53 protein-coding genes and 1 riboswitch (2 of these 54 running past the window's edge) are annotated in these 57,671 nt (G+C 39.0%); of the genes, 44 read left to right on the top strand and 9 right to left on the bottom strand.

Going from position 1 to position 57,671, the window contains the following annotated elements:
- From EM4838_RS09505 to EM4838_RS09490, 4 genes are all read left to right on the top strand, one after another.
- Nucleotides 1-259, top strand: partial view of a 6-phospho-beta-glucosidase gene (locus tag EM4838_RS09505; protein WP_019724140.1) — the final stretch only. The gene continues 1,175 nt to the left of window position 1, outside the view; 259 of the gene's 1,434 nt are visible here — the last part of the coding sequence; its start codon lies off the left edge, out of view; its stop codon occupies nt 257-259.
- 143 nt (nt 260-402) lie between these two features.
- The gene (gene trxB, locus EM4838_RS09500) at nt 403-1,332 is read left to right on the top strand and encodes a thioredoxin-disulfide reductase (protein ID WP_071866775.1); all 930 of its coding nucleotides are present in this window, start codon (nt 403-405) and stop codon (nt 1,330-1,332) included.
- Nucleotides 1,333-1,747: 415 nt separating this feature from the next.
- The gene (locus EM4838_RS09495; RefSeq protein WP_034687360.1) at nt 1,748-3,475 is read left to right on the top strand and encodes a phospho-sugar mutase; all 1,728 of its coding nucleotides are present in this window, start codon (nt 1,748-1,750) and stop codon (nt 3,473-3,475) included.
- Between the two features lie 65 nt (nt 3,476-3,540).
- A complete protein-coding gene (locus EM4838_RS09490; protein ID WP_065095735.1) occupies nt 3,541-3,840 on the top strand; it encodes an ArsR/SmtB family transcription factor in 300 nt (99 codons plus the stop codon).
- 83 nt (nt 3,841-3,923) lie between these two features.
- Here EM4838_RS09490 and EM4838_RS09485 read toward each other — a convergent pair whose 3' ends face one another.
- A complete protein-coding gene (locus EM4838_RS09485; RefSeq protein WP_010734955.1) occupies nt 3,924-4,781 on the bottom strand; it encodes a pyruvate, water dikinase regulatory protein in 858 nt (285 codons plus the stop codon).
- A 91-nt stretch (nt 4,782-4,872) separates the two neighbouring features.
- On the opposite strand from EM4838_RS09485, the gene EM4838_RS09480 reads away from it, so the two are divergent.
- The 11 genes from EM4838_RS09480 to glyS all read left to right on the top strand — a co-directional run bounded on the left by EM4838_RS09480 (nt 4,873) and on the right by glyS (nt 15,881).
- A complete protein-coding gene (locus EM4838_RS09480; RefSeq protein ID WP_010734956.1) occupies nt 4,873-5,301 on the top strand; it encodes a Fur family transcriptional regulator in 429 nt (142 codons plus the stop codon).
- Between the two features lie 164 nt (nt 5,302-5,465).
- On the top strand, nt 5,466-5,642 hold the full coding sequence (gene rpsU / locus EM4838_RS09475) for a 30S ribosomal protein S21 (RefSeq protein ID WP_002356740.1): 177 nt from the start codon (nt 5,466-5,468) through the stop codon (nt 5,640-5,642).
- 26 nt (nt 5,643-5,668) lie between these two features.
- Entirely contained in the window at nt 5,669-6,115 is a 447-nt protein-coding gene (locus EM4838_RS09470) for a GatB/YqeY domain-containing protein (protein ID WP_010734957.1), read from the top strand.
- Between the two features lie 333 nt (nt 6,116-6,448).
- Entirely contained in the window at nt 6,449-7,420 is a 972-nt protein-coding gene (locus EM4838_RS09465) for a PhoH family protein (protein WP_010734958.1), read from the top strand.
- Between the two features lie 21 nt (nt 7,421-7,441).
- Complete coding sequence (locus EM4838_RS09460) at nt 7,442-9,631, top strand: HD family phosphohydrolase (RefSeq protein WP_071866776.1); 2,190 nt, start codon at nt 7,442-7,444, stop codon at nt 9,629-9,631.
- Between the two features lie 20 nt (nt 9,632-9,651).
- A complete protein-coding gene (ybeY, locus tag EM4838_RS09455) occupies nt 9,652-10,128 on the top strand; it encodes an rRNA maturation RNase YbeY (RefSeq protein WP_010734960.1) in 477 nt (158 codons plus the stop codon).
- Entirely contained in the window at nt 10,112-10,519 is a 408-nt protein-coding gene (locus tag EM4838_RS09450) for a diacylglycerol kinase family protein (protein ID WP_171845007.1), read from the top strand. Before ybeY ends, EM4838_RS09450 begins: the two co-directional genes overlap by 17 nt.
- A 13-nt stretch (nt 10,520-10,532) precedes the next feature.
- Nucleotides 10,533-11,432 (top strand): GTPase Era, encoded by a 900-nt coding sequence (era, locus tag EM4838_RS09445; protein WP_010734962.1) that lies wholly within the window; start codon nt 10,533-10,535, stop codon nt 11,430-11,432.
- A gap of 281 nt (nt 11,433-11,713) precedes the next feature.
- Entirely contained in the window at nt 11,714-12,517 is an 804-nt protein-coding gene (gene recO / locus EM4838_RS09440; protein WP_019724240.1) for a DNA repair protein RecO, read from the top strand.
- 375 nt (nt 12,518-12,892) lie between these two features.
- Nucleotides 12,893-13,810 carry a glycine--tRNA ligase subunit alpha gene (glyQ, locus tag EM4838_RS09435; protein WP_071866777.1) on the top strand — a complete coding sequence of 306 codons (918 nt, stop codon included), beginning with the start codon at nt 12,893-12,895 and terminating at the stop codon, nt 13,808-13,810.
- 1 nt (nt 13,811) lies between these two features.
- Nucleotides 13,812-15,881 carry a glycine--tRNA ligase subunit beta gene (glyS, locus tag EM4838_RS09430; protein WP_071866778.1) on the top strand — a complete coding sequence of 690 codons (2,070 nt, stop codon included), beginning with the start codon at nt 13,812-13,814 and terminating at the stop codon, nt 15,879-15,881.
- A gap of 60 nt (nt 15,882-15,941) precedes the next feature.
- On the opposite strand, the gene yidC is transcribed toward glyS, so the two are convergent.
- Together yidC and EM4838_RS09420 are read right to left on the bottom strand one after the other, a co-directional pair.
- Nucleotides 15,942-16,880 (bottom strand): membrane protein insertase YidC, encoded by a 939-nt coding sequence (gene yidC, locus EM4838_RS09425; RefSeq protein WP_019723692.1) that lies wholly within the window; start codon nt 16,878-16,880, stop codon nt 15,942-15,944.
- Nucleotides 16,881-17,099: 219 nt separating this feature from the next.
- A complete protein-coding gene (locus EM4838_RS09420) occupies nt 17,100-17,375 on the bottom strand; it encodes an acylphosphatase (RefSeq protein WP_034687338.1) in 276 nt (91 codons plus the stop codon).
- A gap of 108 nt (nt 17,376-17,483) precedes the next feature.
- Here EM4838_RS09420 and EM4838_RS09415 point away from each other — a divergent pair, with 108 nt between their 5' ends.
- The 5 genes from EM4838_RS09415 (at nt 17,484) to EM4838_RS09395 (ending at nt 22,793) form a co-directional block, all read left to right on the top strand.
- Nucleotides 17,484-18,245, top strand: coding sequence for a TrmH family RNA methyltransferase (locus EM4838_RS09415; protein ID WP_071866779.1), 762 nt, complete (start codon nt 17,484-17,486; stop codon nt 18,243-18,245).
- A 123-nt stretch (nt 18,246-18,368) separates the two neighbouring features.
- Nucleotides 18,369-18,872 carry an HD domain-containing protein gene (locus tag EM4838_RS09410; protein WP_071866780.1) on the top strand — a complete coding sequence of 168 codons (504 nt, stop codon included), beginning with the start codon at nt 18,369-18,371 and terminating at the stop codon, nt 18,870-18,872.
- A gap of 281 nt (nt 18,873-19,153) precedes the next feature.
- Complete coding sequence (locus tag EM4838_RS09405; RefSeq protein ID WP_071866784.1) at nt 19,154-19,810, top strand: FusB/FusC family EF-G-binding protein; 657 nt, start codon at nt 19,154-19,156, stop codon at nt 19,808-19,810.
- Nucleotides 19,811-19,850: 40 nt separating this feature from the next.
- A riboswitch (Fluoride riboswitch) is annotated at nt 19,851-19,918 on the top strand.
- Between the two features lie 51 nt (nt 19,919-19,969).
- Nucleotides 19,970-21,226 (top strand): voltage-gated chloride channel family protein, encoded by a 1,257-nt coding sequence (locus EM4838_RS09400; RefSeq protein ID WP_071866781.1) that lies wholly within the window; start codon nt 19,970-19,972, stop codon nt 21,224-21,226.
- 130 nt (nt 21,227-21,356) lie between these two features.
- A complete protein-coding gene (locus tag EM4838_RS09395; protein ID WP_071868096.1) occupies nt 21,357-22,793 on the top strand; it encodes an IS1182 family transposase in 1,437 nt (478 codons plus the stop codon).
- 47 nt (nt 22,794-22,840) lie between these two features.
- Here the strand turns inward: EM4838_RS09395 and EM4838_RS09390 are convergent, their stop codons facing one another.
- Nucleotides 22,841-24,043 (bottom strand): YdcF family protein, encoded by a 1,203-nt coding sequence (locus EM4838_RS09390; protein ID WP_071867472.1) that lies wholly within the window; start codon nt 24,041-24,043, stop codon nt 22,841-22,843.
- 336 nt (nt 24,044-24,379) lie between these two features.
- Nucleotides 24,380-25,687, bottom strand: coding sequence for a serine hydrolase (locus EM4838_RS09385; RefSeq protein ID WP_071867473.1), 1,308 nt, complete (start codon nt 25,685-25,687; stop codon nt 24,380-24,382).
- Between the two features lie 477 nt (nt 25,688-26,164).
- Between EM4838_RS09385 and EM4838_RS09380 the strand changes: the two genes are divergently transcribed.
- The 9 genes from EM4838_RS09380 to EM4838_RS09340 all read left to right on the top strand — a co-directional run bounded on the left by EM4838_RS09380 (nt 26,165) and on the right by EM4838_RS09340 (nt 35,565).
- Complete coding sequence (locus EM4838_RS09380) at nt 26,165-27,271, top strand: baeRF6 domain-containing protein (protein ID WP_071867474.1); 1,107 nt, start codon at nt 26,165-26,167, stop codon at nt 27,269-27,271.
- A gap of 374 nt (nt 27,272-27,645) precedes the next feature.
- Complete coding sequence (locus EM4838_RS09375) at nt 27,646-27,846, top strand: cold-shock protein (RefSeq protein ID WP_005875554.1); 201 nt, start codon at nt 27,646-27,648, stop codon at nt 27,844-27,846.
- Nucleotides 27,847-28,125: 279 nt separating this feature from the next.
- Entirely contained in the window at nt 28,126-30,915 is a 2,790-nt protein-coding gene (locus tag EM4838_RS09370; RefSeq protein ID WP_176285318.1) for a helicase C-terminal domain-containing protein, read from the top strand.
- Nucleotides 30,916-30,983: 68 nt separating this feature from the next.
- Nucleotides 30,984-31,487 carry a cell wall elongation regulator TseB-like domain-containing protein gene (locus EM4838_RS09365; RefSeq protein WP_071867476.1) on the top strand — a complete coding sequence of 168 codons (504 nt, stop codon included), beginning with the start codon at nt 30,984-30,986 and terminating at the stop codon, nt 31,485-31,487.
- A gap of 26 nt (nt 31,488-31,513) precedes the next feature.
- Entirely contained in the window at nt 31,514-32,707 is a 1,194-nt protein-coding gene (locus tag EM4838_RS09360) for a pyridoxal phosphate-dependent aminotransferase (protein ID WP_071867477.1), read from the top strand.
- 30 nt (nt 32,708-32,737) lie between these two features.
- Nucleotides 32,738-34,036, top strand: a complete 1,299-nt coding sequence (asnS, locus tag EM4838_RS09355) for an asparagine--tRNA ligase (protein ID WP_010734979.1) — start codon at nt 32,738-32,740, stop codon at nt 34,034-34,036.
- Nucleotides 34,037-34,195: 159 nt separating this feature from the next.
- Complete coding sequence (locus EM4838_RS09350; RefSeq protein WP_071867478.1) at nt 34,196-34,831, top strand: SGNH/GDSL hydrolase family protein; 636 nt, start codon at nt 34,196-34,198, stop codon at nt 34,829-34,831.
- Complete coding sequence (locus tag EM4838_RS09345; RefSeq protein WP_071867479.1) at nt 34,828-35,172, top strand: GNAT family N-acetyltransferase; 345 nt, start codon at nt 34,828-34,830, stop codon at nt 35,170-35,172. Before EM4838_RS09350 ends, EM4838_RS09345 begins: the two co-directional genes overlap by 4 nt.
- 33 nt (nt 35,173-35,205) lie before the next feature.
- Nucleotides 35,206-35,565, top strand: coding sequence for a YccF domain-containing protein (locus EM4838_RS09340; protein ID WP_071867480.1), 360 nt, complete (start codon nt 35,206-35,208; stop codon nt 35,563-35,565).
- A gap of 72 nt (nt 35,566-35,637) precedes the next feature.
- On the opposite strand, the gene EM4838_RS09335 is transcribed toward EM4838_RS09340, so the two are convergent.
- Complete coding sequence (locus tag EM4838_RS09335) at nt 35,638-36,960, bottom strand: hypothetical protein (RefSeq protein ID WP_233433730.1); 1,323 nt, start codon at nt 36,958-36,960, stop codon at nt 35,638-35,640.
- Nucleotides 36,961-37,168: 208 nt separating this feature from the next.
- On the opposite strand from EM4838_RS09335, the gene EM4838_RS09330 reads away from it, so the two are divergent.
- The 9 genes from EM4838_RS09330 to EM4838_RS09290 all read left to right on the top strand — a co-directional run bounded on the left by EM4838_RS09330 (nt 37,169) and on the right by EM4838_RS09290 (nt 49,115).
- Entirely contained in the window at nt 37,169-39,250 is a 2,082-nt protein-coding gene (locus EM4838_RS09330; protein ID WP_071867482.1) for a heavy metal translocating P-type ATPase, read from the top strand.
- Between the two features lie 298 nt (nt 39,251-39,548).
- Complete coding sequence (locus tag EM4838_RS09325; protein WP_071867483.1) at nt 39,549-41,012, top strand: APC family permease; 1,464 nt, start codon at nt 39,549-39,551, stop codon at nt 41,010-41,012.
- A 102-nt stretch (nt 41,013-41,114) separates the two neighbouring features.
- The gene (locus EM4838_RS09320; protein WP_071867484.1) at nt 41,115-41,648 is read left to right on the top strand and encodes a P-loop NTPase family protein; all 534 of its coding nucleotides are present in this window, start codon (nt 41,115-41,117) and stop codon (nt 41,646-41,648) included.
- Nucleotides 41,649-41,723: 75 nt separating this feature from the next.
- Complete coding sequence (locus EM4838_RS09315; protein WP_071867485.1) at nt 41,724-42,164, top strand: CopY/TcrY family copper transport repressor; 441 nt, start codon at nt 41,724-41,726, stop codon at nt 42,162-42,164.
- A 13-nt stretch (nt 42,165-42,177) separates the two neighbouring features.
- Nucleotides 42,178-42,387: a copper chaperone CopZ gene (gene copZ, locus EM4838_RS16865; RefSeq protein WP_071867486.1), complete on the top strand. Its 210-nt coding sequence runs from the start codon at nt 42,178-42,180 to the stop codon at nt 42,385-42,387.
- A complete protein-coding gene (locus EM4838_RS09305) occupies nt 42,388-44,571 on the top strand; it encodes a heavy metal translocating P-type ATPase (protein WP_071867487.1) in 2,184 nt (727 codons plus the stop codon).
- Nucleotides 44,572-44,596: 25 nt separating this feature from the next.
- Nucleotides 44,597-46,777 carry a copper/silver-translocating P-type ATPase CopB gene (gene copB / locus EM4838_RS09300; protein WP_373865801.1) on the top strand — a complete coding sequence of 727 codons (2,181 nt, stop codon included), beginning with the start codon at nt 44,597-44,599 and terminating at the stop codon, nt 46,775-46,777.
- A 391-nt stretch (nt 46,778-47,168) separates the two neighbouring features.
- Nucleotides 47,169-48,491, top strand: a complete 1,323-nt coding sequence (locus EM4838_RS09295; RefSeq protein WP_071867488.1) for a hypothetical protein — start codon at nt 47,169-47,171, stop codon at nt 48,489-48,491.
- 42 nt (nt 48,492-48,533) lie between these two features.
- A complete protein-coding gene (locus tag EM4838_RS09290) occupies nt 48,534-49,115 on the top strand; it encodes a prevent-host-death protein (RefSeq protein WP_071867489.1) in 582 nt (193 codons plus the stop codon).
- Between the two features lie 128 nt (nt 49,116-49,243).
- Here the strand turns inward: EM4838_RS09290 and EM4838_RS09285 are convergent, their stop codons facing one another.
- Nucleotides 49,244-49,612: a hypothetical protein gene (locus EM4838_RS09285; RefSeq protein WP_233433729.1), complete on the bottom strand. Its 369-nt coding sequence runs from the start codon at nt 49,610-49,612 to the stop codon at nt 49,244-49,246.
- A 199-nt stretch (nt 49,613-49,811) separates the two neighbouring features.
- Here EM4838_RS09285 and EM4838_RS09280 point away from each other — a divergent pair, with 199 nt between their 5' ends.
- From EM4838_RS09280 to EM4838_RS09270, 3 genes are all read left to right on the top strand, one after another.
- Nucleotides 49,812-50,282, top strand: coding sequence for a hypothetical protein (locus EM4838_RS09280; RefSeq protein ID WP_010734995.1), 471 nt, complete (start codon nt 49,812-49,814; stop codon nt 50,280-50,282).
- 141 nt (nt 50,283-50,423) lie between these two features.
- Nucleotides 50,424-51,308, top strand: coding sequence for a phosphate ABC transporter substrate-binding protein PstS family protein (locus EM4838_RS09275; protein WP_071867491.1), 885 nt, complete (start codon nt 50,424-50,426; stop codon nt 51,306-51,308).
- A gap of 224 nt (nt 51,309-51,532) precedes the next feature.
- Nucleotides 51,533-53,986: a cation-translocating P-type ATPase gene (locus EM4838_RS09270; RefSeq protein WP_071867492.1), complete on the top strand. Its 2,454-nt coding sequence runs from the start codon at nt 51,533-51,535 to the stop codon at nt 53,984-53,986.
- 100 nt (nt 53,987-54,086) lie between these two features.
- On the opposite strand, the gene EM4838_RS09265 is transcribed toward EM4838_RS09270, so the two are convergent.
- Entirely contained in the window at nt 54,087-55,829 is a 1,743-nt protein-coding gene (locus EM4838_RS09265) for a sensor histidine kinase (protein WP_071867493.1), read from the bottom strand.
- Nucleotides 55,826-56,530, bottom strand: a complete 705-nt coding sequence (locus EM4838_RS09260; protein ID WP_010734999.1) for a response regulator transcription factor — start codon at nt 56,528-56,530, stop codon at nt 55,826-55,828. The genes EM4838_RS09265 and EM4838_RS09260 overlap by 4 nt, the downstream gene beginning before the upstream one ends.
- Nucleotides 56,531-56,657: 127 nt before the next feature.
- Here EM4838_RS09260 and EM4838_RS09255 point away from each other — a divergent pair, with 127 nt between their 5' ends.
- The 3 genes in view from EM4838_RS09255 to ffh are tightly spaced (at most 20 nt apart) and all read left to right on the top strand, a layout consistent with a single transcriptional unit that may run on beyond the window.
- A complete protein-coding gene (locus EM4838_RS09255; RefSeq protein WP_071867494.1) occupies nt 56,658-57,131 on the top strand; it encodes a 2-thiouracil desulfurase family protein in 474 nt (157 codons plus the stop codon).
- The gene (locus EM4838_RS09250) at nt 57,121-57,459 is read left to right on the top strand and encodes a putative DNA-binding protein (protein WP_010735001.1); all 339 of its coding nucleotides are present in this window, start codon (nt 57,121-57,123) and stop codon (nt 57,457-57,459) included. Before EM4838_RS09255 ends, EM4838_RS09250 begins: the two co-directional genes overlap by 11 nt.
- 20 nt (nt 57,460-57,479) lie before the next feature.
- Nucleotides 57,480-57,671, top strand: partial view of a signal recognition particle protein gene (gene ffh / locus EM4838_RS09245; RefSeq protein WP_071867495.1) — the 5' end (the start) only. The gene runs 1,227 nt beyond the window's last position; the window shows 192 of its 1,419 coding nt (coding positions 1-192); its start codon is at nt 57,480-57,482; its stop codon lies off the right edge, out of view.

Raw genomic sequence — 57,671 nt, 5'->3', positions numbered from 1 at the left:
CATTTCATATCTTGCTTCACACATCCAAGCGATGAAAGATGCAGTCGAATTAGATGGTGTTGATCTTTTAGGTTATACGACTTGGGGCTGTATCGATCTGGTTTCTGCTGGAACTGGTGAAATGAAGAAACGCTATGGTTTTATCTATGTTGATCGTGACAATGAAGGCAATGGTACATTGAAACGGACAAAGAAAAAATCATTTGATTGGTATAAACAAGTGATTGCTTCGAATGGTGAAAATCTAGCGAACAAATAGGATAGAATAAGAATGTCTATTGTTTTTGTCTATCGATTTCGAGTATAATATATCTATTCGAAACTCGTAGGCAGAACAATAGACTTTTTGTGTGATTGGCTGTAAAGTAGGCTTACTTGATTTTAAAACGGAGGAATCTACATATGTATGATGTAATCGTAATTGGCGCAGGGCCTGCTGGTATGACCGCTGCTCTATATGCTTCAAGATCAAACTTATCAGTAGCGATGATCGAACAAGGGGCACCTGGCGGGCAAATGAACAATACCGCAGAAGTAGAAAATTATCCTGGATTTGATTCGATCATGGGTCCAGACCTTGCGTATAAAATGTATGAAGGTGTTTCACGATTTGGAACTGAAAATGTCTATGGTATCGTCCAAGATATCAAAGATCATGGCAACTATAAAGAAGTCATCTGTGAAGACAAAAGTTACGAAGCGAAAACAGTCATCATTGCAACTGGTTGTATCCATCGTAAACTAGGGGTACCAGGCGAAGAAGAATATGCTGGACGTGGTGTTTCTTACTGCGCGGTTTGTGACGGTGCATTTTTCCGTAACAAACGCTTAGTCGTGATTGGTGGTGGCGATTCTGCGGTAGAAGAAGCTGTGTATTTGACACAATTTGCTTCAGAAGTCGTTATCGTTCATCGTCGTGATGAATTAAGAGCGCAAAAAATCATCCAAGATCGCGCATTTGCGAACGAAAAAATCTCATTTGTTTGGGATACGATCACTGATGAGATCATCGGAAATGATATGGTCGTTACTGGTGTCAAAGGGCACAACGCAAAAACAGGGGAAGCAATCGAATTAGCAGCTGACGGTGTGTTCATCTATGTTGGACTAGATCCGTTGACTGAACCTTTCCGCAAAGCTGGGATCACAAATGATGCTGGCTGGATTCCAACAGATCAAGACATGCGTACGAACATGCCTGGTGTATTTGCCATTGGCGATGTACGAGAAAAAGATCTACGCCAAATCACTACAGCAGTAGGCGATGGCGGGATTGCTGGACAACAAGTATATAAATACTTGGAAGCTTTAGAAGAAACGCCAAAAGCATAATGCTCGTTTATTGATAAAATAAGATCGAAAGCGTCTAGAAAATCAAAATCGATGAGCTAGATGATTAGATATCTTCAATAATTGAATAGACGGTGGAAGTAACTACTATGTACAATGAACCGTACTATCCTAAAATAGTTTCTACTATTTTAGGGATGGTACGGTTTTTTTGTGCTGAACGACTTTTTCACTCAGGTCAGAGGGCTTCTTTCACAGCCTAGATAAACGGTGTTCAAGAAGCTGACCTTCAACATTAAGCTGATAAATCAAAAAATATGAAGAGCTATTTTCTGATTTCTCATCTTACTGCTCAGGTCAGAGCGCTTCTTTCACAACCTTTTCTTATGCTTTGCTATCTAAAAAGAGAATGCTATACTTAGAAAGGAACATATTTTTAGAAAGAGGTGTCAGCTTCATGTCTTGGAAACAAGTTTACGAGCAATGGGCAACTGAAGAATCATTAGAAGAAAATTTAAAAAAACAATTAAAAGAATTAAGTGAAAATCCTGAAAAATTAGAAGATGCGTTCTACGCACCTTTGGAATTTGGTACAGCAGGAATGCGCGGGATCTTAGGGCCTGGAATTAATCGAATGAACATCTATACTGTACGTCAAGCAACAGAAGGGCTTGCACAATTTATGGATGAACAAGGAGCAGAAACAAAAAAACGTGGGGTAGCGATCGCTTATGATTCACGTCATCAATCGCCAGAATTTGCGATGGAAGCGGCAAAAACTTTAGCGCAACATGGTATTCCATCTTTTGTCTTTGAAAGCTTACGACCAACCCCAGAGCTTTCATTTGCGGTTCGTCATCTTAACGCATTCGCTGGGATCATGGTTACAGCTTCTCATAATCCAGCGGCATATAATGGCTATAAAGTCTATGGCGAAGATGGTGGACAAATGCCGCCTGCTGATGCAGACGCATTGACAAAATATGTACGAAACATCAGCAATCCACTAAAAGTAGAAGTTTTAGCAGAAGAACAAGCAAAAAATAGTGATTTGATCACGATCATCGGCGAAGAAATCGACCAAGCGTACTTGGAAGAAATCAAAGCAGTGACGATCAATCATGAATTAGTAGAAACATTAGGGAAAGAATTGAAGCTAGTCTTCACGCCGTTACACGGAACAGGTAAAATGTTAGGTGAGCGTGCGTTGACTCAAGCGGGATTTGAACAATTTGTCTTGGTTCCTGAGCAAGCAGTCGCTGACCCAGACTTCACCACAGTCAAATCACCAAATCCAGAAGAACACTCTGCTTTTGAATACGCAATCCGTTTAGGCGAAAAAGAAGGCGCAGATCTATTGATTGCTACTGATCCAGATGCCGATCGTCTAGGTGCAGCTGTACGCTTGCCAGACGGTTCATACAAAGTATTGACAGGAAATCAAATCGGCGCTTTGCTTGTCCAATATATCCTGGAAGCTCACCAAGAAAAAGGAACACTGCCAGAAAATGCGGCGGTCTTGAAATCAATCGTTTCAAGTGAACTACCGACAGCAATCGCTAGACATTATGGTGTAGAAATGATGAACGTCTTGACTGGCTTCAAATTTATTGCTGAAAAAATCCAACAATTTGAAGAAACAAAGGCGCATACATTCATGTTTGGTTTTGAAGAAAGCTACGGTTATTTAGTCAAACCATTCGTTCGCGATAAAGACGCGATTCAAGCACTATTATTATTAGCAGAAGTTGCTGCATTTTATAAAAAACAAGATAAGACCCTTTATGATGGGTTACAATCGATTTTTGAAACGTATGGCTATTATGCAGAAAAAACAATTTCAGTCACAATGAGTGGTCAAGAAGGTTCAGCGAAAATTGCTGCACTGATGGAGAAATTCAGAAAAGATGCACCAACTGAATTTGCTGGAGAAAAAGTTTTACAAACAGAAGATTTCAAGGCACTAACAAAAACAGATGCCCAAGGAAATGTAGAAAAACTAACGACTCCACCTTCAGATGTATTGAAATATACACTAGAAGAAGACGGTTGGATCGCGATTCGTCCTTCTGGAACGGAACCAAAAATCAAATTTTATATTGGTGTCAAAGGTGATTCAAACGAAGCAGCACAAGAAAAAATTGCTGCACTTGAAGCTAGCATCAAATCAATGACAGAAGAATAAACAGTTGAGACTGACGAAAAAAGTGGTACACTTTAGTAGTCAGTCTTTTTTTGGAGGTGAATCGTTTGTCGGGGAATCAAAACATTAAAGTAGAAAAAGTGAGTCAATTATTCAAGGTATTAAGTGATCCGACACGTTTGAATATTTTACTTTATTTAAAAGATGGTGAAAAAAATGTGACGTCGATCAGTCAATCTGTTCAAATGGAACAATCGGCTGTGTCTCATCAATTACGCTTGTTACGTGAAAACCATGTGGTGAAATCACGACGTGAAGGAAAAACGATCCTTTACAGTTTGGATGACTTTCATGTATTAGATATTTTAGAACAAACGATCAAACATGTAGAGCATCAAAAGAACTAACTAAAGTCATTAAAAAAAGGATTTGAAAGACGCTGATGCGCCGATCAAACCCTTTTTTTATTATTTAAAAAGATAAGAGATTTCTACTTTTCTTCCGAAGTTTCTGTGCCGTAATAGCTATGGTCTTCCAGCTCTAACTCATTCAAGATCAATGAAGCTGTTTCTTCAATAGAAAGAGAAGCAACATTGATGACGACACACCCTAATTTTTCATAAAGTTCATTGGCAAATTCCAATTCTGCACGAATTTTTTCGATATCGGAGTACGCAGTATCTGGATTCAGGCCATATGAACGCATGCGTTCTTTACGAATGTTATTTAAAATATCAGGGTTATTTGTTAATCCAACAATCTTCTTCGGATCGATTTCCCACAACTGTTTAGGGATATGAGCTTGAGGTATCAGTGGGAGATTCGCTACTTTTAAATTTTTATTGGCTAAAAACAAACTTAACGGCGTTTTAGAAGTTCTGGAAACACCAAGTAAGACAACATCGGCTTCCAAAAAACCTCGAGGATCTTTTCCGTCGTCATATTTCACCGCAAACTCCATCGCTTTGATCCGTTTAAAATAATTTTCATTCAATAAGTGAAGTGCCCCTGGTTGACGTGTCGGTTTGATACCAGTCAAGCGCTCAATTTCTGCAATTGGGGGGGTCAATACATCAAAGCTGTATAATTTGTTTTTTTGACAAAATTCATTTGTTAAATCCACCAATTCTTGGTTGATCAATGTATGGAGAACTAATGCTTGTTCTGACAATGCATCATTTAGTGCGCGTTGCAACGTCTCTGGATCAGTCACAAATGTTCGTCGAAATAAACTAAATTCGATGGATGGATATTGCGCCATTGTGGCTTGGGCTAATTTTGTCGCTGTTTCACCTGCAGAGTCGGAAATGACAAAAAAGGTGACGACTTCATTTGATTCGGCAGTCATAAATAAAAAACCTCGCTTGCTTTTTTTTTAGGTTTATTATACCATACTCGAGTGTACATACTTCGTAATCATTTTGATTTGGGGGATAATGATGAATAAACAAACATTGATTGAACAATCTTTAGAAACATTGAAAAATAACGGGTTCAAATACACGAAAAAGCGAGAAGCATTACTCGCATATTTAATCAAACGAAATCGTTACGTCTCTGCAAAAGAAGTCTTTGACTATATGAGTCAGGAATTTAAAGGAGTCAGCTATGATACGATCTATCGTAATTTACATGACTTTTCAGAGTTAGATCTTTTGGAAGAAACGGATCTAAATGGAGAAATGAAATTCCGTTTTCATTGTTGTCAAGGCGAGATTGGGCATCATCACCACTTCATATGTACCGTTTGTGGGACGACAAAAGAAATCCATATGTGCCCAATGAATTATTTTGAAGAACAACTCAGTGGGTGTACCATTGAAGGGCATCGCTTTGAGATATTTGGACGCTGTGAGAGCTGTCAATAATAATTTTCAATAAAATAACAGGTGATTATTTAAAAAAATCATAAGATTCTCTTGACGGTCAAAACTGCTTTAGCTATAATGTTTATAGAACAGTCTTGTTTCTTGAGATTAACATTTCAATAACAATTACGGTTACTTTTTAAGCTCGGAGGGAGGGAATTAATATGTCAAAAACAGTCGTTCGCAAAAACGAATCACTTGACGATGCTCTTCGTCGCTTCAAACGTTCCGTGTCAAAAGCGGGTACTTTACAAGAATCTCGTAAACGTGAATTCTACGAAAAACCAAGTGTAAAGCGTAAGAAAAAATCTGAAGCAGCTAGAAAACGCAAAAAATTCTAGTTCTTTGATGAATTGGAGTTGGTAGTGTGTCACTACTAAGTAGATTGAACGATGACATGAAGACAGCGATGAAAGCTAAAGATAAAGAATCTTTACAGGTGATTCGTATGATCAAGTCATCTATACAAAACGAGCAAATTAAAGAAGGTCACGACTTGACAGAAGAAGAAGAACTAACAGTGTTGTCTCGCGAAATGAAACAACGCCGTGATTCTTTGCATGAATTCGAGGAAGCTGGACGTGACGATTTAGCTGAAAAAGTGAAAAGTGAAATTGTGATAGTCGAAAAGTATATGCCAGAGCAACTTTCTGAAGAAGAAATTCGACAACTTGTTCAAGATGCGATCACGCAAACAGGTGCTTCATCTGCAAAAGAATTTGGTAAAGTCATGGGAGTCATCATGCCTAAAGTCAAAGGAAAAGCTGATGGAAATCAAGTAAATGCTATCGTAAAAGAACTATTGCAGTCTTAATCTTAGCAAACGAAACTACGGACGCGAAAGTGTCCGTAGTTTTTTTGTGTTCATTAAAAGAATAGTTTTTTGATCAATATTTTTTTGTTTAAAAACATTTGTTGTTACTTGGCAAAAGATTCATAGATTAAAATAAATCGGACAACTGATGTTCAAAGTCAGGTATCTCTGCTAGTTACTAAATGATTAGGTTGTTTTAGTTGAAGAACGTTTTGTCTCAGTAATCCAAATTAAAACTTTTTTCTCAAGTCGTCTCATTTTATTCGCTATATAGTTTTTCATGATTATGGTAGAATAGGTAAGAACGATTTGAAATAAAGGAGATGTCTATTTTTGACAGAAGCGTCTAGTTCTTTGGATATTAGATTAACAGCTACTGATGATATCAGTATGCTTTTAGGGTCACATGATAAACATATCAAACTGATCGAAGAAACAACTGAAACAACGATCCACACAAGAGGTGAAGTGATCCAGATCATCGGGGAAGAAACCGATATTTCTTTGGCTGCTTCCGTGATCCGAACGTTACAAGAATTGATCAAACGAGGGATCCATATCAGTATGCCTGATGTGGTCACTGCCTTGAAAATGGCTCAAAAAGGGACATTGGACTATTTTGTTGAGATGTATGAACAAGAGATCGTCAAAGATCGCAATGGCAAACCGATCCGTGTCAAAAATAGCGGACAAAAAAAATACGTCGATTCTGTCGCCAAACATGATGTGGTCTTTGGTGTAGGACCAGCTGGTACTGGGAAAACATTTTTGGCTGTCGTATTAGCGATTGCTGCCTTAAAGAAAGGCGAAGTCCAAAAAATCATCTTGACTCGTCCAGCCGTCGAAGCAGGTGAAAATCTTGGATTCTTACCTGGAGATCTGAAGGAAAAAGTCGATCCATATTTACGACCAGTTTATGATGCACTGTACCAGATTTTTGGGTTGGATCATACCAATCGTTTGATGGAGCGAGGAATCATCGAGATTGCACCACTTGCATATATGCGTGGTAGAACGTTAGATGATGCCTTTGTGATTTTGGATGAGGCGCAAAACACAACAGTCGCCCAAATGAAAATGTTTTTGACTCGGCTTGGCTATCAGTCAAAAATGATCGTCAATGGGGACACGAGCCAAATCGATTTACCAAAAGGGACAATGAGCGGATTGATCCATGCAGAACGAACACTCAAACAAATCAAAAAAATCGATTTTGTGAATTTTGAAGCTAGTGATGTCGTTCGTCACCCTGTCGTGGCAGAAATCATCAAAGCTTATGAAAAAGCGGATCTTCATCAAGAATAGCTTTTTTAGGAGGATTACCACATGTTGAACAAAATATTGCAGCAGCTTCAAGCGAAATTAGGGAAAGCTGCAGCACCTTTTCTCTTATTGCTTTTCTTTCTTTTGATGTGTGGGATCACGTTTAGCAGCGTGAAGCAAAAGCCCAATGATTTTAGAGAAGGACAAGTTGCGGAAGAAAGTATCCGTGCCAATAAAACGATTGAGAACACGGAAGAAACCGAACAAAAAAGGAAATTAGCAGCTGAAGCAGTGACACCTGAGTACACCTACCAAAGTGACCTAGCTTCGGAACAAGATCGTCGGATCAATCAACTGTTTGTTTTGATCGATCGTGCGAATGACACGATCGACAAACAATACGAAGAAAAAGTCAGTAAGGCAAAAGAAGATGAAAATGTACCAAAGCCAACAGTAGAAGAACGGATAGCCGCATTGAAACGAATATTCGAAAGTTCAAATGCGGATGATGTCGCGTTCTACCAAAAATTACCAAATAGTTTTTACTCAACGATCATGAATATGTCAGAAAGTGAAATTACGACGGTTCGTGATGAAAGCTTGAAATTGATTGACGAACAAATGAGTAAGCAAGTTCGAGAAAGTGATTTAGATAATTTTAAACAAGAAGCAAATGATAAGATCCAGTATTTGAATGTTTCGGCAGAACAACAAGAAATGATCCGCTATTTAGTCGATCAGGGCATTGTTGTGAATGATGTGTTAAATGAGAAACGAACAGAAGAATTGAAGCAAGAGGCACGTGACTCCATCCAACCCGTCATGATTTTCCAAGGGGAGATCATTGTTCGTGAAGGAAATCAAATCGATGCAGCGGCTATGAAAAAATTAGAATTGTTAGGTTTGACGAGTCAATCTACTTCGATTTTTCCTCTGGTAGCAATGATTTTAGCGGTGTTGTTACAAATTGGTGTGTTGTTCTACAATTCACTACAGTATAAAGATCTTTTCAAACGAACAGAGTATATACTTTTCTACGTAACAGCAATGTCCATCAGTATTTTATTGATGAAATTTTTCCAAGTCTTTCAAACAGAACAAGCGACTTACATTCCGTTACTTTACCCAGCAGCGTTTGTACCGCTAGTCTTGAACTTTTTCGTGAATCGAAGAGCGGGTATCATGGCTGCGTTGTTCCAAGCAGTTTCAGCGCTATTCATTTTTTACAATTCGATTGGTACGAATTTTTTGACTGTGATTTTGGTCTCGTACCTATTTGCCGGCTTTTTAGCAGCAATTTTAAAACGACAACGTATTTCAGAACAATGGTTCCCAGCAATCATGTGGGTCGTTGTCTTTCCGTTATTGATGGATGTCGTTTTAGTGGTTTATCAAGGCATGAGCTTTAGTGATGGCACCACTTGGTTGACACTTGTATGTGGCTTCATGGGCGCATTTCTGTCGTATTTACTGACGATTGGTCTGCACCCTTATATTGAGCTATTAGTGAATGATGACAGTGTGATCGTTCTAAATGAATTGAGTAATCCAAACCATCCATTATTGAAGCAATTGCTAGAAGAAGCACCGGGAACGTATCATCATAGTATGATGGTTGCGAATCTGAGTGCGAATGCAGTTGCTGAGATCGGTGGACGTTCGTTGTTGACACGTGTGGCTTGCTATTACCATGACATCGGCAAAATCAAACATGCCAGCTTTTTCGTGGAGAACTTACCTTCTGGTGCGGAAAATCCCCATAACTTTTTACTTCCTGAAGATAGTAAACAAATTATTTTTGGGCATGTGACTGACGGTGCGAAGATTTTAGAAGAGTACGATATGCCAAAAATGGTAATCGATATTTGTAAGCAACATCATGGGACGACTTTGATGCGTTATTTTTATATCAAAGCAAAAGAACGTAATCCAGAAGTAACAGAAGAACAATTCCGTTACCCTGGCCCTAGACCGCAAACACGGGAAGCTGGAATCGTCAATATTGCGGATAGTTGCGAAGCCGCTGTGCGAGCGATGGATCATCCAACCAGTGAAAAAATCGAAGCTTTTGTGCATAATTTGATTGAAGAACGGATTTCTGATGGTCAGCTTGATGATAGTGGATTGACACTCAAAGAAATCCGCAAAGTTGAAAAATCTCTTGTTAGTGGATTGAGCAGTACCTTCCACTCTAGGATCAAATACCCTAAGATGAAGTCTGAAGCAGAAAAAATGAAACAAGAAAAAGAATAGCAAGAAGGAAGCGATGACTAATGGATATTACATTTATCGATGAAACAAACACTGTATCTGAAACGAAAATCAAAGAAATTGAAGAATTGCTTCAATTTGCGGCAAAAAAACTTTCTTTATCAGATGAGACGGAAATGTCGGTGACCTTCATGGATAATCCGTCTATCCAAGAAATCAATCGTACGTACCGTGGCAAAGACGCACCAACAGATGTGATCAGTTTTGCGTTAGAAGATGAAGGTGAAGACGAGATCCCAGTGATTTTTGAAGAGGACGATGAGCCAATGCCTCGTGTATTGGGAGATATCATGATCTCAATTGATCGGGCAAAAGAACAAGCTGAAGAATATGGTCACTCCTATGATCGCGAACTAGGCTTCTTAGCCGTCCATGGATTTTTACACATCAACGGCTATGACCATATGACACCTGAAGATGAAGCGGAAATGTTTGGCTTACAGAAAGAGATTTTAGATGCTTATGGACTTAAAAGATAAAAGAGAAGAACAAAAAGTAGATAAAAACAAACATTTTTTGATGTCAGTGGAGTTTGCTTTACAAGGAGTCAAAACCGTTTTTGATGAAGAACGAAATATGAAGAAACATGTGGCTCTTGGGATCATTGCTTTGATCATGGGACTTATCTTTCAATTGGATCGGATGGAGTGGCTATGGTTGCTCCTTTCTGTCTTTCTTGTATGGATCGTCGAAATCATGAATACGGTATTTGAAAATGTGGTGGATATGTTCACAGACTTCCATTTTCATCCCATTGGCAAAAAAATCAAAGATATGGCAGCTGGGGCAGTGTTATTGACTGCTTGCTTCGCTGTGATCGTTGGGATCATCTTATTTGGTCCTAAAATCTATCAACTGTTTTTTAATTAAAAGGAGAGTAATTATGTCAGAACATAAATCTGGATTTGTAGCAATCGTCGGACGACCGAATGTTGGTAAATCGACGTTGCTCAATCGGATCGTTGGTCAAAAAATCGCGATCATGAGTGATAAAGCGCAAACGACAAGAAATAAGATCCAAGGAGTATATACGACTCCTGAAGCACAATTGATCTTTATTGATACACCAGGAATCCATAAACCCAAACATCGCTTAGGCGATTTTATGGTAGAAACAGCTTATAGTGCTTTACGTGAAGTTGATGCGGTACTATTCATGATCAGCGCCGATCAAAAAAGAGGAAAAGGCGACGATTTCATCATCGAACGCTTGAAAAATGTCCAATCACCGGTATATTTAGTGATCAATAAAATCGACAAAGTCCATCCAGATGAGTTGTTAGGGATCATTGAAGATTATTCCTCACAAATGGAGTTTGCCCAAGTTGTTCCGATCTCTGCGACAGAAGGAAACAATGTCGAACGTTTGATGGAGGTCTTAGTGGACGAAATGCCTGAAGGCCCGCAATATTTCCCAGACGATCAAGTCACTGACCATCCGGAGTATTTTATCGTTTCTGAATTGATTCGGGAAAAAGTCTTGTTTTTGACACGAGATGAAGTACCCCATTCAGTCGCAGTAGTCATCGATACGATGAAACGTAATGAGAACAATAAAATCCATATCCAAGCCACGATCATCGTGGAGCGTGATAGTCAAAAAGGGATCATTATCGGTAAAGGCGGTAAGATGCTGAAAGACATTGGAACAAAAGCAAGAAGAGACATTGAGAATCTACTAGGGGACAAAGTCTTTCTAGAGCTCTGGGTCAAAGTCCAAAAAGACTGGCGAGACAAACGAGTCTATTTACAAGACTTTGGTTATCGTCAAGACGAGTATTAAACAAGGTTGTGAAAGAAGCGTTCAGCACTGAGTAATAAGACAAGAAAATCGAAAATGGCTTTTTCATTTTTGATTTTATGGGCTTATTATTGAAGAGTTACTTTCGAACACCGGTTATCCAGTTATAGAAGTTAGAGGACAACTAAGTCATGGAAGCAATTAAGAGTCTGGAATAAAAGTAATAGTTACTTTTGTCTCGACTTCACGGATGCTCGCATGACTTTTTCCTTCTTTTCAATTTAAAAAAAGCAATCTACGTTAAAGTCAGAGGAGGGGTGACGATGAGTCAGCTTGCAGAATCAAAAGGAATCATCCTTTCTAGTCGCAACTACAAGGAAAAAGATAAATTAGTCAAGATATTTACAGAATCGGCAGGAAAAATGATGTTTTATGTCAAGGGGATCCATCGTCAAAATCAACCGATTGCACCCGCATTGTTGCCTTTTACGGAAGCAATTTATATTGGTCATTTTCATAATGAAGGCTTGTCCTTTGTTAACAGTGTAAAAGATGTCCACTCGTTTCGTAAGATACAAGAAGATATTTTTCTTAGCGGTTACGGGACTTATTTGTTGAACTTAGTGGATGCGGCGATCGAGGATCGGCAATATGATCCGAATCTATTTCAATTCACACACCAAGCACTGCAACGCATGGATCAAGGAGATGACCCAGAGATCATTACGAATATTTTTGAGATCCAATTATTGCAACGTTTCGGGATCTCGCCAGTTTGGACCCACTGTGCAGTGTGTGGAAAGACGCAAGGAAAATTTGATTATTCATCCAAATATGGTGGCGTCTTATGTGAAAATCACTGGGAGTTAGATCATCATCGGTATCACGCGGACCCACGTGCAGTTCACTTCGTACGGCTCTTCTCAGCAATCTCGTATGATCGCATCAGTGGGATCGACCTCAAAGAAGAAACGAAACAAAAGATTCGCCAATTGATTGATCTGTTATATGAAGAATACGTGGGCATCCATTTAAAAAGTAAAAAGTTTATTGATCAAATGAAAAGTTGGGAACATATCATGAAACCGACCAATGAGGCAACGAAGGAAAACCCTGCAGAGGAATGAAAAATTGTTTGAAACAATGGATTTTTTTCAAAAATATTTGACAAAGTACTGGGTTAACGTCTATTATAAAGCCTAGATAGTAACTATTGTTTTTTCAATAGACGAATGTCATTTATGAAGGATATTCAATATTCACATACGTACGATGATCAAGATCAGTAGAAAATCAAGTGGCACAAGCGAGTTCGGGAGAGTGTGAGCCGAATGCTAACGGTTTTTGAAGAGGCACTTGTGAGTACGATCAACGAAGCTGCCGAGTCGCTCGGAAGTAGGGTGGAACCGCGAAGATATTCGTCCCTATGTTTGTTTACGCAAACATAGGGACTTTTTTTGTTACTATTTTTGATTCTTGGTTAAGATGAAAGGGGTAATTATATGAGTAAGAAGCAAACAGTTCAAGAAATGATTTTGACATTACAAAAATTTTGGTCATCGAACGGTTGTATGCTGATGCAAGCATACGATACGGAAAAAGGGGCAGGTACAATGAGTCCTTACACATTTTTGCGAGCAATTGGTCCAGAACCTTGGAATGCCGCTTACGTTGAGCCATCACGTCGACCAGCTGATGGTCGTTATGGTGAGAATCCTAACCGGTTATATCAACACCATCAATTCCAAGTGGTGATGAAGCCATCACCAGAAAATATCCAAGAACTTTACCTGGAAAGCTTGCGTTTGTTAGGGATCGATCCGTTGGAACATGATATCCGCTTTGTTGAGGACAACTGGGAAAACCCTTCGATGGGGTGTGCCGGTGTTGGTTGGGAAGTCTGGTTAGATGGCATGGAAATCACGCAATTTACGTACTTCCAACAAGTCGGCGGTTTGCCATGTAAACCAGTCACTTCAGAAATCACTTATGGATTGGAGCGCCTAGCTTCTTATATCCAAGAAGTGGAAAGTGTGTATGATCTTGAATGGTCAGCAGGTGTCAAATATGGCGAGATCTTCAAACAGCCTGAATACGAACACTCAAAATATTCATTTGAAGAGAGTGATCAAGAATTATTATTAAGTAATTTTGATCGCTTTGAAAAAGAAGCGAAACGTTGTATTGAAGAAAATCTGGTCCATCCAGCATATGATTATATTTTAAAATGTAGTCACACCTTCAATTTATTAGATGCTCGTGGTGCAGTATCTGTGACTGAACGTGCTGGCTACTTGGCTCGCATTCGTAACATGGCGAAATCTGTGGCGAAAATCTTTGTTGCAGAACGTGAAAAACTTGGATTCCCATTGCTGAATAATCAATCAGAAAATCCAACGACTGTTAAGGAAGGTGAATAAGATGGCAAAGGACTTATTATTAGAAATTGGCTTGGAAGAAATGCCAGCGCATGTTGTGACACCAAGCATGAAGCAATTAGAAGAAAAAACAGCAGCGTTTTTAACGGACAATCAATTGACTTACGATGCAATCGAGACATTCTCTACTCCGAGACGTTTGGCGATCAAAGTAACAAATGTGCCGGAACGTCAGGCTGACAGTGAAGAAGAAGTGAAAGGTCCAGCGAAAAAAATCGCATTAGATGCTGAAGGCAACTGGTCTAAAGCAGCTCAGGGATTTGTTCGTGGGCAAGGATTGACGACAGACGATATCACCTTCCGAGAAATCAAAGGTGTGGAATATGTTTATGTGACGAAATATACTCAAGGCAAACCGGCGATCGAAGTCTTGACAGGATTGATCGATGTGATTAAAAGCATGACATTCCCTGTGACAATGCACTGGTCTTCCTTTGACTTTGAATACATTCGCCCGATTCATTGGATCGTGGCACTATTTGGGGAAGAAGTGATCCCGTTTGAATTTTTAGACGTGAAAACTGGACGTGCTTCTCGTGGGCATCGTTTCTTAGGTGAAGATGTGACATTTGCTCATCCAGCGGAATATGAAGAAAAGCTATCTGAGCAATTTGTAGTTGCTTCACCACAAAAAAGAAGAGCAATGATCATGGAACAAGCGACTCAATTATCAACAAAAAATGATTGGCACATCGATTTTGATGAAGATCTACTTGAAGAAGTCAATAATCTAGTCGAGTATCCAACTGTTTTTGCTGGTGATTTTGAAGAAAAATATCTGTCTGTACCGGAAGAAGTACTCGTGACTTCCATGAAGGAACACCAACGTTATTTTGATGTGCGAAATGCCGAAGGACAACTCTTACCACATTTCATCGCTGTACGAAATGGCGATCGTGTGAAGCTAGATAACGTTATTCGTGGGAACCAAAAAGTACTGACTGCGCGTTTAGAAGATGCGGAATTCTTTTACAATGAAGACAAAAAATTCCCCATCGAACATTATGTCAATAAGTTGAAATCAGTGACTTTCCATGAAAAGATCGGTAGCATATATGAAAAAATGCAACGTGTGCAAGTGATTGCATCTGTTATCGGTAAATCTGTCGGTTTATCAGGGGAAGAACTAGCTGCATTACAACGTGCCGGCGAAATCTATAAGTTTGACCTAGTGACGAACATGGTTGGAGAATTCCCAGAACTTCAAGGAATCATGGGTGAAAAATATGCGTTGTTGCATGGAGAAGATCCAGCAGTTGCGACAGCGATCCGTGAACATTATTTACCGATCGCCAGTGAAGGTGAATTGCCAGAAACAACGATTGGTGCAGTCTTGGCTATTGCCGATAAATTAGACAGTATTTTCTCTTTCTTCACTGTAGGAATGGTGCCAAGTGGTTCAAACGACCCTTACGCATTACGCCGACAAGCATATGGGATCGTTCGGATCATTGAAGCAAAACAATGGGCTTTCCCATTGGCACAATTACAACAAGAAGTGAATGCGGCAATCAATGAAAATCAAGAGCGTTTCGGGTTAGCTTTCGTTCAAGGAAGTGATGTGATCGACTTTATCAAAGGTCGTTTACGCCAACGATTGATGACAAAAGCCATTCGCCACGATGTGATCGATGCTGTCTTGAATGCGAAGGAAAGTAATTTGACAACCGTTTTTGCAGCTGCACGTCTATTGAAAGAACGTTTGCAAGATGAAAACTTCAAACCATCGATGGAAGCTTTGACGCGTGTGATGAACCTAGCGAAAAAAGCCGAAGAAACAACGAATGAAATTGATCCAAGCTTATTTGAAAATGAAGCAGAGCAAGCATTGTACGAAGCAGTTGAGAAAGTGAAAGCTCAGTTTGCGGAACGTACACTTAAAGAGAACTATGAGCAATTAGTCAGCTTAAGACCAGTTATCGATCAGTATTTTGATCAAACGATGGTCATGGTCGAAGATGAAGCTGTCCGTAACAACCGTTTAGCACAGTTGCAACAAATTGCTGACATGGCATTAAGTATTGCTAGTCTGGATCAAATCATTACAAAATAAGACGGATCAAGTGAAAGCTTGAAACAAAAAAAGGTTTGGGATGCGAACATCCCAAACCTTTTATTTTTTACGTTGCTGTTTACCGGCATTTCGACCGTTAGCATTTTTCTTGGTTGCTTGTGTATTGATTTTTTTCGTTGTTTTCGTCGTTTCTTCAGGTGTCACATCTTTGCGAGGTGTCACGACTTGTTTCGGTGGATTTTGTTTCAATTCTTCTGCGACCTGTGCTTTTAAGCGTGGCTTCATGATCACATTGGTGATGAATGTTTGTAGACAACTAAAGATACCACCGACTACCCAGTAAAGGGTCACTCCCGCAGGAGCACTGATCGACATGAAGACGATCATCGCAGGTGAAACGATCAACATGGTGCGCATCGTTTTTTTCTGTTCTTCAGGAATACCGATCGTTGAGATATACCCTTGGATAAGGTAAGCAATCCCGGCAATCGCAACTAAGACCAAACTTGGATTCCCTAAATCGATCCCATAAAAAGTCGATTCACGGATACCCTCTGTATAGCGAGCAGTGAAGTACAGTGCTGAGAAGATCGGCATTTGGATCAATAAAGGTAAACAACCGATTCCGCCAGTCATACTTAACCCATTTTCGCGATACACTTGTTGCATCTCCGCTTGCGCAGCCATTTGTTCTTCACGAGTCGTTGCCGCTTTTAGTTTTTCTTGGGCGGCACTGACTTGAGGTTTCAATGCTTGCATTTTTTCAGATTGGATCATTGTCTTTTTCGATTGACTGATTCCTAAAGGTAAAATGATGATTCGCACGATCACAGTCATCAAGATAACAGCCCAACCGTATGACCAGTTGAAATTCTGCACAAGATATGTAATCGCTTGTCCCATAGGATGTACTAATACGCGATAGACGATCCCAGATGTATCAGGGTTTCCTTCAGAGTCCATTCTGACACAACCAGATAAGAAAAGTAAGAGTGTTACAAGACCAGAACCTAGTAACCAATTTTTCCATTTATTCATAAAATACTTCCTCTTTTAAAATTTTTACACAAGCTTAACTATACTAAAAATATGAGAATAATTCAATGAACTTCATAGAAAATTCAAATAATTCCCCTAAGTTTAGCCAATTATGTGAGGGACAGGGAAGACCAGTAAAAGAACAGACAATTGAAAAAAATCATCTGTCAGTAGACGGCAACAACGACTTTCTTCATATGTGCGTTCAAGAAGAGAAATTTAGCCAATTACATCAAATTTCTTTCGTTCTTCCATCATCGGATGTTCTTGTAAGTCGACATATTGGACACGACCACTGGGACTAGGTGATTGCTTGACTTCTTTGATGAACTGATCGATGGTTTCCTCCTCACCAGCGGCTTCGATCGTCACCGAACCATCTTCTTCGTTTTTAACTGTTCCTGTCACGCCTAATTGATCAGCTACTATTTTTGTCATATAACGAAAACCTACACCTTGGACACGCCCTTGAACATTCATTTTAACTTTTTTCATTTGAAGCACCACTCTTTCCTCTATTTGATAAATTTATGATAACGATTTTTTATAAAACTAACAAGCCCAACGATTGATTCCATGCTATAATGAAGTGAGGTGGAAAACGTGAAAAAAATTCAATCAGCAAAAAATCCTAGAATCAAAGAAATAAAAAAATTACATAAAAAGAAGCACCGCGAAGAAGGACAGGAGTACCTGCTTGAAGGGTTTCACTTGATCGAAGAAGCTGTGAATGCCAAAGTCATACCTAAAGAGATCTTTCTGACTGAAAGAGGCTGGTCAGAATGGGGGACATGGGTCGAACAACACACATTGGATTGCTTTTTAGTCACGGATGAGGTGATGGCGGTGATCTCTGATCTACCAACACCACAAGGAATCGTGGCAGTGATGCCGTTAGAAGTTAGCCAGGTGTCAATAGATACAGGAGGCTGGTTGCTTTTAGACAATGTCCAAGATCCTGGAAATGTCGGAACGATGATCCGAACAGCAGATGCGTTTGGTTTAGCAGGTGTGATCTTAGGGAAAGGTTCAGCTGATATTTATAGCACCAAAGTTTTAAGAAGTATGCAGGGAAGCAATTACCATTTACCAGTTATCTCACAAGAGTTAGACGCGCTCATTCCTGAATTGAAAGAAAAAGGATTTGCGATATACGGAACAGAACTCAATGAAGAAGCTGTTTCTCTTCCAACCGTCGTACCAACAAAAAATTATGTGATCATTATGGGAAATGAAGGGCAAGGTGTGCGATCAGAACTATTGGCGCTAACTGATAAAAACATCTATATCCCAATGAATGGTCATGCTGAATCATTGAATGTCGGTGTAGCTACGGGCATATTGTTGTATCATCTTTCTTCTTGATTAAGGAACTATTAAGCTTTTTGGATTTTTAAACAACCTCACTAGAATATTCCGAACATGAATGATATACTATGTACAATTTCAACGATAAATGAAATTCAAAAAGGTGGCAGATCGAAAATTATGACAGAAAAATGGCGTGAAGACGAAGAATACATGTCTTATATCGAAGATCTATTAGAAACAGAAGCAGTACAAAAATTAGCTGATTATATCCAACATGTACATTCGACAAGATTGGAACACTCGATCAGTGTTTCTTATCATAGTTACAAATTAGCAAAAAAATGGGGGGGAGATGCAAGAGCTACTGCACGTGCAGGACTTTTACATGACCTATTCTATTATGACTGGCGTACAACAAAATTTGATGAAGGCACACATGCGTATGTGCATCCTAGGATCGCTGTGAAAAATGCAGAAAAGATCACTGAACTTTCTGATTTAGAGCGCGACATCATCTTGAAACATATGTGGGGGGCAACGATCGCTCCACCAAAATACAAAGAAAGCTATATTGTAACATTTGTTGACAAGTATTGTGCAGTGAAAGAAGCGGCGCAACCAGTAACAGATACAATGAAACAAAAATGGCAACGATATTTTGGAAAAGAACAGTCGATCTAACTATTTGACCAGCCGAACGAAAACAGTCGAAGGTCCCGATCATGGGAAACCTTTGACTGTTTTTTTGTGGGAAAGTAGTTGACGAAACAAGTTTTATAAGGTTAACTCTTTATTAGGTGAATGTACATAGATGAAAAAAAGCATAAAGGGGGTGATGATAAGATGCCATACGTATCTTATTTAGCAGAGTTCAAGGACTTCAGTTATTAAGCTTACTTTGTTGAAGGACTCTTTTTTCTTCAAAGTAGCTACTTTTGAAAGAAGAAAGGACTCAAAAAATCATGGAAACAACAATCAAAACGTATCAATATTTCTTTATCAAACGAGAAATCGAGCAACTGTTAAATGTCTATCATTCAGTGAATGATAAAAAAACTGTCGCAACTGTTCAAGCATTAGCCACAGAACGAATCAACGAGGTAGTAGAAAATGATCCTAATGTAATCGCCTTACTTGAACCATTTGTGAAGCAAATCATGGACACAAACTTGAAAAAAGAAAAAGCGATAGAATTGCTCGAACGTTTAAAAGAACATGTTGCGCCATTCAAGCAACCATCAAAAATCCAAGTGGAAAAAATATTCCGAAAAGTGAAAAAGCTGAAACACCCAGATTGGCAAACATTGGATCTTAAAGAGCATACTTATGTGGGCTGGAATGATCCAGGAACACAGAAGAAATATCTGCTTTATTATGCAGATGAGCGGCTACAAGGTGTCCATGGCACACTTTCTCCGACGATCATCAAAGGAGTGTGCGCGATTTGCCATAAGACTTCGAGTGTTTCGATGTTTCTTTCTACGACAAAATCAGGATCAGATGGCACGTATACTAAAAAAGGAAATTACATTTGTCATGATAGTGATCAGTGCAATCAGCAACTAGTAAAGCTGGCACCATTCTATGAATTTACAGACATCGTGAAGAAAGAAAAATAGCGCCATTGTTTTTCTTGAGAATGTATGATAGACTTTCTGTAAATGAATAGGTGATGGTGTTCGCCTTTAAATGTCGATCGATAGATGACTAATGACGCCTACTAAAAATCGGAGAATCCGTTTTTTTAGTAGGCTTTTTTTGTGGGGAGGAATAGAAAAATGGATCAACGTTTACTTAGTCCATTCAGAGTAGGAACATATATGTTGAAATGGTTAGTGATCACTGCTTGTTTAGGCGTACTAATGGGAGGACTTTCCGCTTTTTTTCTAAATAGCTTAACCGTGGTGACGGATTTACGAGAAGCACATACTTGGTTATTGTATCTATTACCCGTTAGTGGGGCATTATTTGCATTTCTTTATCAACGATACGGTGGAAATGCCAGTCGTGGGAATAATCTGGTCATTGATCAAGGGAATGGTGGGGAAGAAAAAATCCCGCTCCGATTGATTCCTTTAACGCTTTTCGGTACGATCACGACGCATCTCTTTGGCGGTTCTGTCGGCCGAGAAGGAACAGCAGTCCAAATGGGTGGCGCTTTAGCTGAAAATCTAGCAAGAGGATTAAAATTGAGTTCTATCGAACGAGAGGTGCTGATCATTAGTGGGATCAGTGCGGGATTTAGTTCAGTGTTTGGGACACCTTTAGCAGGCACATTGTTTGGACTTGAAGTACTAGCGATCGGAAAGATGCGAACAGAAGCAATCTTTCCCAGTTTTTTTGCTGCTTTATTTGCTAATTTTGTGACGGAAATTATTGGTGTCACGCATATCCATTATAAGATGGGGGAAATTCCAGGGTGGAGTCCTGCTCTATTTGGCAAATTGATGGTGGCGGGTATCGCATTTGGCGTGATTGGTTGGGTCTTTAGTCGTTCGATCGTCTTTTTGAAAAAGTGGTATCTGAAATGGTTCAAACATCCAATCACTAGAAATTTTATTGGTGGAGGAATTGTCGTAGTTGTTGCACTGATTTTACAAACACAACGCTACTTAGGACTTAGTTTACCTTTATTGCAAGATGCATTTGCCGGAAAAGCACATGCCTATGATTTTATCGGAAAATTGGGATTTACTGTCCTTTCATTAGGCGCTGGCTATCAAGGTGGGGAAGTAACCCCTTTGTTTGAGATTGGCGCAACTCTAGGGGCAACTTTAGCGCCCATCTTGCATGTTTCGATTCCTTTTCTAGCTGCATTAGGATTTATTGGTGTGTTTTCTGGAGCGACGAATACACCAATTGCTTGTTTTGTTATGGGGATCGAATTATTTGGAGGAGAAGCAGCTAGTTTCTTTTTTATGATTTGTTTGATCAGTTTCATGTGTTCAGGAAATAACGGAATCTACTCCGCACAAAAAGTAATGATCAAAAAAGGGATTTTATTTTTACCAATGAAAAAAGATCAGAGAGAATAGTTTACTGATTGAAAGAAAAAAAGAAGTTGCATGAAACGCAACTTCTCAGATTGTAGACAAAGTACTTATTTATAGTGCTTTGTCTTTTTTTATACGTTAAAATAAAACTATGAATTGGAGGTGTAACCCGATGCTCTCAAAACAAGATATGAGTAAGCGTGCACAGATGGGCTTTTTTGCTCTTGAAGACTTAGTTCCCCAAGACCATTTATTACGACAAATGGATCAATTTATTGATTTTTCTTTTATTTACGATTTGGTAAAAGATAAATATGATGAAACCCAAGGACGGCCAAGCTTAGATCCCGTTCTTCTAATTAAATTACCGATGATTCAATATTTTTTTGGTATTAAAAGCATGAGACAAACCATCAAAGAAATTGAAGTGAACAACGCTTATCGATGGTTTTTGGGGTTAGGTTTAGAAGATGCAGTTCCTCATTTTTCTACATTTGGTAAAAACTATACGAGACGGTTCAAAGGAACCACTACATTTGAACAAATCTTTTATGAGATTTTAGCACAATGTATGATGGAAGGAATCGTTGATACCTCTGAAGTTTTTATTGATGGGACGCATATTAAAGCACATGCGAATCGAAACAAGAAAGAATCCGTCGAAGTGATGGATCAAGCCTTCTTTTATACGGAAAAATTGACAAAAGAAATTGAAAAAGATCGAGAAAAACGCCTAAAAAAGCCCTTAAAAGAAACAAACGCAGAAACTAAAATAGCTATGAAAAAAACAAGTACGACTGATCCCGAAAGTGGTTGGTTTCATAAAGGTGAGCATAAAGAAGTTTTTGCTTATAGCGCACAAGTAGCATGTGATAAAAACGGCTGGATACTAGGCTATACGACCCACCCAGGAAACTTACATGATAGTCGTACGTTTATTACTTTATTTAGAAAGCTCAAAGGAGCTTTTACTCTAGATAAATTGATTATGGATGCTGGGTATAAAACGCCAGCAATCGCTCAATTACTTCTCGAAGAGAAGCTGACGCCTGTTTTCCCTTATAAGCGACCCATGACGAAAGCGGGTTATTTCAAGAAGAACGACTATGCCTACGATGAATATTATGATTGTTATATCTGTCCTAATGATAAGATCCTCACTTATTCGACAACGAATCGAAAAGGATATTTAGAATACAAAAGTAATCCAGAAGAATGTAAAAATTGTCCTGTTCTATCTACTTGTACAAATTCAAAAAATCATACAAAAGTAATCACCAGACATATTTGGGCGAAAGCAATCGAACGATGTGAGGAAATACGTCACCAAAGAAATTTTAAAGACCTATACAGAAAAAGAAAAGAAACAATTGAACGAATTTTTGGTACAGCAAAAGAATTTCACGGATTACGTTATACGAATCAAATAGGAATTGAAAAAATGCACATGAAAATTGGGCTTACTTTTGCCTGCCTAAATATGAAAAAATTAGTAAAAATCAAAAAAGGCAGAGCAAGAAAGGAGTGTTTTTCTTTAGAAAAACAAAGCTATTTCTCTTTAATTATTGAAAACATACATATAAAAAAGACAAACCTCATTTTTACATAAGGTTTGTCTACAATCTGAGAAGTTGCATGAAACGCAACTTCTTTTTTTTAGGCGATAAGTGTGATCAAAGCTAGCAATCCAGTCAGTCCAAAGATAGTACCACATACGATCATGTGACGTTTTTTGTGCAACATCAAGATCGCGATATATTCTCTAAGAAAAGCATTCGGCAAATAATAAAAGGCTGTTTTTGCACCAATACCATTGGCTTTTAACTGTGCTTGCTTCGCAAAGAGTCCTGCACGGAAAATGTGGTAATTATTTGAACTGAAAATCGCACGATAAGCGCCACCGCCAGATTCACGATCCATCAATTCTTTAGAGAAACGCATATTTTCTAAAGTGGTTGTTGAATTTGTTTCAACTAAAATGTCTCGCTCCGGAATCCCTTTTTCCAAGGCATAGTTTTTCATGGCAATTGCTTCTGGTAACTTTTCGTCTGCACCTTGACCACCAGACATCAAAAGAATCGGTGGATTGAGCGTAGCATGACTTTGGGCCCAATAAAAGGCAATCGCTTTGTCGATCCGTTTAGCTAGCAGGGGAGAAACACGTTCCCCGTTGATCAGGCCTGCGCCTAATACAATAATATAATTCTGGTTATAACGTGGTCGGTTGAACTGATATAAGAAAGAGACAGTCATAAAATTATAGAAGACAATAAACAGATAAATCAAGATGACTGCTATACCAGAAAGAAGAACATTGATCCACGCTGGCAAGTAATTGATTAAAAATACTGTGGCAACTATATATAGTGTTAATGCAATCCCTAGTAGTAAAGTCAAAAGATTAGCCAGTGAACGTGATTCTCTTTTTAAGACGATGATGCCATTCCAAATGAGAAAGACGACCAAAATATATATACCAAATAGTAAAATCAATAGAGCAGGTACTGCAATCAAAGCAAAAATCCCACCAATAAAGATATTCTGCGTCTCAAAAAGCAAGAGTAATAAATAAGCGCCGAAACTAATCAAAAATAAATTGAAGATCAAACCATTCAGTAGTCGCCTTTTTTCGGTAAAGTAAAAAAAAGCAAAGATACTGAAAAAAGCGAGAGGGATCAAGAAATAAAAACTCGCATAAAAGATCTCTAATACAATGAAATACGTAAGCATCAATGCGAATGTCCAAGTACCACAATAAAAGAATAACGCTGGATCTTTTTGTTTCCTGCGCCAGGTGATGATCCCAACCATCCCAATGATATAGAGAATCGAAAAAATCAAATCTCTTGTTAAATTCATAATACCAACTCCTTTTTCTAATCGTGGAGTCATCACTGCGAATGAAAAAGGAAACAGCTGATTAACAGACTAGTGATGATTATTCAACACGAACTGATAGTGTTACTCGCCCCTCATAGACCAACCCTACAAGTAACAATCTACCATCTACAGTATAACGAAAAATTTGTAAAAATGCTGTTATAAAAAAAGAAAAAATAGAAAATACATTTATTTTCTGTAAGAAACAGAAAAATACCCAAACAGTAAAGGTTGATGGCGTCTCGTCGATTCGTGAAGAAGAGCCAGCTTTGACTGTTTGGGTAAGTAGTTGATCTAACTATTTGGAATTTTTATTTAGAATAGATTACTGAAAAAATTAGTGACATTGCGCCAGCCAATCACAAAGATGTTCGCTTTTTCCACCGAACTAGCAGTGATGATGTCTGTGCTTGGAGAGGCACCATCTTCTAAGTAACCCAATTGATCATCAGCTAAAGTGATGGTGGCTGTGCCAACCTTTGTGCCTCTAACGATCGGTGCTTCAAGTTCATTATCCTTTACCTTTGTTTCATTGATCTTAGGTGTGATCGTCAATTGACCCGTATCCATATCATTTCTGACCCAGACACTGACTGGGCTTTTTAATACGACATTGACAGAAGTTTCTTTTCCGTTTTTCACATCGATCGATTTGAGTGAAGGAATGCTTGCGTTTGCTTTACCGATTTCTTTGACTGACCAGTTATCATAGCAATAATCCATCAAGCGAGCCGTCTCGGTGAAGCGAACGCTTGGGTTTTGCTCATGACCTTCAGCATTCAATATGACTGTAATGATGCGTTTGCCGTCTCGTTCGATGGTACCGACAAAACAAGCACCAGCAAAATCAGTTGTTCCAGTTTTTAGTCCATCAACGCCTTCTTTGAAGTTGATAAAACCTGGAAGCATCCAATTCCAATTGACCATTTCCACCGGGGATTGTGTGTTTTCACCAAACATTTTTGTTGCAGTGCTCGTCACTTCTAGTACCTCAGGGAAATCGAGTAACAGGTGACGTGCGATGATTGCTACGTCTTTTGCGGACATTTGATTTTCATCTGCCTCGCCAGTCCCTTCTGGACGATTTGCGCCAAGGTAAACATTGTTCAACCCAGAAACATTGACGATCGTTGCATTTTCAATGCCCCATTCTTTTAACTGGTCATTCATGACAGTCAGAAATGCTGTTTCACTACCAGAGATCTTTTCAGCTAAAGCGACCATTGATGCGTTGGCTGATTGGATAAAGGCAGAGTCAAAAAGTTCTTTTACAGTATAGGTATTCTCCTTATGTAAGGGAACATTCGATAAATTAGGTGCGATGCTTAATGTTTCAGCATAATCGGAGATTGCCACTTCATCATCCCAAGATAATTTTCCTTCTTTGACTTGGTCAAGTACGATGTACAACCCGATGATTTTTGAGATTGACGCGATCCCCATTGTTTTTTCTCCGTCTTGGTCGTATAAAATTTTTCCGCTTGTTGCATCCACAGCAAAGGCTGCTTGGGAATTCACAGAAAATGCTTCATCGGCCTGTACGGATAAAGTTGGCAAGAATGATCCTAACGTCAAAAGAAGCGTTGCCAACAGTAAAGCGAAATGTTTTTTCTTAGTGCCCATGTCCAATCTCCTTGTTTTTTAATTTGATTTGCTACAAATTAAAATTTTATCAGAGAGTGTGCGTAGTTTCAATCTTTCTGAAAAAAACTTTAGATAAACCAAACGAACACAAGAGGATAGTTAGCGTTGATTCTTTTTGACTCGCACAGGTTGAGCCTCGGGTTCATTTAGACGAAAGGCAGTGAATACAAATAGAGCAGTCATACATAGTAAACTAAATATCATCAATAATTGCATAAAAACACCTCGATTTCTATTTTTCTTTATGTTATCAGTTAGGTATGAATAATTTCGCTGTGAAATGTAACGAATCATTGATGAAATTTTGAAGAATAGTTGAAGAAAACAAGCCATAGTTAGAGATGAGATTGAAAACGTTTTTTTTGTCTAGGGGTCATTTTGTTTTATGGATAAAAATGGTTGTGGTAGACTTTAGTTAGTAGTATTGAAGAAATGATTTTTAGGAGGGGTACGTTTATGGCGAAAAAGGATAGAGAGTTACTGTCACAACTGACTTCAGAAGGTGCCAAAGGACCATTTATTACTATTATGCTAAACACTCACGTTGCACATCAAGATGTGGAAAAAGATCAGATCAAATTCAAGAACTTTGCAAAAGAAGCAAAAAAACGTTTTGAAAAGAAATATGCGGAGCATGATTGGTCGATTTTTCAAAAAAAGATCGATCAACTACTAGAAGATGCTTCATTTTGGCGCAGTGCCACTGCGAGTGTCGCGGTGATCTTGTCTCCTGAAAGTACCATTGTTCATCGTTTGAGCATTGCAGTAGATGATCAATATTATGTAAGTGATCTACCTTATTTATTAGCGATCATCAAAAATGGACATTTTAACTACTCGTATTATTTACTGGGATTGAATCGTGATTCAATGAAGCTTTACGAAGTAAGCAACAAACAAGTAAAAGAAGTTGATCTACCCGAAGGAGCACCAACAGATGTGGTGACAGCTTTAGGCTCTGAGTTGACAGGTGGAGGTATCAACTACTCGTCAAATGGTAGTGAAGGCTCAACATTCCATGGGGTGAACCCGAAAGACGAAGAAGTTGAAATTGACTGGATCAATTATTATCAAGCGGTCGATGAATTTCTTAAAGACAGCTTGGATAATCCTGAAAAATGGCCTGTGTACTTGTACGCTTTGCCTGAGAATCAAACAATGTTCAAAAAAGTGGCAAAAAACCCTTATTACCGTTCAGATGTAGCGATCTCAGCTTCACCTGCCCAATTATCTTTAAAAGATATCGAAGCAGGTGCGAAGAAACTTTCGGATGAACTGGCAGCGAAGGAAGCAAGTAGCTACAATCAATTGTTAGATAAAAAATTCTTGGATCAACTAGTGGACATCGTGCCAGCAGCGAAAGAAGGGAAGATTTCTCACTTATTTATCGCAACCTCTAATCTGGCTGACGGATTTGGTGAAGACCCAGAAACAGAATACGACCGTCGACAAGTGTTGAATCAACTGGCTGACGACGTGATCACTAATGGCGGACAAGTCTTTATCTTGGATCAAAAAGATGCGCCTGACGAAAAGAGTTTGACCGCGATATTACGTTATTAGTCTCTAGGAACAGTACCTAGAAACGATTGGTCATCCATTTAATAAGAAAGGAAAAGCCATGCAAATCATTTACTTGATTTCGTGGCTTTTTCTTATTTCTCAGGAGAAAGATGGGAAGATCAGCAAGTTGAAAAGTGAATTTTTTTTAAGTGTAAATTAAAAACGTTCGTTTTTTTTGGAGAAATAAGCAAAAGAATGAAAAAAAAATAAAAAAAGTCCAAAATTTACTAGCTAAACTGTAATTAATGTGCTACAATAACTATGTAGTTTTTGTTCGGTAATCTTGGTAGTTTGTTTCAAATAAACATCTTCCAGATATTCACCATTCAAGTAATTGCAAAATATGTGTTTGATACACAAGGAGGATTTTTATTATGGAAACAGGTACAGTGAAATGGTTTAACTCAGAAAAAGGTTTCGGTTTCATTACAGCAGAAAACGGCAACGATGTATTCGTTCATTTCTCAGCTATCCAAGGTGATGGATTCAAAACTTTAGAAGAAGGCCAAACAGTAAACTTCGATGTTGAAGAAGGTCAACGTGGCCCTCAAGCAACTAACGTTGTTAAAGCTTAATTAACCCACTACTAAATAAAAGCTCAGTCTGCTAGTTCCTAGCGGTCTGGGCTTTTTTGTGTTTTCTTTTCATATGCTCTGATTCTCTACACCTTAGACATCGCCTTGCATGGTTGGATGAGTGATAACGAGAGAAGGAGGCTGGAAGTGGACTTACTGTTTCTCTTAGTGGCAAAGATAACAACAGACGTATGCTTTAGGTTGATTTCCTAAGAATTTTCAAGTGATTTGTAGTATAATTTCAAAAGAAGACTAGAGGGAAGAGAAGAGGAAGATATGTTGAAACCGAAAACTTATGCAGTCGTTGATATTGAAACGACTGGGACAAATCCAAAAGAAGATCGCATTATCCAATTTGGATGTGTCATGATCGAAGATGGGCGGATCACCTCTCGTTATTCGATGGATATCAACCCTGGGCGAAAAATCTCAAAACAGATCCAGCATTTGACAGGGATCACCAATCAACGTGTCCATCGTTCACCCTATTTTGAAGATGTAGCACAAACGATTTACAACCTTCTAGCGGATACTATCTTCGTGGCGCATAATATTTATTTTGATTATCAGTTTTTGAATCATGAATTGACTCGCTGTGGCGTACCTAAATTAAAGATTCCGGGAATCGATACGGTCGAGTTGGCACAGATATTTTTGCCGACCGAACCGAGCTTTCGTTTAGCTGATTTGTCAGAAAGTCTGGGTTTTATCCACGATAACCCCCATCAGGCAGACAGTGATGCAGAAGTGACAGCACAGTTGCTCTTACTGATTGAAGAACGGATGCGTCAGTTACCTTTAGTGACGCTTGAACAGATCGTGAAACTGAGCAAGCATACAGGGATGGATACCAGATTATTCATCGAACAAATCACCAACGAACTGAGAAAGCAGCCACCCCCTTTATCCGATGAACTGGAAATCATCGAGGGGATCGCCTTACAAAAAAAAGAAGTCGAACTGTTTTCAGAAGTTTACTATGGCCATAAAGATTATCCAAGAAAAAAACAAGCGAAAGAAAAAATATTTGGAAAAACGTTGATATATCGTAAAGAACAAAATCGTTTGATGAATGTTGTCTATGATCATTTTACCAAAGATGAATCGAAAAATTTGATGATCGAAGCAGCGACTGGTATGGGTAAGACGATTGGTTATCTATTGCCTCTTAGCTACTTAGCCACACCGGAGAAGCCGGCAGTTATCAGTACGGTATCGCTTGTTTTACAAGAGCAGATCATGGAAAAAGATATTCCTTTGTTAAACCAATTATTCGACCAACCGATCCAAGCGACGATTATCAAAAGCTACCGCCATTATCTCGATTTGCAACGGTTTAAAGCCACACTACTTGAGCCAAAAGAGCAAAAGCAGTATGCACTCTATCAAATGACGGTTCTTGTCTGGCTGACACAGACGAAAACAGGAGATTTAGATGAGTTGCATCTAACGAATTTGAATCATGCCTTTTTTACAGATGTTTCGCATCGTGGGCTTGACTTTTTAGCGAAAAAACAAGCGTTCTATGAACAAGATTTTATTCGATTCTTGCATCGACAAATCAAGCAAAGTAACTTCTTGATCGTCAACCATGCTTTTTTAGTCCAAGAAACACAAAGAAAGACACCGTTGTTGCCTGAAAGTCCTTATTTATTGATTGATGAAGCACATCATTTGCCTGAGATTGCTGAAAAAGTCAATGATCAACGATTCAGTTTGAGCTATTTTAACAAGGAAGTACAATTATTCGAAGAACCTGACCGTTTGTTCGATCGCTTCAAAGGCTATCTTCCAGCCAATCATGAAGGCCAGCGCTGGCTTGATATCTACAAAGAAGAGTTGTCTGCGCTTCGTGAGGCACAGCTTTGTTTAGCTGAAGGGCTACTTGAGATCGTACCTCAACAAAAAAGACAAACTTACCCGGAAGAAGTCATGATCATGAAAGAGGACTTGGATAAATTATCTTTTGAAGCAAGTACAGCCATTGACCATCTTCATCTTTTTTACCAAGAAATAAAGGAATTACAGTACAGGATCCGTTCAGGGTTAGAGGTGCTTCAAGAAAGTTGGACGAAGCAAATGCGTGTCGATCTTGCAAGTTTGTATGCTTTATTTGATCGTTTAGATCAACAAGCAAGTTTTATGGAAGAATGGTTGGAGAATTGGCAAGAAAGTTTAGTCCATTGGTTCGTTCCGGGTGCCACCCCTCAGCAGACGATGTTCCATCTCCACGATTTCACTGCCGCACTGATCCCAAATACAGTTTGGTATCAGCGCTATGAACGGATTTTATATATAGGTGGGACATTAAAAGTAGGTCCAGATCGTCAATATTTAGCGAAACGATTAGGAATTGAAGGAACTCCGCTGAAAGTCATTGCCTCTCCTTATGATTACGAAAAACAAGCACGGATCTTCGTACCAAAAGAAGCACCAGAGATCAATCAATTAAGTGGTACAGCATATGTCGATTATTTAACGGATGTGTTATACCAGTTGATCAGACAAGAAAAAAGACCAATTCTGGTTTTGTTTACCTCTCATGATGTTTTACAAAAGGTGTATCAACGAATGCATTTGACAATGCTTGAACAAGGAAGAGAGATTTTAGCTCAAGGAATCGGTGGCAGTCGTGAGAAACTATTGAAACGCTTTGTTCTTTCTGAAATGAGCGTACTATTCGGTGCAGATAGTTTTTGGGAAGGCGTCGACCTGCCAGGAGATGCGTTACAATTAGTCGTCATTACGCGACTGCCATTCGATCATCCACAACGTCCGATGGTCAAAGCGAGAAATGCGTATTTAGAATCAGAAGGCATCAATCCTTTTTATCAAGAATCCTTACCAAAGGCAGCATTGAAGGTCAGACAAGCTTTAGGTCGTTTGATCCGTTCGGAAACGGACAAAGGCGTCTTGCTGATTTTAGATCGACGATTGGTGACCGCAAAATATGGCGCGAGGATCATTCATGCCTTACCTAAAAAAATACCTGTCCAAGAGGCGCCTTTTGAACAAATTTGTGAGGATATCCATGATTTCTTAAACAAAAACGAAGAAATTAAGCCATGATCGAGGACTATTTTCACCTCGAAATCTGTTATAATGGACATCAATGAAAAAAGAAGGAGCGACAGTCCTTGAAGAATCAGACAAACAAAGAACATACGATCAATCGCGTGTTGTTGGGCTTGATCATCGCTTTATTAGCAGTAATCGTGATCAGCACTATTTTTTATCTGCGTGCGACACGCCCAATGACGCAAGCGAAACAAGAGGCGACAAAGCTAGCTGAACAATATGCAAATCTCGAGGAAGTGGACCAATTCTATTGGTTTACTCGAGAAGCCACTTATTTTTCATTAACAGGCCAAAACGATAAAGGGCAAGATATTGCAGTGATCATTCCTAAATCAGGTGAGCGAGTAAAAGTCTTAGAACAAAAAGCAGGATTGACCGAAGAAGCTGCCCGCCAAGAAATCAGCCAGAAGCATCCCGATCAACAAGTGGAAAAAGCTTCCTTAGGGATGTACAAAGATGAACCAGTATGGGAAGTCATTGCCAAAACGCCAGATGACCAGTTGAATTATTATTTAATTTCTTTTGAAACGGGAGAGGAAGTCAAAGTCATCAGCGGGATATAGAAAAGACGGATGAAAGGGTAGATTGGATGAAACAGTCAAAAAGAGTGGAACGCTTAGAGCCTTCCGTAACACTAGCAACTGCAGCAAAAGCAAAGGCATTGAAAGCACAAGGGAAAGACATTATCAGTTTGACCGTAGGAGAGCCTGATTTTGCTACACCTGAAAATATCCAAGAAGCAGCGATCGCAGCCATCAAGAATGGAAAAGCAAGTTATTATACGCCGACAGCGGGTATTCCAGAATTAAGGCAGGCAATCGTTTCGTATCTGGAAACCTATTATGGATTGACTTACGATGCTTCTCAGACGATTGTGACAGACGGGGCGAAATTTGCCCTTTATGCCTTATTCCAAACGATCCTAGATCCAAAAGATGAAGTCATCATTCCAGTGCCTTATTGGGTGAGCTATGGGGAACAAGTCAAGTTAGCAGAAGGTGTCCCTGTTTTTGTCACGGGTCAAGAAGTCAATGATTTCAAAGTGACCCTTGAACAATTGGAACAAGCACGTTCTTCCAAGACAAAAGCAGTCATTATCAATTCTCCTTCCAATCCGACAGGGATGATCTATACAAAAGAAGAACTACAAGAGATTGGTGAATGGGCAGTAAAAAACGATATTTTAATAGTTGCTGATGATATTTATGGCCGATTAGTTTATAATGACAATGAGTTTACTCCAATTGCAACGATTTCAAAAGCAATACGTGAACAGACGATAATCATCAACGGTGTATCAAAAACCTATGCAATGACAGGCTGGCGTATCGGATACGCGGTCGGTGATCAAAAAATCATTGATGGGATGATTGCGATTGCGTCACAATCAACTAGTAACCCAACTGCAGTCAGTCAATATGCGGCTGTTGAAGCATTACAAGGGGAACAAGATACCGTTGAAGAGATGCGCAAAGCATTTGAAGAACGTCTAGACATCGTATTTCCGCTTGTTGCTGATTTGCCCGGGGTGTCGGTCAAAAGACCACAAGGCGCATTTTACTTGTTTCCGAATGTGAAAGAAACGTTAGCGATATGTGGCTATGAACAAGTGACGCCGTGGGTCGAAGATCTACTAGAAGAAGCAGGGGTTGCTCTAGTTACAGGTGAAGGTTTCGGCGCACCGGAAAATGTTCGTTTGAGTTATGCGGCGAATCTAGCAACGTTAGAAGAAGGAATCCGACGAATCCAACGTTTTATTGAGAGTAAAAGTCAAAACGAATAGAAATTATTATAGGACAAAGGAGAATTTTACGTGGAACAAATTCAAATCATCGATTCAAAAAAACATGTAGGCGAAACAGTAACGATCGGTGCTTGGGTCGCTAATAAGCGTTCAAGTGGGAAAATCGCCTTTTTACAATTGCGAGATGGGACAGCATTCTTCCAAGGAGTTGTCGTAAAAAGCGAAGTGCCTGAGGAAGTTTTCCAAATGGCAAAAAATCTTTCTCAAGAAACATCGATCCTTGTGACAGGTGAGATTCGTGAAGACAGCCGTTCTAAATTTGGCTATGAGATCGGGATCACGAACATTGAAGTAGTAAGTGAAAGCCATGATTATCCGATCACACCAAAGGAACATGGAACAGATTTCTTGATGGATCATCGCCATTTATGGTTACGTTCTTCTCGCCAACACGCAGTGATGCAGATTCGAAATGAAATCATCCGTGCAACCTACGAATTTTTCAACAACAACCAATTCGTTAAAATCGATCCACCGATCTTGACTGGTTCTGCGCCAGAAGGAACAACCGATCTATTTGAGACAAACTACTTTGACCAAAAAGCATATCTGTCACAAAGCGGCCAATTGTATATGGAAGCTGCTGCAATGGCATTTGGTAAAGTATTTTCATTTGGACCAACTTTCCGTGCTGAAAAATCAAAAACACGTCGTCATTTGATCGAATTTTGGATGATCGAACCTGAAATGGCGTTCACGCATCAAGAAGAAAGCTTAGAAGTACAAGAACAATATGTTGCTTTCTTAGTTCAAAGTGTATTAGATAACTGCGAGTATGCTTTAGACGTCTTAGAACGTGATAAAGAAGTATTGAAAACTTATACTAAATTACCTTTCCCACGTATCACGTATGATGATGCTATCGAGTTATTGAAGAAAAATGGCTTTGACGATATCGAGTGGGGCGATGATTTCGGTTCACCACACGAAACGTTCATTGCGAACTCATTTGAACAACCAGTCTTTATCTTGAACTATCCAAAAGCGATCAAACCATTCTATATGAAACCACATCCAACAAGAGAAGATGTCGTGATTTGTGCAGATATGATCGCACCTGAAGGATATGGAGAGATCATCGGCGGAAGTGAACGTGCGACTGACTATGATTTCTTACTTGAACAAATCAAGAATCATGGCTTAGACGAAAAAGAATACTCATGGTACCTAGATCTACGTAAATACGGATCTGTTCCACATTCTGGTTTCGGCTTAGGCTTAGAACGTACAGTGACTTGGATCTCAGGGATCGATCATGTACGTGAAGCAATTCCATTCCCACGTTTGTTAAATCGTATTTACCCATAAGAAATAAGACGCGTTCCACGAAAATCGTTCATCGGATTTTCGTGGAACGCATTTTTTTAAGAAGTAGTTATAAAATCACTAATGTTCCATTTCCTTCTTTCTTTGGCTAGACGTGTATGGGATAATAACGTAAAAGTAGCATGGAAAGTAGGGGATGAGATGGAACAACGACTTTTATTCATTGGAGATAGTATCACAGATGCGGGTAGAGAAACTGACGATCTCGGTCATGGCTATGCACTGTTAACAGCAGCAAAATTGGCTGCGAGTGATCCAGAAAACACGTGGACATTCGTCAATCGCGGAATCGGCGGAAATAAGTTGGCAGACCTCAAGAAGCGCTGGCAAGCAGACTGCATCGATTTGAAACCTGATATCGTCTCAATTTTGATCGGCATCAATGATACATGGCACAATGTAGGCGAGCCTGAAGCATTTGCGACAAAAGAATCCTTTACTCGTTTTGAAGCAGATTATCGGTATTTACTTGATCGTTTAGTGGAAAGTGGCATCAAAAAAATCGTCTTGATGGAACCATTTGTTTTGCCAGAGCCTGAAGATCGGAGAAGTTGGCGTAGTGATCTTGATCCAAAGATCCACTTGATTCGTCAACTAGCAAAAGAATATCAAGCAGTTTTTGTCCCGTTAGATGGAACGTTGAATTCTTTAGGCATCTCATATGGCTATGAGAAATACACAGGGGATGATGGTGTCCATCCGACACTACTGGGTCATGAAACGATTGCCAATATTTGGATAGAAACGGTCAAAAAAAGAAAAGAGTGGTTTGAATGATCATTCGGCCAGCAACCGAAGCAGATCTACCGATGATCAATACGTTGATCAGGCAACAAGAAAATCGATTCTTGGAGGAACTAACGTTGCCAGATATAAACGATCCATTGAATATATCGTTTATAGCAGCACAAGATGACGCAGAAAAACCAATGATTTTCGCTTTTGGACAAGCGAGACAAATCGAAACGACTGACGCAGATCAGCAAACTGGTGAACTGATTCAAACGATTTTTGTAGCAGTCGATCATGAAAGAACCGTAGCCGCTCAGTTTATGGAGCAGTGGTTATTAGAAGCAAAAAAACGTAAAATCAAGAGAGTCGATTTCAATAGTTTTTAACGTAAGGCTCTCGTTAGAATGGAGAAAGAAACAATGAGTTGTATTGGAAATATTATTTGGTTTATTTTTGGTGGTTTACTCGGTGGACTTAGTTGGGCGATAGCAGGTGTGTTATGGTGTATCACAATTGTTGGTATTCCGGTCGGGCTACAATGCTTTAAACTAGCTTCTTTATCGTTTGCACCCTTTGGAAAAGAAGTCATTTATACAAACAATGGCGTATCTTTGATCGTCAATATCATTTGGTTGATCGTGTCAGGTCTACCGATTGCTCTAGGGCATGTCATCAGTGGGATTTTACTTTGTATCACGATTATTGGTATTCCTTTTGCAAAGCAGTCCTTCAAATTAGCCCGCCTAGCGCTGATGCCGTTTGGGGCAGAAATCGTTTAAATAGTCACTAAATATAAAAGTAACTCTCTTGCACAGTTGTTTGTCTGTCGAAAGAGTTACTTTTTTTTACACTTAGCGAGTGATATCTGTATGTTTTTTAGGTATTTGCTTACTCAAAAAATTCGATTTGTTGGTTGCGTCTACTATGCGATGATTAAAATTTGCTTGTGTAAGGGACGGATGTGTTGGAGAAGTTGGACTTAGCACGTCTGTGGAGTTACTTTTGGAGGTCTGTCTATCAGAAAAAATCCTTTCTCTGAATGTTTTGACTGTTGCACCAAATCGCTGGCTCTTAACTTTTACTTTTCGTCGATAGGCCTCTTTTGATGATTGATCCGTTCCATCAATGATTGCGCTGATGTGAGCATCCAATGGTTTCAATCGTCTGGAATCATCATAAAAAACATGATAATAATAAGGTGCGACCTCGACGGATTGATTTTTAACAAATGTTTTAGGTGTTCTAGGATCTTGGTAGACTTTCTTTACGAAATCATTCGAAATTTCAACAAAGTCATCTCTTGAGATAGTTTCTTTTAGACCAGTGATGTTTTTTCGCTGTTCATAATGTTTCCATAGCTGGGAAAATTTTTCATTATGCTTTGTTTTTTCACCTAGAAAAGTCTGATAGAAACGTTTGCGAAATGCTATTGATGTACAAAATTTTGGTTTTACTTTGCCTTCAGCAAAGGGGGGCGTGAATGTAGCCTCTTGGCAATGATGAAGGACACTTCGAAAGGCAGTAAGTGGTTCTAAGATGGGGCAAACAGGAATTAGCGCATATCCTCTCATGTCAAAATCAAGATTCTTTGGTGGCGTTTCTGAGAGTTGGTTGATTGCATCAATGATATTGACTTTAGATTCGCTATGATGTTCGAGTTTTGTAGCAAAAAGTATTTTACTTAACGTTTCCAAATGATCTGCTGGGATAGTTGATAACTGATTACCCATGTTGGTATTTGCCGCAAATTTATCTATTTTAGCGACAAGATAGTCATGTTCTTGCTTATAGATGATCAAAGTATAAATATGATTATGATGATAAGAAGGACTTACAATGTATGAAGGAATAATCATAAAACTCGCTGGATCATTTTTTTTCAGATTTTCGATTTCCTGTTGCAATTCTGCCGGTTTTTTCATTTCGTAGTATGTAATCGTACTTTTTAAAGACTGGATCACTTTAGTTTTTTGCGTTTCATTGATCAAGGCATGATCAACATCATTTTCGATCATTTTGATAAATCTTGAAAATAAAAATTGGTAATTCTTTTTCCCGTCTGCACCTACAACTTCAAACGCTGCTGCATTTCCTAATCTTAGAGCAAGTGCCAATTGATGGTATTGTCCGTCAAAACCAAGCATATTTCTTCTCCTTATCTTTTGATCTTTCAAAGATATTCTCCTTTATTTTCTATTGTAAAAAGTTTATCATTCGTCACTTTTACATAAGAAACTTCTTTTACACCTTAAAGAAATAATGATTCTCCCGAACGATACTTAAATCATGATCCGTTGTTACTATGATTTGACATATGAATACTCATTCATGTATAATAACTTATGAAGAGATAGTCATATGTTTAGTAAGGAGGGACTTAAAATGAAAAGTTATCAATTAGAAGGTTTAGATTGCGCAAATTGTGCGATGAAAATCGAAAAAAAAGTACAAGCAATACCTGGCGTAAAAGAAGCATCGGTCAATTTTGCGACTGGAAAAATGATGATCGATGCAGATAAAGCTGTCATTGAAACGATTGAAAAGCAAGCAACAGAAGAAATACATCAATTAGAACCAGATGTCAAAATAATCGAAGTGAAAAAGCAGACAAGTAAAAATCATGAACCAGAAAAAGAAAATAAAACAGCATTGTTACGTATCGCCATAGCGTCACTTAGCTTGCTTTTATTGTTTTTATGGAAGCCTGCTGAGCCAATTCGTTTCATTACTTTTTTGGCCATTTTTGTTCTCATTGGCTTTGATGTTATCAAGCAAGCGTTCGTCAATATTCGTAAAGGACAAGTGTTTGATGAAAACTTTTTGATGTCGATTGCAACGATCGGTGCGATGATGATCGGTGAATATCCAGAAGCAGTTGCTGTCATGTTGTTTTATCAAATCGGTGAGTATTTCCAACATTTTGCGGTCGATCAGTCTCGTCGGTCAATTCGTGAGTTGATGGCGATCCGACCGGAAGTTGCTCATGTGATCACTGAAACCGGCTTGGTAAATAAGCAACCAGAAGAAGTGCGGATCGGTGAGTCGGTCATGGTCAAACCAGGTGAAAGAATTCCTTTGGACGGAACGATTTTGAAGGGACAATCCCTCGTAGATACATCTGCATTAACAGGAGAATCATTGCCTAAAGAAGTGATGAGTGGTGAAAATGTATTAAGTGGTTTTATCAATAAGACCCATCCTTTAACCATCGAAGTAAAAAAGAACTATGAAAATTCGACCATCAGCAAATTATTAGAACTAGTGGAGACAGCAAGCAGTAAAAAGGCACCAGCTGAAAAATTCATCACTAAGTTTGCTCGTTACTATACGCCGATCGTTGTTGCTTTAGCTGTTCTTTTAGCAACTGTCCCACCCTTACTTTTTGAAGGAGATTTTTCTGAATGGATTTATCGAGCATTGACATTTCTAGTGATCTCTTGTCCATGTGCATTGGTCATTTCTGTTCCACTTAGCTTTTTCGGAGGAATCGGTGGGGCTAGTAAACGGGGGATACTTGTAAAAGGTGGAAATTATCTAGAACTTTTAGCTCGTACAGAAACAGTGGTATTTGACAAAACAGGTACCCTGACTAAGGGTGATTTTGCCGTACAAAAAGTTGTTTCTACCATTGACGAGAAAGCGTTTATGAAATATGTGGCGAGTCTAGAAAATCTATCGACACATCCAATCGCCAAGGCGGTCATGGATACCTACAGTGGCCCGTTATATGAAATTGAAGAACCTGTAGAAATCGCTGGTGAAGGAATCAACGCACAGGTCAAGGGACAAGAGGTACTTGTCGGAAATCAAAAATTATTGGCTCGCTATGGAGTCGAGCAACCAGAGAATCATGAAATAGGAACAATGATCTATTTAGCGATCGACAGTCAGCTCATGGGCTATTTAGTTATCGCGGATACGATCAAAGCAGATGCAACATTTGCTATCGAGACATTGAAAAAAGTCGGCGTCAAAAAGACAGTGATGTTGACAGGTGATGCTAAAACGATTGCGGAACAAGTCGCAAAAGAGGTAAGGGTTGATGCAGTCTATAGTGAACTGCTTCCAGAAGATAAGGTAGAAAAATTAGAAGCTTTGATGAACGAAACGACTCAGAAAACTGCCTTTGTCGGTGATGGGATCAATGATGCACCGGTATTAGCTCGAGCAGATGTGGGAATCGCCATGGGTGGTTTAGGCAGTGATGCAGCCATTGAAGCAGCCGATGTCGTCATCATGAACGATGAGCCATCAAAACTTGCGGAGGCGATTCAAATTTCAAGAAAAACGTTGAAAATCGTCAAGCAAAATATTGCGTTTGCTATTGGAGTAAAAGTGATCGTATTGGTTCTCGGAGCTATTGGCTTTGCTTCTATGGGAAATGCAGTCTTTGCCGATGTCGGTGTGACCCTGATAGCAGTTTTAAACGCCATGCGTGGGCTATCTGTCAAAAAAGTCAAATAAACAGTCAAAAAAGCACCGTTAAACCACAGAAATCATTTATTTGAGGACTGTGGTTTTTCTGTGATTAAAATAACTGGAAGATTTTAATTGTTCTGAAAATTCCAAAATAGTTAGAAAATAATTCATGTTTGTGAGCCTTTAGATTAGGTGTTAGAGGATAAAATGAAAAATAAATGTAAAAACAATGTGTTTTACCTAAAATAATCCACAAATAAAATAACGAAGTGTTGTAAACATTATGAAAATTGAATATGATAGTCAATGAATAATTATTAAATATTTATAAAGGAGAAATCAGATGAACGAAAAACAACTGCGCTGGTTTACAGTAGCGTTGATTGCATTCAACATGGTCTGGGGTATGGGGAATGTCGTCAATAACTACGCGCAACAAGGAATCTCAGTAATCACTTCATGGTTATTGATCCTGGCTATTTATTTTATCCCCTATGCACTGATCGTCGGTCAATTAGGATCAGCATTCAAAGATAGTAAAGGGGGCGTTAGTTCTTGGGTAGAAAATACTACTTCGAATAAACGCTTAGCTTATTATGCTGCCTGGACATACTGGGTCGTGCACATTCCATACTTAGCACAAAAACCACAAGCGATTTTGATTGCAGCTGGCTGGGCAGTTCAAGGAAATGGCGATATCGTCAATACGATGTCTGTCCAAATGGTCGCAGTGATCTCCTTGATCATTTTCTTAGCTTTCTTGTATCTATCAACAAAAGGCTTATCAACGTTGAAAGTTATCGGTGGTTTAGCAGGTACAGCGATGTTCGTCATGTCATTATTATTCATTTTACTTGCTGTTACTGCGCCATTCATCAATCCAACGATGGAATTTGCGACAGCAAATATGAACCAAGTCAAAACGTATATTCCTAAGTTTGACTTTAGTTACTTTACGACTGTTTCAATGTTAGTCTTTGCTGTAGGAGGCGCTGAGAAAATCTCTCCTTATGTTAATTCTACACGTAACCCGGCAAAAGAATTTCCAAAAGGGATGATCTTTTTGGCAGCGATGGTCGGTATCTGTGCTGTTTTAGGTTCTGTAGCAATGGGTATGTTATTTGCAAGTGACAATATTCCTAAAGATTTAATGGCAAACGGTGCGTACAGTGCCTTCCAAATCTTAGGTAACTATTATGGTATTGGCAATGCATTGATGATCATCTATGCATTGACGAATATGGTTGGTCAAATTTCTGCCTTGGCATTTTCTATTGATGCGCCATTGAAGATCTTGTTAGCCGATGCAGATCCAGAATTTGTGCCAAGTTGGTTACGTAAACGTAACCGTAAAGGAACGTTGGTCAATGGTTACATGTTAACTGGTATCTTAGTCGGTATCATCATCCTATTACCGATTATTGGTATCAAAGATATGAATGAATTAGTTAAATGGTTGACGAACTTAAATTCAGTCGTTATGCCAATGCGTTACTTATGGGTATTCCTAGCCTACATGATGTTGAACAAAGCATACAAAAAATTCACGTCGGAATATAAGTTCGTGAAAAATCCTAAAGTTGGATTCATCTTTGGTGCTTGGTGTTTTGCTTTCACTGCGTTTGCATGTGTTTTGGGAATGGTACCAAAAGTGGAATACGCTGCTGATCCAAAAGCTTGGTGGTTCCAATTGATCTCAAATATCGTCACACCGATCATTTTGATTTTACTAGGTATGATCTTACCAGCGATCGCACGTCGTGATAATAAGAAAAATCCATTGAAAGAACCAGTTTCTCAACTTTAAAATAAGATTTGACCGAATCAGTCCAACGATTGGTTCGGTCTTTTTTTACGTTATTAAGAATAAGAGGTAAAATAAAAAGATGACCATTCGAAGGAGGACAAAATGAAAATAATGATTATTGGACAGTCGGGTGCAGGTAAGTCCACACTTGCAAGAAGCTTACAAGCAACGACAGGAAGCCCTCTTTTAGCTCTCGATCGATTGTGGCTAGCAACGGACTATGGAAAAGCAGCCAAACAATGGTTGTTAAAAGAACAGGAAAAATTTATGGCGGAGAACAAGGATTGGATCATCGAAGGAAATTATCTATCGATTGCAAAAGATCGAATTGAACAAGCTGACTTGATCCTAATGCTTCGCTTGCCGAGATACCGAGCGATGTATCGTGTGATCAAGCGTTCGCTCAAACGAAAAGTAGATAAAAGTACCCGTCCAGATGTTCCAGAAGAATTTATAGAAAAATTCGACAAAGAATATTTGGACTTTTTACTTTTTGTTTGGCGTTTCAAGAACGAGAGGGAACCCTTAGCGATCAAAAAAATCTATGAACAAGGAGCAGAAGAGAAATTAGTCATTTTGAATGGTTCACGACAGCAAAAAAAATTTCTAGAGCAATGGCGAAGTAAAAGTAGTTGACACGTTTCGTTTACAAGTGTAATCTGTATTTAGAAATTAAGTTTACGTTTGTAAACGAAAAGGAGAGTGATACATATGGAAGAAGTGAAAAAGCCAATCAAAATCAGTGATTCAGAGTGGGAGATCATGCGTGTCATCTGGACATTAGGAGACACCACAGCTCAGGAAATCACACAGATCCTTTCTGAATCAATGGGCTGGAAAGCAGCAACAGTCAAAACGTTATTAGGACGACTTGTCAAAAAAGAAGCGATTTGGACAGAACAAGAAGGGAAAAAATTTATTTATCATCCAGCGGTTTCTGAAACAGATACTGTGCAAAGTGCCGCAGAGAATTTATTCTCACATATTTGCGCGAAGAAAATCGGCGAGACGATTGCAGATCTTGTCTCAGAAGCAACTTTAACACAATCAGATATTGACCAAATCATGGCAGAACTAAAGAAAAAAGAGCCAGTAACAAATATCCAGTGCAATTGCATTCCAGGACAATGTCATTGCCATCAAAACAACTAGGAGGAAACCAGCGATGAAAACAAAAGTAACGATCAAAGGAATGAGCTGTAAACATTGCGTTGCAAGAGTGGAAGAAACGGTCAATGCGCTACCGGGTGTAAAAAAAATCAATGTCAACTTAAAAAAAGAGATCGGAACTGTGTCATTAGATGAAACAGTGATCCAACCATCAACCGTATGTCAAGCAATCAATGATTTAGGCTATCAAGCAGAGGTGATTTAAATGGAGCATCCAGCTAAAAAAGACACACTGGTGATTACTGGAATGACTTGTGCCAATTGTGCTGCACGAATCGAAAAAGAGTTGAATGAACAGCCCGGTGTATTATCTGCGACTGTTAATCTGGCAACAGAAAAAGCGACGATCAATTATCAGGAAGTATCGATCGAAGAACTGATCCAAAGTGTTGAAACCATTGGTTATGGTGCGATTTTATATGATGAGGCCCATAAGCAAAAAATTGCAGAAGAAAAGCAAACTTATTTAACAAAAATGAAGCGAGATGTCATCATAGGTGCTCTCTTGGCGCTTCCTATGATGATCGCGATGATTGCAATGATGTTAGGTTTTCATGGAACGCTTGTCCATTTTTTCCATGATCCATGGGTCCAACTGATTTTAGCAATCCCTGTCCAGTTTTATATTGGTTGGCGCTTTTATGAAGGAGCGTATCATGCCATCAAAACAAACGCACCCAATATGGATGTGTTAGTGGCAATCGGTACGACCGCTGCATTTGCGCTTAGTGTATACAATGGTTTTTTCAGTACACATTCATCGGACTTATATTTTGAAAGTAGCAATATGATCATCACGCTGATTTTGTTAGGAAAATATTTGGAACACACAGCCAAAAGTAAAACCGGCGATGCCATCAAGCAGTTGATGTCTCTTCAGAAAAAAACAGCACAGGTCATAAAAAATGGCGAAGAAAAGACCATACCAATCGAGGAAGTAGCGATTGGGGATATTTTACTCGTCCGACCGGGAGAACAAATCCCAACAGATGGGAAAGTCATCAAAGGGGATAGTGCGATCGATGAAGGAATGCTGACTGGAGAAAGTGTGCCAGTTGAGAAAAAAACGGGTGATCTACTCTTCGGTGGCACCATCAATTCCACAGGGATTCTTGAAATGACGGTGACGCAAGTAGGAAAAGGAACCGTCCTCTCACAAATCATCCAAATGGTGGAAGATGCCCAAGGAAGCAAAGCACCGATCCAAAAAATTGCTGATAAGATTTCTGGCATTTTTGTACCTATCGTGTTAGTCATTGCCTTCGTTACCTTAATAGCCACAGGACTAATCAGTGGCAACTGGGAACTGGCAGTGATCCATAGTGTTTCAGTGTTAGTCATCGCTTGTCCTTGTGCGTTAGGACTAGCGACGCCAACTGCTATCATGGTTGGTACAGGCTTAGGCGCACGAAAGGGTATTTTGATCAAAGGCGGCGAGGCATTAGAAGCTGCGACACATCTAGACACGATTCTTTTAGATAAAACTGGTACGATCACACAAGGGAAACCAGTGGTCACAGACGTTATCGGTGACGAAGAAGTGTTAACGATCTCCACCACATTAGAGCAAGGTTCAGAGCATCCTTTAGGCAAAGCCATTGTGACTTATGGAAAAGAACAGTCGATCACGACTTTGCCTGTGCTTCAAGCAAAAGCACATCCGGGTGCTGGGATCAGTGGAGAAATCAACGGAACATCTTATTTTATTGGTACGAGAAAACGACTAGTCGAGATGAACGTTTCATTTGAAGCGTATCAAGAACAAGCGTTACAATTAGAAGGACAAGGAAAAACCGTAATGTTTCTTGCAGATGATAGACAAGTATTGGGTATGATCGCTGTGGCTGACCAGATCAAAGAACATGCGCGATCAGCAATCCAACGATTACAAGCCCAAGGATTGGCAGTTTATATGGTCACAGGGGACAATCAATCGGTTGCAACGACGATTGGAAAAGAAGTGGGTATCTCGCCAGAACACATCTTTGCTGAAGTATTACCTGATGAAAAAGCAGGCTATGTCGAAAAATTGCAAAAAGAAGGAAAACAAGTGGGAATGGTCGGCGATGGTATCAATGATGCTCCCGCCTTGGCTTTAGCAAATGTCGGCATCGCGATGGGTAGTGGCACTGATATTGCCATGGAAACAGCAGATGTAACGTTGATGAATAGTCAACTCTCGTCGATTGGACAAACGATCGAGCTTTCAAGTGTGACCTTGAAAAAAATCAAACAAAACTTATTTTGGGCATTTATTTATAACACGATTGGCATTCCGTTTGCTGCGTTTGGCTTACTGAATCCAATCATTGCCGGAGGAGCGATGGCCTTTAGCTCAATCAGTGTGTTACTCAATTCATTAAGTCTAAACCAAAAAATGAAGAAATAAACGGTTCAACAAAGGAAAGGACAGAATGAAAATGAACGAGCAAAAAAAACGAACGATGCACGAGCATCATCATGATGAAACGAAGGAACAAACGAACATGACACACCAAAAGATGGACCATACGAAAATGAACCACGAGACCATGGCACATGAGCATCACTCAATGGATCATAGTTCGATGGATCATAGTTCAATGGATCACAGTTCAATGGATCATCATGACCATATGAGCGGTGGGATGGATCATTCGATGCACATGGGGAATTTCAAACAAAAATTTTGGTTGTCCTTGTTGCTAGCGATTCCGATCATCTTGTTTTCACCCATGATGGGTATGGAATTTCCCTTTCAAGTGACTTTCCCTGGCTCTGATTGGCTCGTCTTGATCTTGGCGACCATCTTATTCATCTATGGCGGACAACCCTTTTTAAGTGGTGCTAAAATGGAATTGAAACAAAAAAGTCCAGCAATGATGACCTTGATTGCTATGGGAATCAGTGTCGCCTATGTTTATAGTGTCTATTCTTTTATCGCAAATCTCATCAATCCCCATACTCATGTGATGGACTTCTTCTGGGAATTGGCGACGTTGATCGTCATCATGTTGTTAGGACACTGGATTGAAATGAGTGCCGTTTCTAATGCAAGTAATGCGTTACAGAAATTAGCAGAATTATTACCGGAAACGGTCAAACGATTACGTACAGATGGGACAGAAGAGACAATTTCTTTAAAAGAGGTCAAAGAGGGCGATCATTTAGTCGTTCGAGCAGGAGATAAAATGCCAACGGATGGGAAGATCCTGAAAGGTGAAACGATCGTGGACGAATCTGCCGTAACTGGCGAATCAAAAGGGGTCAAAAAACAAACATCTGATCCAGTGATCGGTGGTTCGATCAATGGAGACGGCACCATTGAAATCGAAGTGACCGGAACAGGTGAAAATAGCTATTTAGCCAAAGTCATGGATATGGTCCGTCAAGCACAAGGTGAAAAGTCAAAACTAGAATCTTTGTCTGACAAAGTAGCAAAATGGTTGTTTTATGTGGCATTGATCGCCGGTCTATTGGCATTTGTTGTGTGGCTGATTTTAACCGATTTACCAACTGCTTTAGAACGGATGGTCACTGTCTTCATCATCGCTTGTCCCCATGCGTTAGGTTTGGCGATTCCTCTAGTGGTGGCACGTTCAACGTCGATTGCTGCTAAAAATGGGTTGTTGCTTAAAAGTCGTCGCGCCTTAGAACAAGCTAATGAGTTAGATGTCATCATGCTGGATAAAACAGGTACGTTGACGGAAGGAAAATTCACCGTCACTGGTATCGAAAGCTTAGACGATGATTATCCTCAAGAAGAACTATTGAAATATTTAGGTGCCTTAGAAGCGAACGCCAATCATCCATTAGCCATTGGGATCATGCGTTATTTGAAGGAACAGAATATTTCTCCTTATCAAGCAGAAAATCAAAAAAATCTTTCAGGGGTTGGCTTAACTGGAACAGTAGCAGATAAGAATGTAAAAGTAGTCAACGAAAAAGAAATCAAACGTTTAGGAATTGAAATTGAAAAGGAACGACTAACGCCTTACGAAGAGCAAGGGAATACAGTTAGTTTTCTATTGATCGATGATCGTTTAGTCGGATTAGTGGCATTAGGTGACATCATCAAAGCAGAAGCAAAAACCTTTATTCAAAGTCTCAAAGAAAGAAAGATCACTCCGGTGATGTTGACTGGTGATAATCAACATGCCGCAGAAGTGGTCGCGCAATACTTAGGTATCGAAGAGTTTTATGGTGGGCTTTTACCAAATGACAAGGAAGACATCGTCAAACGTTATCAGGAACAAGGAAAAAAAGTCATCATGGTCGGTGACGGAATCAACGACGCCCCAAGTTTAGCACGTGCAACGATCGGGATGGCAATTGGAGCAGGAACCGATATTGCGATCGATTCAGCGGATGTTGTTTTGATCAACAGTGACCCAAAAGATATCTTGCATTTCTTGGATCTAGCTAAACAAACGAGAAAGAAAATGATCCAAAATCTATGGTGGGGAGCGGGTTACAACATTCTTGCCATTCCTTTAGCAGCAGGGATTCTTGCACCCATCGGAATTTTGTTAAGCCCAGCGATCGGAGCTGTCTTGATGTCATTGAGTACCGTAGTTGTAGCATTGAATGCGTTGACGTTGAAGATCAAAGAATGATCATTTTTAGTAAATAATTATTGAATAAAGAGTGAATATGACTATGTCAATGGGAGGTCGGGACAGAAGTGTTCAACCTCAAGATATAAGGCGCCAGCCACGAAAATTGTTCTTCAAATTTTTGTGGCTGGCGTCTTATATCTTGAGGTTACTTCTGTTCTCGCCGTCTATTCGTTTTTAAATGGAGGGAGGGAACTAAGGTCCTACTTCCTTTTTTTGTCATTGGTACGATTTACACAAACGAGAGACTTTGGATTAATTTCTGGTTAATTTTGTAAATTAGTAAAATAAGAAAAACAAAAAATATTTCTTTGCGTACTTTATATAAGAGACATTTTCAGAGTATTGATGAGCCACTCTGGAAAAACTATTGATAGAGTGAGGTTAAGCAATGAATTGGCAAACATTACTAACAAAAAATGCACAGAATATCTTTTTACTGATCAACCAAATGAAAGATCTGACATGGAAGAAAAGCGACTTAGCAAAAAGGATGGATGTTGATGTCAAAACGATCGATCGTTATTTGAAGCGATTGAAATCAGAGGATTATCCCTTAGAACTAGCGTATGATAAAAAAGAAGTCCAACTCGTCTACCACCAAGCATACAATGAACCATTTCTTTTGTTTGAATTTTTGATCCGATCGGATTCGTTCTGTTTACTACGGGATCTGATTTTACAAAGGGAATACTCCTTCGAATATGATCGTTCCGCACAAGAACGATTGAAAAAATGGTTAGGGGATTATCATCTTTCTTTTTCCTATAAAAAGCAGCAAATCTATGGTTCTGAACGAAAAATCAGATATTTACTTTTTTGCTTTCTCAAAGAGTTCCCAACTTTTTTTAAGGAAGACCATGATCAAACATTTTCAGAACTATTCATCCAACTTCTAGATCATCGTCCCAAACATACAGATATTGAGATTTTTACAAATCATCAATTGTTCTTCTATGAGATTTTTCCAGAACTACTCTTTCGCTCTGAACAAAAGCTTCCGACAAAAGAAAAGAATTATCGGGCTATCCTGCGACTGAATAGCCATTTGATCACAGACAAGCGGTGGGAAAAGATCGAAAAAACCTCCGTCTATCAAAAATTATCGATTGTTACTGAAAAATTAGATTCATTATTTTGGTTGACGAATGATTTTGAAAGTTCCAACAAAAAGAAAATAACAAGAGTACTATTCCAAGAGTGGTTGAAATATTCAATTGGTCTTCATGATCGCTTTATCCATGAAGAAGCCGTTGCCTACCAAGCATTGGCAGACACGATCCCTAATTTCATTGAGAAATCAAACCAGTTTCGTATCGCTTTACAACAAGCTTTGTTTCAGCCAACGACCGATTGGGCAAAGATGTTGCTGAAATTATTGAATGAACGAGGCTATTTGGAGATGTATGCACCGGAAGTGAAAATCGTGTTCTTTTTTCGCTATGACCACGAAGAAGCTAGACGACTTGCAGCCATCTTAGATAAAACGTTACGTCATCGTAAACGAACATCGATCCATGTATGTACCAGAAGTAAGCCACCTAGTTATGCTCAACTTGTCATCACAGATCACTTTTTTTCTGCTAGTCTCACTAATGATCAGAAAACATATTTTTATCAAGATTCACTAGGAATCGAAAGACTATTATCAGACATCGATTATTGGATCAACACAAAGATAACTTTTACGAGTAAACGAATCATCGAGCGCTAGAATATGCTATAATGGACTGGAAAAACAAAGGAGGAAAATCCATTGGAATTAAAGAAACTAGAAGTACCTACATCTTCGATTACAGAAGTTAAAAGATCGCCGATGGATGTGTTTGACCAAGCTAGAAAAGCTGAAACAGGCGTATATATTTTTAATCGTGAAAAAGTTGCTGGTGTGATGTTGACCCAAGAGCAATATGAAACGTTGTTGCAAGAATTAGCCACGCTTCGCCAACTCATTGCGACAGAAACAGAAGAGACAAAAACAAATGGATCAGCGACAAACGAACCATTCACAAAAAATCGCACGGCCATCGTATCCACTTCTGAATCGTTAGATGAATTGGTTAGCGTCTTAAAACAATATTTAGTTACAGGTGTGTCTATCTCTGCTAAAAATCTTGATGAACGAATGGTAGCATTAGGATTCATTACGAAGAAAACTGGTTTTGGCGGGGTTGTTGATATGCTCAATGAATTAACAGAAACGGGTAAAATCAATTACCAATTAAGGAAAAAACCAAATGGTAAAATCGTGATCGCAGAGATCATCGGTGAACAAGATAGTCAATCGCAACTATTCGATAAGCTGATCATCAAGAAAATCTATTTACATGAAATATAATAAGTTGCGAAGTATTGACGATAATTTATTTATCAAACATTACAACTAGGTAAAATAGAGCATAAAAATAAAAGTAAAGCATCTGAGGACAGTTCACAGCTGTTGTGGATGCTTTACTTTGTTTGTCATTAAAAGTGAGTATGTCTACGATAACGCGCGAATATGCTACCCCAGATGATCCCTAATAACTGTGGAAATAAGTAAATACCAGCGAGCAGTAAGATGATCTGTTCAGGTGAAAAAGGATGATACAAAAAATGCCATTCTGTACATTTAGCAAAAAATAAATAAGAGGTGCTCGCAGAACAAAGATTGCCAAGAAACAATGTTTTTAAACGATTGGTTCGCCTCAACGTAAAACCAACAAAAAAAGCCCAAAATATCAATAATATAAATAGGATGACTGAATGATAATAATAATCAAAAAGTAGAGCGAGATAAAAATAAGGCACACACATCAATAAGTAGATTGTTTTTTTTATGTAAAATAATCGCAAAGGTACATTCCTCCAAATCATTTCCCTTTGGTTTTTATTGTAAAATCAAACAATGAATAATCAATTCTTTTTTGAAATATTCTGAATAAAATGAATAAACTCTCATTGCTTTATTCTTAAAAAACTAGTCTTTCCCCTCAGTTTTTTTAGAGAAATAGAATATAGTATGATAGATGGAGTGTCTTTTGGGAGGTTTTGTATGAAAAAGAGAATAAAACTAGAACAATTGTATTTGTTTCTTTGGTTTTTCCCAATTTTTCTTTTGCCTTTTACATGGGTGAATGCAGTAGTACAAGGTGCTGAGATTCTTGGCATCATCAATGGAAGTGGCTTTATTATTTCCAAAAATTTTCCGACATTGACCCTTTTTTATTTTTTGATCAGTGTGAATTTGATCGTTTCAAAAACATTTATAAAAAAGTATAATTGGCATTTGATCCAGTTTTCTTCTATGCTGGTCTTTACATCTTATTTCTCGATATTACCGAGGATCATCATCGGTCCGAATGGATTAAGTGAAAGTGGACTAAAAGATACAAGCTATTCTGCGATGTATTTTTTGACCATCAAACCTTGTTTTTATGTAGCGATTGCTTCCTTTGCGTTAGCAGTTGGCCTATTCTATTATACAGAGATCCGTGAACAATCCTTACTTATAGAAAAGATATAGTTTTTTGTAGGACGTCCATTTTCGGACGTTTTTTTGTTTTACGATATATTTACACAACTTAACAATAACTTTACATATTCAATATCTAGGATTTACAGTACCCTGATACAATCAATTTGTAACTAAGAAAGGGGCATATAAATGAAAAAAGTTTTATTTTCTTTAGGAGTATTAGGTTTTATCTTAGCTGGATGTGGTTCTGGTTCAGGAAGTACGAATGGATCAGCAAGCAACTCAGCTAGTTCAGATGATCAAGTAAAAATCGTAGCGGTCGGTTCAACCGCTTTGCAACCTTTAGTTGATGCTGCACAAGAAATGTTTACACAAGATAACCCCAACTATCAGATTTCTGTTCAAGGTGGCGGAAGTGGAACAGGTCTTAGTCAAGTAGCGTCAGGTGCTGTAACAATCGGAAACTCTGATGTATTTGCAGAACAAAGAGATGGGATCGATGCAAGTAAATTGGTAGACCATCGTGTAGCAGTTGTTGGAATGGCACCAATCGTAAATAAAGATACAGGCGTTGAAGATATTACAAAAGAACAATTGATCGAGATCTTCACTGGTAAGATCACTAATTGGAGTGAACTAGGCGGAGCAGATCAAGAAATCAACGTCATCAACCGTGCAAACGGAAGTGGCACTCGTGCAACCTTTGAATACTGGGCATTAGATGGCGCTGTACCAATACAATCTCAAGAACAAGATTCATCAGGAACAGTTCGTCAAATCGTTTCACAAACACCAGGTGCGATCAGCTATTTAGCATTCTCTTATTTAGATGATTCTACTCAAGCGTTGAAAATCAACGGTGTAGAACCAACTCCTGAAAATGTCTCAGACAATAGCTGGGAAATTTGGTCTTATGAGCATATGTATACAAATGGCGAACCAGAACCAGAAGTGAAGAAGTTCTTAGACTTCATGATGACTGATGCCGTTCAAGAAGGACCAGTACAAGATTTAGGCTACCTACCGATCAGCATGATGAAAGTTGAACGTGACGCAGAAGGTAACTTATCATAAGATTGAATACATCTTTCAATCACATGTTTATTCATAACGACTACCATTGATTATTAAGCTTAGTTCCTCGTTGAGGATCTAAGCTTTTTTAGTTTATTGCTCACTCTACGTTTTCGTTTTTTTCCATATGACAGTTTTGAAAGAAGAATATCAGTTATATCTGAGGATTTATTTGGCAAAATGACGTATGGTTAAAGAGTAGAAAAAAAGTTGAGGGATTAGTTATGAAAAGAAAAGAAAAGCAGCGAGAAAAACAGATACAGCAAATGTTGGCACAATTAGAACGCATCGATCCTAACAAAAATGAAGGGCTGACAGACAAACAGGTCCAAGAGCGAATACGTGTTGGCGCTGTCAATCAAGCAACGAGTCCTACATTTAAAACGAACAAACAAATCGTGATGGAAAATGTCTTTACTTATTTCAATCTGATTTTTTTAGTCCTAGCGATTTTATTGTGTGTCGTCAATTCCTATAAAAATTTGACTTTTTTACCTGTCATATTGGCAAATACTGGCATTGCGATCTATCAAGAGATCCATTCCAAGAAAATTTTAGATCAGTTGAGCATGTTACATGCCGCAACAGTCAAAGTATTACGGAATGGTCAAGAACAGAAGATAACTATCGAAGAGTTAGTTCTAGATGATCTCGTCATTCTAAAAACAGGAGACCAGATCCCCGCAGATGGAAAGATCATAGAAGGTAATCTACAAGTGAATGAAGCGTTATTGACTGGTGAAGCGGATGAGATAAGTAAGGAAATCGGCGATGAATTAATGTCAGGAAGCTTCATCGTTACGGGTAAAGCAAAAGTTCAGTTGACACGAGTTGGCAATGAATCTTATATTGCCAAATTAACGATGCAAGCAAAAGAAATGGGTACTGGAGAACAATCCGAGATGATTGCTTCGTTAGATAAGATCATCAAATGGGTAGGGATCATCATTATCCCCATTGGATTGACCTTATTTTCTCAAAGCTATTTTTACAATGGCAATACATTAAGAGAGAGTATTGTTTCGATGGAAGCTGCGTTGATCGGCATGATTCCTGAAGGGCTGTACCTACTCACAACGATTGCACTAGCAATGAGTGCGACGCGCTTAGCAAAACAACAAGTGTTGCTGCATGACATGAAAAGCATCGAGACGTTAGCACGAGTGGATGTATTATGTGTCGATAAAACAGGAACAATCACTGAAAATGCAATGGACGTTCAACGTGTGCTGATTCCTGAAAATTCTTTAGCAAAACAAACAGCAGATCAGTTGGATGAATTACTTGGTGACTACGCACAGGCAATCGAAGCTGACAATGAAACGATGCAAGCAATCAAAAATTACTTCACGAAGCATTCTGACAGGGAGGCAACAGCAAGTTTACCCTTTTCTTCTGTGAGAAAATATAGCAGCGTGACATTTACGGATAAAACGTATGTCCTTGGAGCACCAGAAATGGTCTTACGCGAAGCGTTCACGAGTTATGCTTCTGAATTTAGCGCGTATACGGAACAAGGCTATCGGGTATTAGTTTTCGGTGAATACCAAGGGGTACTGTCACAAGAAGACTTGGAAGAAGCCGTTATCCCGTTAGGTTATTTATTGATTGCTAATCCGATCCGTCAAGAAGCGAAAGCAACGTTTAATTACTTTAAGAAACAAGAAGTTGCTATCAAAGTGATTTCTGGTGATAACCCAGCGACAGTTTCTCATGTTGCCACACAAGCGGGTATTTCAAACGCGGAGCAATATGTGGATGTCTCCTCGTTAAGGGAAGAAGAATTTCCAGAAGCCATGGAAAAATATACTGTCTTTGGCCGTGTCAAACCAGAACAAAAAAAGGAATTTGTCCGTTTACTAAAAGAGAAGCATACAGTGGCGATGACTGGGGATGGGGTAAATGATATCTTGGCGATGAAAGAAGCCGATTGTAGCATTGCGATGGCATCAGGGAATGAAGCGACGATGCAAGCGGCACAAGTGGTCTTGTTGGAATCAGATTTTTCTAAAATGCCAGAGATTGTTGGCGAAGGACGGCGTGTCGTAAACAATATCGAACGTTCTGCCAGTCTTTTCTTAGTAAAAAATATTTTTTCATTCTTATTGTCTGTTTTTTCTGTTCTTTTTGCATTCACTTATCCATTAGAACCTTCACAAATCACATTGATCAGTTTATTTACGATCGGGTTACCTTCCTTTTTATTAGCATTGGAAGAAAATGAAAACCGAATCAAAGGCCGATTCATTGAGAACGTCTTGGAAAAAGCCATTCCGGGTGGTCTGACCGATATGATGGTGGTAGGCGCTTTAGTCGTGGGTGGTTCGATTTTAAATCTGAACAAAACCGATACGTCGACAGCTTCTACCATGTTGCTGATCGTTGTTGGCTTTTTAGTCCTTTATAAAATCTGTCAACCATTGAATCAATTTCGAACACGGATCATGCTATTTTGTGCAAGTGGAATCGTCTTTTCTGTTGTCTTCTTGCATAAACTATTTTCAATATCAGCCATTTCGCCAGTGTCTATCTTAATGGTGGTCATGCTCTTTTTCGCAGCAGAATCCATCTTTCGTCAGTTGACCTTTTTCGTGGAAAAATATTTGCATTTAGATAAGATCGATACGACACGTACGAAAAAACGTTGGAGAAAAGTATTCCCCTTTTTCAAGAAGTGAGCCAAGACTTATTGTATACAAAAAGATAGCGTCAACCTCCTAAAACAGAAATGTTCTTGGATGTTGACGCTTATTTCATTTATACCTATCAGGTCCACGATTAATTGATTTTAGGGATCGTCACAATAAAGGTAGAGCCGATACCAGGGTGACTCTTGATTTCCACCGTGCCATGAAGTAAATTCACGTATTCTTTCACGATCGACAATCCTAATCCTGTACCACCTGAATGACGACTACGCGCTTTATCTACACGATAAAAACGTTCAAAGATGCGTTCTTGATCTTCGCGATCGATACCAATACCAAAATCTTGTACAGAGAAAATCAGCTGATCGTGGCTTTCGTAGCGAAGGATGATCTCACTTTCTTCTTTTGAATATTGGATCGCGTTTTCAAATAAGTTTTTGATGATCGGGTAAAGCAAATCAGGATGTGTCGTAAAGGCAGTATTTTCTCCAATCAATTTGATCGTCAACTGTTTTTTCCGAATCATTGGTTGATAGCTTTGGATCACCTGTTGGAAATAAGGCTCCATATAGATCGTTTGGGTTTCATGTAAACTCTCTTCGTCTTTTGATAACTGAATAATTTCTCGGATCAGCTTATCTAAACGAATCGCATCTTTTTGCATGATCAATAGAAATTCAGTCAGTGTGTCGGGGTCCTCTTTTGCACCGTCCAGTAAAGTCTCAGTAAACCCAATCAAAGAAGTGACAGGTGTTTTTAATTCATGTGAGACATTGCCGACAAAATCTTTTTGCATTTTTTCTAAATGTCTGACTTTTGTCAGATCATAAGCAACACCTAAAATTTGTCCAGTATCCTCTGAACTATTGAAATAACGCAAGCTGATATCCAGTGTTTGCGTACCGTCAGCAATCGTGACTTCTTGATGAACGATCGGTTCAGACGGAGAAACTTGATGGATCAATTGGATCAATTTTGGTTCGCGGATCACTTCTGTGTAATGTTGATTTTCTTGATAATCTTTCACACCTAGATGGACTTGCATTTTTGGATTAAGCAGGCGCAGTGTGGCATTGGAGTCAATCAGAAAGACACCGATCATCAATTCATTCAACAAGCTGTATAATTGTTCCTCCGTCGTCGTATAAGCGCGATACATTTTGGTCATCTGTTCACTCAAGCCATTGATCGTCTGGTATAATTCTTCCCATTGATCAGAAGTCTGCATGATGATCTCCGTTTGTTCCGGGTTCTTGACCATTTTTTTCAAAACAGGAATCACTGTTTTGAGTGGTTGGTTTCGTTGGTAAATCAGGTAGTAGATCATAAATGTCAATAAAAGAAAGAAAACCAAGAAGAAACCGAATACCCAACGGCGAAAACTTTCCGTACGAGGAAGAAAGCCACTTGTAGGTTCAGCGATGCGAATGATCGCTACCAATTTTCCATTGACTTTGATGGGCAAGGCGACATAAAGTAATTCTTCATTCAATGTCGTACTCTTACGAAGAGAAGTACCAAGCGTACTTCCTTCTAAGATCGCTTTGATTTCCGGGCGTGTTTTTCTTTGTTCATGCAAAGAAGATTCTTCTGTGTCATAAATGATCGTGCCAGTTTGATCGATCAACGTCACTCGTTCATTGGATTGATGGACAAATTCATCCAGAACTGTTTTATTACTAGCAGAAGTAGGATTCTCGACATCTAGTTGACGAGCCAATAACTGCGCTTTTTTAGTCAAATAACTTTCTTGTTGTTCAATGATCTGTTGTTGGAAATAATGGGAGATGATCTGCCATCCACCAAAAAATAAGCCAAGCAACAAGATGAGAAAAAACAAGCGCTCGGAGAATTTTTTCCATTGTTTTTTCATCGTTTTGGTTCCTGGAATTTATAACCAAAGCCCCGAACAGTCAGTAAATATTTAGGATGTTTCGGATCACGCTCGATTTTTTCACGTAAATGACTGACATGGACATCAACAATACGACTTTGTCCAGAAAAATCAAAATTCCAGATACGATCCAACAGTGTATCTCGGTCGATCACTCGATCTTTGCGTTTCATGAAATAAACAAGCAACTCAAATTCTTTCGGCGTAAGTTCGATCGGTTGGTCCTCGATCGTCACTTGATAATTCGTCAAGTCGGCTTTGATTTGTCCAATCGATAAGTATTCTGGTTCTGCCTCATCAGATTGAGTTTTACGGGGCTCGATCCGACGAAAGATGGCTTTCATCCGTGCAAGGACTTCCCGAGGGCTGAAAGGTTTCGTCAAATAATCATCCGCACCGATCTCCAGTCCGATGATTCGATCGACTTGATCATCTTTAGCTGTTAGGATCAATATAGGTGTATCATTTTTTTCTTGACGGAGCTTTTGTGTGATCGCGATGCCATCGATCGAAGGAAGCATCACATCTAAAATAATGAAATCATATGAATGTTCCAATGCAAGATCAAGACCTTCTTGACCATCTGCAGCACTGGTTACTTTATATCCTTCTTTTTCAAGATTGAATGTCAGTAATGTTACAATTGAGGGTTCGTCATCAACAACTAGTACTTTTTTCATAAATTCTCCTTTTGATAAATTTCATCTCCTTTATTTTAGCACAGAATCGGGGGCAAGGACTATTTAACCAGCTAAATAAATGGTATAATATAAAAGCAATTTGCTCAGCTAAAGGAGAAAATGTCCGATGATCGGTATCAGTGCTTGTTTAGGTGGCGTCTCATGTCGCTATGATGGCCGGGAACAAACAATCCCTGCCTTAAAAAAACTCGTGACAGAAGGTCAAGCAATCGTGATCTGTCCAGAAGTAGCAGGAGGTTTGCCCATTCCAAGAGAACCAGCAGAAATCGTTGGTGGTGATGGGTTTGATGTCTGGGATCATCAGGCTAAGGTCATGACGATCTCTGGAAAAGATGTTACAGAAGCTTATAAAAATGGTGCGATCAATGCTTATCAAGTACTCAAGGAAAAGCAGATCTCAACGTTGATCTTAAAAGCAAATAGTCCTTCCTGCGGCTCATCAACTATCTATGATGGTAGTTTCACTGGTAGTCTGAAAGAAGGCATTGGCGTAGCAACCGCCTATTTTCTCCAACAAAAAATCAGTGTCTGCTCAGAAGAAGAGTGGATGGATCAACGAGGTGAGTTGAATGGAAATTGAGAAAACCAATCGGATGAATGCTCTTTTTGAATTTTATTCGACACTGTTGACTGAGAAACAAATGAATTATATGGAATTATATTATGCAGATGATTTTTCACTTGGAGAAATCGCTGAAGAATATGAGGTCAGTCGCCAAGCAGTTTATGATAATATCAAACGAACGAGCAAGATCTTGGAGAATTACGAAAAAAAACTCCACCTTTTTTCTGATTATGTCGTTCGTGAACAGTTGTTGACAGAATTGACGAACTATATCAATGAACAGTATCCTGAAGATCAAACGCTGCAAGGATACATCAAAAAAATTCAAGAAATCGAAGAATAACAAAAAGGAATGAATAAAATATGGCATTTGAAAGCTTAACTGAACGCCTACAACAGGCGATGTCAAAGTTACGAAAAAAAGGAAAAGTCTCTGAAGCTGACGTCAAGGAAATGATGCGCGAGATCCGTCTTGCGCTATTAGAAGCCGATGTCAACTTACAAGTAGTCAAAGATTTTACGAAACGTGTGCGCGAACGTGCAGTTGGAGCAGAA

It is taken from the genome of Enterococcus mundtii (assembly GCF_002813755.1).
Lineage (GTDB): Bacteria > Bacillota > Bacilli > Lactobacillales > Enterococcaceae > Enterococcus_B > Enterococcus_B mundtii.
This window is presented reverse-complemented; position numbering and strand designations above follow the sequence as displayed.

Coding starts and splice junctions, on each gene's coding strand:
- trxB (WP_071866775.1), top strand. CDS start 403: ATGTATGATGTAATCGTAATTGGCGCAGGGCCTGCTGGTATGACCGCT.
- EM4838_RS09495 (WP_034687360.1), top strand. CDS start 1,748: ATGTCTTGGAAACAAGTTTACGAGCAATGGGCAACTGAAGAATCATTA.
- EM4838_RS09485 (WP_010734955.1), bottom strand. CDS start 4,781: ATGACTGCCGAATCAAATGAAGTCGTCACCTTTTTTGTCATTTCCGAC.
- EM4838_RS09480 (WP_010734956.1), top strand. CDS start 4,873: ATGAATAAACAAACATTGATTGAACAATCTTTAGAAACATTGAAAAAT.
- rpsU (WP_002356740.1), top strand. CDS start 5,466: ATGTCAAAAACAGTCGTTCGCAAAAACGAATCACTTGACGATGCTCTT.
- EM4838_RS09460 (WP_071866776.1), top strand. CDS start 7,442: ATGTTGAACAAAATATTGCAGCAGCTTCAAGCGAAATTAGGGAAAGCT.
- ybeY (WP_010734960.1), top strand. CDS start 9,652: ATGGATATTACATTTATCGATGAAACAAACACTGTATCTGAAACGAAA.
- EM4838_RS09450 (WP_171845007.1), top strand. CDS start 10,112: ATGGACTTAAAAGATAAAAGAGAAGAACAAAAAGTAGATAAAAACAAA.
- era (WP_010734962.1), top strand. CDS start 10,533: ATGTCAGAACATAAATCTGGATTTGTAGCAATCGTCGGACGACCGAAT.
- recO (WP_019724240.1), top strand. CDS start 11,714: ATGAGTCAGCTTGCAGAATCAAAAGGAATCATCCTTTCTAGTCGCAAC.
- glyQ (WP_071866777.1), top strand. CDS start 12,893: ATGAGTAAGAAGCAAACAGTTCAAGAAATGATTTTGACATTACAAAAA.
- glyS (WP_071866778.1), top strand. CDS start 13,812: ATGGCAAAGGACTTATTATTAGAAATTGGCTTGGAAGAAATGCCAGCG.
- yidC (WP_019723692.1), bottom strand. CDS start 16,880: ATGAATAAATGGAAAAATTGGTTACTAGGTTCTGGTCTTGTAACACTC.
- EM4838_RS09420 (WP_034687338.1), bottom strand. CDS start 17,375: ATGAAAAAAGTTAAAATGAATGTTCAAGGGCGTGTCCAAGGTGTAGGT.
- EM4838_RS09410 (WP_071866780.1), top strand. CDS start 18,369: ATGACAGAAAAATGGCGTGAAGACGAAGAATACATGTCTTATATCGAA.
- EM4838_RS09405 (WP_071866784.1), top strand. CDS start 19,154: ATGGAAACAACAATCAAAACGTATCAATATTTCTTTATCAAACGAGAA.
- EM4838_RS09400 (WP_071866781.1), top strand. CDS start 19,970: ATGGATCAACGTTTACTTAGTCCATTCAGAGTAGGAACATATATGTTG.
- EM4838_RS09395 (WP_071868096.1), top strand. CDS start 21,357: ATGCTCTCAAAACAAGATATGAGTAAGCGTGCACAGATGGGCTTTTTT.
- EM4838_RS09390 (WP_071867472.1), bottom strand. CDS start 24,043: ATGAATTTAACAAGAGATTTGATTTTTTCGATTCTCTATATCATTGGG.
- EM4838_RS09385 (WP_071867473.1), bottom strand. CDS start 25,687: ATGGGCACTAAGAAAAAACATTTCGCTTTACTGTTGGCAACGCTTCTT.
- EM4838_RS09380 (WP_071867474.1), top strand. CDS start 26,165: ATGGCGAAAAAGGATAGAGAGTTACTGTCACAACTGACTTCAGAAGGT.
- EM4838_RS09375 (WP_005875554.1), top strand. CDS start 27,646: ATGGAAACAGGTACAGTGAAATGGTTTAACTCAGAAAAAGGTTTCGGT.
- EM4838_RS09360 (WP_071867477.1), top strand. CDS start 31,514: ATGAAACAGTCAAAAAGAGTGGAACGCTTAGAGCCTTCCGTAACACTA.
- EM4838_RS09350 (WP_071867478.1), top strand. CDS start 34,196: ATGGAACAACGACTTTTATTCATTGGAGATAGTATCACAGATGCGGGT.
- EM4838_RS09345 (WP_071867479.1), top strand. CDS start 34,828: ATGATCATTCGGCCAGCAACCGAAGCAGATCTACCGATGATCAATACG.
- EM4838_RS09340 (WP_071867480.1), top strand. CDS start 35,206: ATGAGTTGTATTGGAAATATTATTTGGTTTATTTTTGGTGGTTTACTC.
- EM4838_RS09330 (WP_071867482.1), top strand. CDS start 37,169: ATGAAAAGTTATCAATTAGAAGGTTTAGATTGCGCAAATTGTGCGATG.
- EM4838_RS09325 (WP_071867483.1), top strand. CDS start 39,549: ATGAACGAAAAACAACTGCGCTGGTTTACAGTAGCGTTGATTGCATTC.
- EM4838_RS09320 (WP_071867484.1), top strand. CDS start 41,115: ATGAAAATAATGATTATTGGACAGTCGGGTGCAGGTAAGTCCACACTT.
- EM4838_RS09315 (WP_071867485.1), top strand. CDS start 41,724: ATGGAAGAAGTGAAAAAGCCAATCAAAATCAGTGATTCAGAGTGGGAG.
- copZ (WP_071867486.1), top strand. CDS start 42,178: ATGAAAACAAAAGTAACGATCAAAGGAATGAGCTGTAAACATTGCGTT.
- EM4838_RS09305 (WP_071867487.1), top strand. CDS start 42,388: ATGGAGCATCCAGCTAAAAAAGACACACTGGTGATTACTGGAATGACT.
- copB (WP_373865801.1), top strand. CDS start 44,597: ATGAAAATGAACGAGCAAAAAAAACGAACGATGCACGAGCATCATCAT.
- EM4838_RS09295 (WP_071867488.1), top strand. CDS start 47,169: ATGAATTGGCAAACATTACTAACAAAAAATGCACAGAATATCTTTTTA.
- EM4838_RS09280 (WP_010734995.1), top strand. CDS start 49,812: ATGAAAAAGAGAATAAAACTAGAACAATTGTATTTGTTTCTTTGGTTT.
- EM4838_RS09275 (WP_071867491.1), top strand. CDS start 50,424: ATGAAAAAAGTTTTATTTTCTTTAGGAGTATTAGGTTTTATCTTAGCT.
- EM4838_RS09270 (WP_071867492.1), top strand. CDS start 51,533: ATGAAAAGAAAAGAAAAGCAGCGAGAAAAACAGATACAGCAAATGTTG.
- EM4838_RS09265 (WP_071867493.1), bottom strand. CDS start 55,829: ATGAAAAAACAATGGAAAAAATTCTCCGAGCGCTTGTTTTTTCTCATC.
- EM4838_RS09260 (WP_010734999.1), bottom strand. CDS start 56,530: ATGAAAAAAGTACTAGTTGTTGATGACGAACCCTCAATTGTAACATTA.
- EM4838_RS09255 (WP_071867494.1), top strand. CDS start 56,658: ATGATCGGTATCAGTGCTTGTTTAGGTGGCGTCTCATGTCGCTATGAT.
- EM4838_RS09250 (WP_010735001.1), top strand. CDS start 57,121: ATGGAAATTGAGAAAACCAATCGGATGAATGCTCTTTTTGAATTTTAT.